General features: G+C 56.7%; 56 protein-coding genes (2 of these 56 running past the window's edge). 29 read left to right on the forward strand and 27 right to left on the reverse strand.

Going from position 1 to position 56,335, the window contains the following annotated elements:
• The 10 genes from GG681_RS10605 to GG681_RS10650 all read right to left on the reverse strand — a co-directional run.
• Positions 1-177, reverse strand: partial view of a tetratricopeptide repeat protein gene (locus tag GG681_RS10605; protein ID WP_153547923.1) — the 5' end (the start) only. 384 nt of this gene lie to the left of the window's left edge; only the first 177 of its 561 coding nucleotides appear in the window; it begins with the start codon at positions 175-177; the stop codon falls past the left edge of the window.
• A 135-nt stretch (positions 178-312) separates the two neighbouring features.
• Positions 313-1,293, reverse strand: coding sequence for a type II secretion system F family protein (locus tag GG681_RS10610; protein ID WP_153547925.1), 981 nt, complete (start codon positions 1,291-1,293; stop codon positions 313-315).
• 3 nt (positions 1,294-1,296) lie between these two features.
• Positions 1,297-2,265 carry a type II secretion system F family protein gene (locus GG681_RS10615; protein ID WP_153547927.1) on the reverse strand — a complete coding sequence of 323 codons (969 nt, stop codon included), beginning with the start codon at positions 2,263-2,265 and terminating at the stop codon, positions 1,297-1,299.
• Entirely contained in the window at positions 2,265-3,695 is a 1,431-nt protein-coding gene (locus GG681_RS10620) for a CpaF family protein (RefSeq protein ID WP_153547928.1), read from the reverse strand. The genes GG681_RS10615 and GG681_RS10620 overlap by 1 nt, the downstream gene beginning before the upstream one ends.
• Before the next feature lie 20 nt (positions 3,696-3,715).
• Positions 3,716-4,942, reverse strand: a complete 1,227-nt coding sequence (locus GG681_RS10625; protein ID WP_153547930.1) for an AAA family ATPase — start codon at positions 4,940-4,942, stop codon at positions 3,716-3,718.
• 211 nt (positions 4,943-5,153) lie between these two features.
• Positions 5,154-5,786 carry an OmpA family protein gene (locus GG681_RS10630; RefSeq protein WP_153547932.1) on the reverse strand — a complete coding sequence of 211 codons (633 nt, stop codon included), beginning with the start codon at positions 5,784-5,786 and terminating at the stop codon, positions 5,154-5,156.
• Positions 5,787-5,799: 13 nt separating this feature from the next.
• Positions 5,800-7,197, reverse strand: coding sequence for a type II and III secretion system protein family protein (locus tag GG681_RS10635; RefSeq protein WP_153547935.1), 1,398 nt, complete (start codon positions 7,195-7,197; stop codon positions 5,800-5,802).
• A 281-nt stretch (positions 7,198-7,478) separates the two neighbouring features.
• Positions 7,479-8,336 (reverse strand): Flp pilus assembly protein CpaB, encoded by an 858-nt coding sequence (gene cpaB / locus GG681_RS10640; RefSeq protein WP_153547937.1) that lies wholly within the window; start codon positions 8,334-8,336, stop codon positions 7,479-7,481.
• Between the two features lie 119 nt (positions 8,337-8,455).
• Positions 8,456-8,662: a hypothetical protein gene (locus GG681_RS10645; RefSeq protein ID WP_153547939.1), complete on the reverse strand. Its 207-nt coding sequence runs from the start codon at positions 8,660-8,662 to the stop codon at positions 8,456-8,458.
• A gap of 116 nt (positions 8,663-8,778) precedes the next feature.
• The gene (locus tag GG681_RS10650; RefSeq protein WP_153547941.1) at positions 8,779-8,982 is read right to left on the reverse strand and encodes a hypothetical protein; all 204 of its coding nucleotides are present in this window, start codon (positions 8,980-8,982) and stop codon (positions 8,779-8,781) included.
• Between the two features lie 396 nt (positions 8,983-9,378).
• On the opposite strand from GG681_RS10650, the gene GG681_RS10655 reads away from it, so the two are divergent.
• Entirely contained in the window at positions 9,379-10,185 is an 807-nt protein-coding gene (locus GG681_RS10655) for a lytic transglycosylase domain-containing protein (RefSeq protein ID WP_153547943.1), read from the forward strand.
• A 50-nt stretch (positions 10,186-10,235) separates the two neighbouring features.
• Here the strand turns inward: GG681_RS10655 and GG681_RS10660 are convergent, their stop codons facing one another.
• The 5 genes from GG681_RS10660 to tldD form a co-directional block, all read right to left on the reverse strand.
• The gene (locus tag GG681_RS10660; protein WP_153547945.1) at positions 10,236-10,862 is read right to left on the reverse strand and encodes a 3-oxoacid CoA-transferase subunit B; all 627 of its coding nucleotides are present in this window, start codon (positions 10,860-10,862) and stop codon (positions 10,236-10,238) included.
• A gap of 3 nt (positions 10,863-10,865) precedes the next feature.
• The gene (locus GG681_RS10665; RefSeq protein WP_153547947.1) at positions 10,866-11,579 is read right to left on the reverse strand and encodes a CoA transferase subunit A; all 714 of its coding nucleotides are present in this window, start codon (positions 11,577-11,579) and stop codon (positions 10,866-10,868) included.
• A 187-nt stretch (positions 11,580-11,766) separates the two neighbouring features.
• Positions 11,767-14,448: a type I DNA topoisomerase gene (gene topA, locus GG681_RS10670; protein ID WP_153547949.1), complete on the reverse strand. Its 2,682-nt coding sequence runs from the start codon at positions 14,446-14,448 to the stop codon at positions 11,767-11,769.
• A 207-nt stretch (positions 14,449-14,655) separates the two neighbouring features.
• Positions 14,656-15,825, reverse strand: coding sequence for a DNA-processing protein DprA (dprA, locus tag GG681_RS10675; protein ID WP_153547951.1), 1,170 nt, complete (start codon positions 15,823-15,825; stop codon positions 14,656-14,658).
• Positions 15,826-16,083: 258 nt separating this feature from the next.
• Positions 16,084-17,505: a metalloprotease TldD gene (gene tldD / locus GG681_RS10680; RefSeq protein WP_153547952.1), complete on the reverse strand. Its 1,422-nt coding sequence runs from the start codon at positions 17,503-17,505 to the stop codon at positions 16,084-16,086.
• 191 nt (positions 17,506-17,696) lie between these two features.
• Here tldD and coxB point away from each other — a divergent pair, with 191 nt between their 5' ends.
• The 10 genes from coxB (at position 17,697) to GG681_RS10730 (ending at position 26,677) form a co-directional block, all read left to right on the forward strand.
• Entirely contained in the window at positions 17,697-18,536 is an 840-nt protein-coding gene (gene coxB / locus GG681_RS10685; protein WP_153547954.1) for a cytochrome c oxidase subunit II, read from the forward strand.
• 111 nt (positions 18,537-18,647) lie between these two features.
• The gene (gene cyoE, locus GG681_RS10690) at positions 18,648-19,589 is read left to right on the forward strand and encodes a heme o synthase (protein WP_153547956.1); all 942 of its coding nucleotides are present in this window, start codon (positions 18,648-18,650) and stop codon (positions 19,587-19,589) included.
• Positions 19,590-19,592: 3 nt separating this feature from the next.
• A complete protein-coding gene (locus GG681_RS10695) occupies positions 19,593-19,763 on the forward strand; it encodes a cytochrome C oxidase assembly protein (protein ID WP_153547958.1) in 171 nt (56 codons plus the stop codon).
• Positions 19,763-20,359 (forward strand): cytochrome c oxidase assembly protein, encoded by a 597-nt coding sequence (locus GG681_RS10700; RefSeq protein WP_153547960.1) that lies wholly within the window; start codon positions 19,763-19,765, stop codon positions 20,357-20,359. Before GG681_RS10695 ends, GG681_RS10700 begins: the two co-directional genes overlap by 1 nt.
• A gap of 11 nt (positions 20,360-20,370) precedes the next feature.
• On the forward strand, positions 20,371-21,183 hold the full coding sequence (locus GG681_RS10705; protein ID WP_153547962.1) for a cytochrome c oxidase subunit 3: 813 nt from the start codon (positions 20,371-20,373) through the stop codon (positions 21,181-21,183).
• Between the two features lie 118 nt (positions 21,184-21,301).
• A complete protein-coding gene (locus GG681_RS10710; protein ID WP_153547964.1) occupies positions 21,302-21,982 on the forward strand; it encodes an SURF1 family protein in 681 nt (226 codons plus the stop codon).
• Entirely contained in the window at positions 21,982-23,370 is a 1,389-nt protein-coding gene (thrC, locus tag GG681_RS10715; RefSeq protein ID WP_153547966.1) for a threonine synthase, read from the forward strand. The genes GG681_RS10710 and thrC overlap by 1 nt, the downstream gene beginning before the upstream one ends.
• On the forward strand, positions 23,367-24,641 hold the full coding sequence (locus tag GG681_RS10720) for a M16 family metallopeptidase (RefSeq protein ID WP_328593348.1): 1,275 nt from the start codon (positions 23,367-23,369) through the stop codon (positions 24,639-24,641). The genes thrC and GG681_RS10720 overlap by 4 nt, the downstream gene beginning before the upstream one ends.
• Positions 24,641-25,225, forward strand: a complete 585-nt coding sequence (locus tag GG681_RS10725) for a GNAT family N-acetyltransferase (protein ID WP_153547968.1) — start codon at positions 24,641-24,643, stop codon at positions 25,223-25,225. The genes GG681_RS10720 and GG681_RS10725 overlap by 1 nt, the downstream gene beginning before the upstream one ends.
• A gap of 33 nt (positions 25,226-25,258) precedes the next feature.
• Positions 25,259-26,677, forward strand: a complete 1,419-nt coding sequence (locus tag GG681_RS10730; protein WP_153547970.1) for an FAD-binding oxidoreductase — start codon at positions 25,259-25,261, stop codon at positions 26,675-26,677.
• A gap of 55 nt (positions 26,678-26,732) precedes the next feature.
• Here GG681_RS10730 and GG681_RS10735 read toward each other — a convergent pair whose 3' ends face one another.
• Positions 26,733-27,272, reverse strand: a complete 540-nt coding sequence (locus GG681_RS10735; protein WP_153547972.1) for an adenine phosphoribosyltransferase — start codon at positions 27,270-27,272, stop codon at positions 26,733-26,735.
• Between the two features lie 409 nt (positions 27,273-27,681).
• On the opposite strand from GG681_RS10735, the gene GG681_RS18020 reads away from it, so the two are divergent.
• Entirely contained in the window at positions 27,682-27,810 is a 129-nt protein-coding gene (locus GG681_RS18020) for a hypothetical protein (RefSeq protein ID WP_268968998.1), read from the forward strand.
• Here the strand turns inward: GG681_RS18020 and GG681_RS10740 are convergent.
• The 4 genes from GG681_RS10740 to GG681_RS10755 form a co-directional block, all read right to left on the reverse strand.
• The gene (locus tag GG681_RS10740) at positions 27,807-28,427 is read right to left on the reverse strand and encodes a LysE family translocator (RefSeq protein ID WP_153547974.1); all 621 of its coding nucleotides are present in this window, start codon (positions 28,425-28,427) and stop codon (positions 27,807-27,809) included. The two genes, GG681_RS18020 and GG681_RS10740, sit on opposite strands and share 4 nt — an antisense overlap.
• A gap of 66 nt (positions 28,428-28,493) precedes the next feature.
• Complete coding sequence (locus tag GG681_RS10745; RefSeq protein WP_153547976.1) at positions 28,494-29,477, reverse strand: DUF418 domain-containing protein; 984 nt, start codon at positions 29,475-29,477, stop codon at positions 28,494-28,496.
• Positions 29,478-29,491: 14 nt separating this feature from the next.
• The gene (locus GG681_RS10750) at positions 29,492-30,370 is read right to left on the reverse strand and encodes an S-methyl-5'-thioadenosine phosphorylase (protein WP_153547978.1); all 879 of its coding nucleotides are present in this window, start codon (positions 30,368-30,370) and stop codon (positions 29,492-29,494) included.
• Positions 30,371-30,479: 109 nt separating this feature from the next.
• Positions 30,480-31,034 carry an invasion associated locus B family protein gene (locus GG681_RS10755; protein WP_153547980.1) on the reverse strand — a complete coding sequence of 185 codons (555 nt, stop codon included), beginning with the start codon at positions 31,032-31,034 and terminating at the stop codon, positions 30,480-30,482.
• Between the two features lie 311 nt (positions 31,035-31,345).
• On the opposite strand from GG681_RS10755, the gene GG681_RS10760 reads away from it, so the two are divergent.
• Both GG681_RS10760 and GG681_RS10765 read left to right on the forward strand, forming a co-directional pair.
• On the forward strand, positions 31,346-32,956 hold the full coding sequence (locus GG681_RS10760) for a SulP family inorganic anion transporter (protein WP_153547982.1): 1,611 nt from the start codon (positions 31,346-31,348) through the stop codon (positions 32,954-32,956).
• 157 nt (positions 32,957-33,113) lie between these two features.
• The gene (locus GG681_RS10765; RefSeq protein ID WP_153547984.1) at positions 33,114-33,635 is read left to right on the forward strand and encodes a VPLPA-CTERM sorting domain-containing protein; all 522 of its coding nucleotides are present in this window, start codon (positions 33,114-33,116) and stop codon (positions 33,633-33,635) included.
• Positions 33,636-33,710: 75 nt separating this feature from the next.
• Here GG681_RS10765 and GG681_RS10770 read toward each other — a convergent pair whose 3' ends face one another.
• Together GG681_RS10770 and GG681_RS10775 are read right to left on the reverse strand one after the other, a co-directional pair.
• Positions 33,711-34,340, reverse strand: coding sequence for a CatB-related O-acetyltransferase (locus GG681_RS10770; RefSeq protein ID WP_153547986.1), 630 nt, complete (start codon positions 34,338-34,340; stop codon positions 33,711-33,713).
• Positions 34,340-34,942, reverse strand: coding sequence for a flavin reductase family protein (locus GG681_RS10775; protein WP_153547988.1), 603 nt, complete (start codon positions 34,940-34,942; stop codon positions 34,340-34,342). The genes GG681_RS10770 and GG681_RS10775 overlap by 1 nt, the downstream gene beginning before the upstream one ends.
• An 86-nt stretch (positions 34,943-35,028) precedes the next feature.
• Between GG681_RS10775 and GG681_RS10780 the strand changes: the two genes are divergently transcribed.
• The 5 genes from GG681_RS10780 (at position 35,029) to GG681_RS10800 (ending at position 38,036) form a co-directional block, all read left to right on the forward strand.
• Entirely contained in the window at positions 35,029-35,517 is a 489-nt protein-coding gene (locus tag GG681_RS10780; RefSeq protein ID WP_328593349.1) for a GNAT family N-acetyltransferase, read from the forward strand.
• 66 nt (positions 35,518-35,583) lie between these two features.
• Complete coding sequence (locus GG681_RS10785) at positions 35,584-36,336, forward strand: EcsC family protein (RefSeq protein WP_153547992.1); 753 nt, start codon at positions 35,584-35,586, stop codon at positions 36,334-36,336.
• Positions 36,337-36,362: 26 nt separating this feature from the next.
• Positions 36,363-36,797: an NUDIX hydrolase gene (locus tag GG681_RS10790; RefSeq protein WP_153547994.1), complete on the forward strand. Its 435-nt coding sequence runs from the start codon at positions 36,363-36,365 to the stop codon at positions 36,795-36,797.
• Positions 36,798-36,878: 81 nt separating this feature from the next.
• Entirely contained in the window at positions 36,879-37,370 is a 492-nt protein-coding gene (locus GG681_RS10795) for a DUF1178 family protein (protein WP_153547996.1), read from the forward strand.
• 24 nt (positions 37,371-37,394) lie between these two features.
• Entirely contained in the window at positions 37,395-38,036 is a 642-nt protein-coding gene (locus GG681_RS10800) for an SDR family oxidoreductase (RefSeq protein ID WP_153547997.1), read from the forward strand.
• 114 nt (positions 38,037-38,150) lie between these two features.
• On the opposite strand, the gene GG681_RS10805 is transcribed toward GG681_RS10800, so the two are convergent.
• Complete coding sequence (locus GG681_RS10805) at positions 38,151-39,905, reverse strand: serine protease (RefSeq protein WP_153547999.1); 1,755 nt, start codon at positions 39,903-39,905, stop codon at positions 38,151-38,153.
• A gap of 220 nt (positions 39,906-40,125) precedes the next feature.
• Here GG681_RS10805 and GG681_RS10810 point away from each other — a divergent pair, with 220 nt between their 5' ends.
• The 8 genes from GG681_RS10810 to glmM all read left to right on the forward strand — a co-directional run bounded on the left by GG681_RS10810 (position 40,126) and on the right by glmM (position 50,962).
• Positions 40,126-41,067, forward strand: coding sequence for a glycine--tRNA ligase subunit alpha (locus GG681_RS10810; RefSeq protein ID WP_153548001.1), 942 nt, complete (start codon positions 40,126-40,128; stop codon positions 41,065-41,067).
• 15 nt (positions 41,068-41,082) lie between these two features.
• A complete protein-coding gene (locus GG681_RS10815) occupies positions 41,083-41,601 on the forward strand; it encodes a DUF6446 family protein (protein WP_153548003.1) in 519 nt (172 codons plus the stop codon).
• A gap of 119 nt (positions 41,602-41,720) precedes the next feature.
• On the forward strand, positions 41,721-43,880 hold the full coding sequence (gene glyS, locus GG681_RS10820; protein WP_408057667.1) for a glycine--tRNA ligase subunit beta: 2,160 nt from the start codon (positions 41,721-41,723) through the stop codon (positions 43,878-43,880).
• Between the two features lie 221 nt (positions 43,881-44,101).
• Entirely contained in the window at positions 44,102-46,612 is a 2,511-nt protein-coding gene (locus GG681_RS10825; RefSeq protein ID WP_153548309.1) for a putative PEP-binding protein, read from the forward strand.
• 176 nt (positions 46,613-46,788) lie between these two features.
• Complete coding sequence (locus GG681_RS10830) at positions 46,789-47,436, forward strand: cell wall hydrolase (RefSeq protein WP_153548007.1); 648 nt, start codon at positions 46,789-46,791, stop codon at positions 47,434-47,436.
• Between the two features lie 198 nt (positions 47,437-47,634).
• The gene (locus GG681_RS10835; RefSeq protein WP_153548009.1) at positions 47,635-48,579 is read left to right on the forward strand and encodes a dihydroneopterin aldolase; all 945 of its coding nucleotides are present in this window, start codon (positions 47,635-47,637) and stop codon (positions 48,577-48,579) included.
• Positions 48,576-49,571: a dihydropteroate synthase gene (gene folP, locus GG681_RS10840; RefSeq protein ID WP_328593350.1), complete on the forward strand. Its 996-nt coding sequence runs from the start codon at positions 48,576-48,578 to the stop codon at positions 49,569-49,571. Before GG681_RS10835 ends, folP begins: the two co-directional genes overlap by 4 nt.
• A 44-nt stretch (positions 49,572-49,615) precedes the next feature.
• Positions 49,616-50,962: a phosphoglucosamine mutase gene (glmM, locus tag GG681_RS10845; RefSeq protein WP_153548011.1), complete on the forward strand. Its 1,347-nt coding sequence runs from the start codon at positions 49,616-49,618 to the stop codon at positions 50,960-50,962.
• A gap of 57 nt (positions 50,963-51,019) precedes the next feature.
• On the opposite strand, the gene GG681_RS10850 is transcribed toward glmM, so the two are convergent.
• From GG681_RS10850 to ilvC, 3 genes are all read right to left on the reverse strand, one after another.
• Complete coding sequence (locus GG681_RS10850; RefSeq protein WP_153548013.1) at positions 51,020-51,919, reverse strand: DMT family transporter; 900 nt, start codon at positions 51,917-51,919, stop codon at positions 51,020-51,022.
• 81 nt (positions 51,920-52,000) lie between these two features.
• A complete protein-coding gene (locus GG681_RS10855; protein WP_153548015.1) occupies positions 52,001-52,909 on the reverse strand; it encodes a DMT family transporter in 909 nt (302 codons plus the stop codon).
• A 217-nt stretch (positions 52,910-53,126) separates the two neighbouring features.
• A complete protein-coding gene (gene ilvC / locus GG681_RS10860) occupies positions 53,127-54,149 on the reverse strand; it encodes a ketol-acid reductoisomerase (protein ID WP_153548017.1) in 1,023 nt (340 codons plus the stop codon).
• A 129-nt stretch (positions 54,150-54,278) separates the two neighbouring features.
• On the opposite strand from ilvC, the gene GG681_RS10865 reads away from it, so the two are divergent.
• Both GG681_RS10865 and GG681_RS10870 read left to right on the forward strand, forming a co-directional pair.
• Positions 54,279-54,734, forward strand: coding sequence for an Lrp/AsnC family transcriptional regulator (locus tag GG681_RS10865; protein WP_153548019.1), 456 nt, complete (start codon positions 54,279-54,281; stop codon positions 54,732-54,734).
• Positions 54,731-55,219, forward strand: coding sequence for an Lrp/AsnC family transcriptional regulator (locus tag GG681_RS10870; protein ID WP_153548021.1), 489 nt, complete (start codon positions 54,731-54,733; stop codon positions 55,217-55,219). The genes GG681_RS10865 and GG681_RS10870 overlap by 4 nt, the downstream gene beginning before the upstream one ends.
• On the opposite strand, the gene GG681_RS10875 is transcribed toward GG681_RS10870, so the two are convergent.
• Positions 55,191-56,335, reverse strand: partial view of a UbiH/UbiF family hydroxylase gene (locus GG681_RS10875; protein ID WP_153548023.1) — the 3' portion only. It continues 58 nt past the right edge of the window; only the last 1,145 of its 1,203 coding nucleotides appear in the window; its start codon lies beyond the right edge, outside the window; its stop codon occupies positions 55,191-55,193. The genes GG681_RS10870 and GG681_RS10875 overlap by 29 nt on opposite strands.

The raw sequence follows: 56,335 nt of genomic DNA on the forward strand, positions 1-56,335 counted from the left end.
GGCAAGCTGGTATTGGCCCGCAGCCATCAAACGGTGGCCCGCTGCCAAAGGGTCGGCGGCCTCTTTCCTGAAATCGATTCCGGGTGCCCAGGGGCTGTCGGTGTGCTCATCAAACCCGGATGCGCCGCATCCAGTGAGCCCCAGTGTTATAGCGATGAAAAGAGGGCGAAAAATCATTGGGCCTGCGCGATAAAAGTGCTTTGGCCGCAGTATTACCCAAAACCGGCAAGGAAGAAGAGAGGTTTTCTAATCAAATGCAAAAAACCGCCTGTAGGAAACAGGCGGTGATTTTGATGCGCTGTAATGGCTGGTTTAAACTGGCCCACCGTTGCCAAGATTTTGGATGTTTTTGATTGAAGGACCGATCAAAATGATCAGCAACGGCGGAACCGTTAACATCATGGTGGCCAGGGTCATTTTTACCGGCAGTTTGTTTGCCGCTTCTTCCGCGCGCATCACGCGTTTGTCGCGCATTTCTCCCGCGTAAACACGCAGAGCATCGGCAATTGATGTACCAAAACTTTGCGACTGGATCATCACCGTGGTGAAGGAGGCAATATCAGCCACGCCACAACGGGTGCCCATATCGCGCAACACACGCTCCTTTTCTTTGCCCACTTTCATTTCCTGAGCAACGATTTGGAATTCCTCAGAAAGCGCAGGGTAAGAACTGGCAAGTTCCGTTGATACGCGGATAATGGATTGCTCTAGCGACTGGCCGGCTTCAACACAGACCAGCATCATATCCAGAGCGTCGGGGAAACCTTTGGTGATCTCTTTTTGACGTTCAGCGATGCGGCGTGTCACCCAGTATTTGGGCAGAAAATACGCAGCAGCACCGGGGCCAAGAATACGCATGGCCATTTGCTGGCTGTCGTATTCCACATCTCCGTTGAGCAGGTAGACATAGGCCAATCCCAGTGCGAGCCCAATCAGGCCCAGTGCCATTTGGGAGAAATAGAAGATACGCACCGCATCGCGGGTGTGATAGCCAGCCTGACGCAGTTTAAGTTCCATCGCGGAAAGCTCATCTGCGTTTTGCGGCTCAAGGAAGGATGCAAATTTTTCCAGCTGCTCGTTGCGGTTACCTTGTCGCAGGCTTTCCCGTGGGCGGGTGCTGCCCTGTTGCTGGATATTGCGCTGCAGCTTTTTCAGCGGATCTTCGCGCTGGTTCAGCATCATGTAAAGCGCCACCAAGACGCAGATCATGCCAAGGCCACCAATCGCAATCAAGGGGCCCAATTCGCCAAAACGTTGGATCAAAACAGCCTGGATCGAATTCAGAAACTCCATGGCTTACACCTCAATATTGGTCAGCATGCGCATGACAAACAGATTGACTGTCAACATTCCGCCCACAATGAAACAGGCCGGAATGAACCAGGGGTGATCCATAACCCCATCGTAGTAATGCGGATCATTGATCAAAATCGCCATCAAAGCGAGCAGGGGGAAAGCGGACAGAAAGCGGCCAGACCATTGGGCCTCGGCGGTGATGGCTTTTACCCGGCGAAACAGGCGGAAACGGGCGCGGATCACTTTTGCAAGCCCGGCCAGAACTTCGGCGAGGTTACCACCCGATTGCTGCTGGATCGTCACCGCAACCGCCAAGAACCGCATATCCTGAATGCCGAGCCGCTCAGCCATGTCTTTCAGCGCTTCCCCCACATCGCGACCATAGGCGGCCTCATCGGCGATAATACCAAACTCGGTTGCGAGCGGATCTTCCACTTCTTTGGCGACAATCTGTACAGCTGAGGAAAACGGATGGCCAACGCGCAGGCTGCGCACCATCAGTTCTACCGCGTCCGGCAATTGCTCTTCGATCATCGAAATGCGTTTTTTGGCCTTTTTATTGACCCAGAAGAACACGCCACCCACACCAATCAGAACGGATCCCAGAATGCGGATTTTCAGCTCTGTTTGGGTGCCAACGCTTAGCCCGACAAAGGCGAGAGCGCTGAGCGCTGCCATGATCATCATCAGTTGCTGCGGGCTAAAGGCAATCGCGGCTTTTTGTGCTTTTTCCGCCAAAAGCGAATAGAGCGGGATCGACTTTGACGACATATGCTGGCTCATCTCCTTGCGGAGTTGTTCAAGCACCTGTTCGCGGTTGCCCCCTTTTTCCAGCATCTCAAGGCGACGATTTACCTTGCTGTTGAGGCTGATCGATTTGCCAAAGCTGACAAGATACACACCTTCGACCAATGCAAGCACCGCCAGGAAGATCAAACCATAAATAATGGGCTCAATGGGCAATTGCATCAGTAGCTCTCCATCACGGTGGGCTCATAGATCGAGGCGGGCAGGTCATACCCCCAAAGGCGGAAACGTTCCGAGAAATTGGAGCGCACGCCAGAGGCGGTGAAATGGCCGATGATCTTATTGTCAGGGGTCAGGCCCACACGCTGGAAGCGGAAGATTTCCTGCATGGAAATAACGTCTCCCTCCATCCCGGTGATTTCGGTAATCGAGGTCATCCGGCGCGAACCATCCTGTAGACGCGAGGCCTGCACAATCACGTTCACAGCGGATGAAATCTGGCTGCGCACCGCCTTGATTGGCATCTCAATACCCGCCATCGCGATCATGTTTTCCAGACGTGACACCCCATCACGGGCTGAGTTCGCGTGAATCGTGGTCATCGAACCATCATGGCCAGTGTTCATCGCCTGCAGCATGTCGATCACCTCTTCACCGCGGGTTTCCCCCACAATGATGCGATCGGGGCGCATCCGCAGCGCGTTTTTCAGACAGTCGCGCGGGCTGACCTCACCTTTGCCTTCGACGTTTGGCGGGCGACTTTCCATCCGACCTACATGGGTTTGCTGCAGCTGGAGCTCGGCGGTATCCTCAATCGTCAGGATCCGCTCAGCATTGTCGATAAAGGAAGATAGCGCATTGAGAGTGGTGGTTTTACCAGAGCCCGTTCCGCCAGAAACAATGATGTTCAGACGCGTTGCCACAGCTGCTTGCAAATAGGCCGCCATTTCCTCGGTAAAGGCGCCAAAATTCACCAGGTCATCAATACCCAGCTTGTCCTTTTTGAACTTACGAATAGAGACAAGCGACCCATCCACCGCAATCGGTGGCACCATAGCGTTAAAACGCGAGCCATCAGCAAGACGCGCATCCACATAAGGGTTTGATTCATCTACACGACGTCCCACAGCGGAGACGATCTTGTCGATGATCCGCATCAGGTGCTTTTCATCCTTAAAAGTGATGTTTGACAGCTGTAGCTTGCCCGAGCGTTCGACAAAGATCTGTTGCGGGCCGTTTACCAGAATATCGCTAACGGTATCATCTTGCAAAAGCGTTTCGAGCGGGCCGAGGCCCGTCACCTCGTCGTACAGCTCCTTGTTGAGGCTCTGGCGATCCTCGCGGTTCAGCACCACGCCCTTTTCTGTCAAAATCTCGGTGGCGATCGCAGAAATCTCGTTGCGCAGCTCCTGCTCATTGGCATGTTCTAGCGCTGACAGGTTGAGATTTTCCAGAAGCTCGCGGTGCAGCTCCACCTTGATTTGGCCCAGCCGCTCCTTGCGCTTGCGCTCTTTATCCAGCGGTGCGGCTTCGGCCGCGGTTTTCGGCTGCATGGGTCTGCGCAAAGAGGTTTGCGATTGCTCGCTCGGAGCTGCCTTTGGGGAAGCCTTAACGGGCTGGGCTTGATCTTGCTTTTTATAACGAGAAAACATCAATCACCTTGTAAGATCAATTAGGCAGCTTCGGCGTCGTTTTTGCCCAGCTCATGCAGGGATTGGGCCAATTTGCCAATTTCCTTGCGCAGCGGATTTTTGGGAACAGAAAGCGCCAAGGGCTGGCCGTGGTCACAGCTTTGTAAAACGGGTTTGCCCCCATCAGGCAACAGAATGTCGATCGAGATATCCAGCGATTCCGAGAGGCGTTTAACCCGGCTCTTGCCACCCAGATCCGTGAATTTGGGGGCGCGGTTCAGGACAAAACGCAGCTTTTCAAACGGCAAATCTTCGGATTGCAGCAGACGTTTGATCCGCAGCGCATTTTGCGCGCACCGCATATCCAGCTCATGCACTGCAAAGTAAAGATGCGACATTGTCATTACAGTTTCGGACCATTGCACCAATGTTTTGGGCAGATCGATAATGACAAAATCAAAATGTCGACGTGCCATTTCAATCAGCCGCGCAACATCTTCAGGCGCAATGAAATCCAACGGCATCATTTCGGCGGGGGCGGTGAAGATCTTCAACTTGTCTTCATAGGTGCACAGCGCCTGCAGGAAGGATTCATCATCCAAAGCATCACTATCGTTTAGCAACTCGGCCACCACTTCGCGGCGTGGCAGGTCCAGATAGGTTGCAATTGAACCGTACTGCAAATCCAGATCCAGCACACAGACCTCGGGGCTATCCCCCTCGCAACGGTCGGCAATCTCCCAGGCCAGATTGGTGGCAAGCATTGTTGCCCCAACACCACCAGCAAGCCCGTGGCAGGCGATTACAGCGCCCTCACGCTGATTCTTCGAGGAAATGACCGGCTTGTGTTCAGTTGGCACAGGCTGGCTGTTCAGGCGTTCAATGGCGGATTGCAGCTCGGTTTCCGGCAGCGGGTAGGGGATGAATTCATCGGCACCTTTGCGCAGCAGATTGTGCAACGAGGCTGGTGTGACATCCTCTGCAATTAGGATCACCTTGATCTTGCGGGCCTTGGCGGCGGCGATGATCGCCTCAAGCTGTTCAAGATCGTCTTCATCCTCGCAATCCATTGCAAGCGCAATGAATTCAAGGTCTTTTGCATCATCTTGTGCAAAGAACGGCAGCGCTTCGGCAAAGGAAAGATCCCCCCAAGATTCCCCCAGGGCGGTTTCCATATCCTCAATCAACAGATCAAAATTCTGGACATCCCGGCTGACGGTGCAGGCGGTGATCGAATTTGTCTCTGGTTGCGGGATGCCGCTGCTCATTAACTTTGTCCTCTTTGATGGGTGTGCCCGGCTTTTGCTGCAGGCCTGTCCGGTCCGGTTCCTCCAGACGCAGTTCACCCTATGCAAAGAGGATCTGGGAAAATATGGGCGAGATTGGGGCTAAAAAGCCCCAAATGTGAGGAATTGTTTAAGAGTCAAAAAAAGCGCCAGTAAAGTGGCGCTTTTTAAATAGTCACAATTTGAACGGATCTTATTCCCCGGTACCCAAACTGTTCGTAATCTCTCCATCCAGGGTGAGCGTGCCCGCAACAATCGCGCTTTCTACATAGTCGCGATAGATGATTGCGGCGTATTTTCCATCCAACTGCGAGGGGCGACCAACAAAGCCAGACACCTCTGTCACGGTGCGGCGATTGCGGCGTTCGCGGTCTTGCGTATTGATAATCGGCTGTGTCTCACCAAAGGAGACTACCGCTTCAAGCCGCTTGCGGCTGATGCCCTTCGACACCAGATAGCGCACGGTTGCATTCGCGCGGCGCTGGCCAAGATTGCGGTTATAGGCATTGCTGCCCACCGCGTCGGTGTGACCAAAGACCTTAAAGCGCACCTCGGGGAATTGTTTGATCCAGTCCGCTTGACGATCAAGCGTTGCACGGGCTGCGCCATCCAGCTGCGCGCTGTTGAATTCAAAGTTGATCGTGGTGGGAACTTCGCGGGCGAACCGTCGACCCAGCTCAATCACATAGCTGCGGTCACCACTGTGGATTGCAGTGTTGTGATGGTTCGAATTGCCGAATGTTCCACGATCCAGATAGCCACCAGCTTCGCGGCTACATGCGGCGGTGCCAAGCAAGGCTATGATAAGAAGAGATTTTCTAACCATGATCTCGTTTCCCTTAGTCCAGCACGTAGCCATAAGAGCCAATAAAGTCCTGGCTTGCAACTTCACCTGCTGCGCCACCACGCTGCGTGCGCGACGTCTTGCTGAGCAAAAACAGCTCCGCTTCGCTTGGCGGTTTCACCCGATCAGTGGGCAGGCTCAATGCGTCGCCGCGTGTTGGGGAAACCAGATGGGCGGAGACAATGATCACCAGCTCGGTTTGTTCGCGGCGGAAACTGGTGCTGCGGAACAATGTGCCCAGTACTGGGACATCGCCGATCCAGGGAACCTGAGCGACATTGTCGACAAAATCATCTTGGATAAGCCCCGCAACCGCAAAGCTTTCGCCGTCACGCAATTCCACGGTTGTTGCGGTCTCGCGCCGGTTAAAGGCAGCGATTGTAAAACCATTCAAGTTCAGAGCATTGTTTGGGTCGATCTCTGAAACCGCAGCCTTAAGTTCAAGGTTGATCAGATCACCATCCACGACGCGCGGAATAAAGTTAAGTTCGATACCAAAAGGTTTAAACTCAACCGTAATTGTATCGTCGTCTTGAGGCGTGGGAACGGGATATTCGCCACCAGCCAAGAAGCGTGCCTCTTGTCCTGAAAGTGCGGTCAGGTTTGGTTCCGCCAGCGTTCTTACAACACCCTTATTTTCAAGCGCTTCAAACAGGACGCCAAGTTCGGTGGAGCCGATGCCAAAGTTGAAAACCAAGGCACCAAGCGCGCCTGCGCCGGTTGTTACGCCATCTGGATTGTTGAGGAAGTTATTGCCTTGAAGCCATTGGCCCGTTTCAAGCGCTGCATCCGTGTCGAGGCCCGCAACAGAAGACCGCAGTTCCTTGGAGACGGATTTCTGCATCTCAGCAAAGCGGATCTGCAGGTTGACCTGCTGCACGCCGCCAACGCTCATCAGGTTTGACACCCGCTCAGGCGCATAACGTTCTGCAAGATCCAGCGCACGTTGCAGGCGCGCCGCGCTGCTTACGGTGCCAGAGAGAACGATGCCATCATTGGCGGTGCGGACTTCGATTTTTTCACCCGGAATAATCTGACGCAGGCGTTCTTTGAACTCGCTCACATCTGCGGCCACGCGCACATCCACATTGGTGATCAACCGCCCCGATGGATCCAGCAGGGTAAGCGTGGTCAGGCCAGGCTCTTTCCCCAAAACATAGATCGAACGATCCGACAGCGATGAAATATCTGCAATGCTGGGATTGGCGATGGTCAATTCCGCAAAGGGAGAATCGCTTTCCACAACAACAGCCCGGTTCATCGGGACATCCAAAGTGGTTGTTACGCCCTGACGTACCACGCGCAGACCATTGGCTGCGGCGCTATCTGCCAGCGGCATAGAAAACAGAGCAACCCCGGTTAGGGCTGCTGCCAACAAACGTTTAAATGACATGTGACCTGCCTTTCCGATCACGCCTCTAGGTTCGGGTCTTTTTGCCCGGATTTTTGGTACTGTGCGGTATAGCGTTAGTTAATGCAATAATCATTGTGTGAGCACGGCCCGGTGTGGAGGCGGTGCAACAGCACATTGAATGCCACTCCGGGTTGATATTTGGCCATGCAGAGATGTTTTTAACACCGGGCGGCTAGTTCGGCCAAGTGGTTGTTAATGACGTAATACAGGACGACGAATCCGCCGTCCTGTGTAGAAGGTGCTAAAATATCTTTAAATAATCAGTTGGTACAGGGAATCTGAACCGTAATCACCTCGGTGCCACGACGGTTTTTGATCGTGCAGACTTTCTCTTCCGGTTGGATGACAGGAGCTTCCTGTGCGGTCACGCCCAACAGTTTTCGTTGGTCAATTTCGATGACAGAGGCAATGGTGTCATCCTCTGCTCCAACCAAGGCCAGTGACAGCCGGCCGGTAGACTGTGCTTGCGCCAAAGCGGCCACTTGCTCTGGTTTCACCGACACGGTCACTGTTCGTGCAAGGACCGTTCCGTCAACATTGCCAGCTTTTTGGTCAACGGCGACAAGTTCGATATTGGACTGAATGAGACGAGTGACTTCGCCCATTGCTTGTCCGGCGCCATTCACCATATCACCGGTCCAATAGATATCGACACGGTCACTTGGGCGCAGGAAGCCCGACACCCCCGAGGCCACGTCGACCTTGATGGCAAAGGCACGCATGCCACGGGCCAGGCGCGAAGTAATGCCAGCCTCTTCGCCGGGTTTTGTCACTTTGACGGCAAGGATCGCCTCGCCAATTTCCATTTCACGTAGCACGACACGCTTGTCTTCGGGGCGATCCGGCGGAAACAGGCTCTCGGTGCTCTGGAAGGTGCCTTCGGGCAGGCTTTCCTTGGGCCAGCGTACCATACGCACTGCATCGGGCAGCAGTTTTTGACCGTATTTCAGCGGTTCATTTGCCACATAGATCTCTACGGTTGGAATGTTTTCTACCCGTGCAGATCGTTCTTGAGCCAGTGCGGTTTTATAGGCTGCAAAGCGGTCTTTCACCATCATTGTAGCGCCACCCGCAAGGGCGACCCCAACAACAAGCACAATTCCGAAAACAGCGCGCATGTACAGCTCCAGCGTTAAGGGCGCCCAACGCGCCGGTGCCAAATTCTTTTGACCAGCTTCCCAATTTCTAGGAATGATATGTGTTTTGCGAACATTCGGCAGCTATGTCCGTTGGACGGTTATTCCAGTGCCGAACCTTTTGCGACAACATCCGTACCAGTTGCATCCATATAGGTAGAGATTGCAGCTAATACGTTTTCGGCTCCATCGCGCAGCGGTGTGGTCAAAAGTAAGATTGCAGCCATCACAACCGCAGTAAGGATGACCCAATCAACAGTGATTGCGCCGCATTCGTCGTCGCGAAATCTATGAAGATATCGTTGCATATTGCTCTCGCCGACTTATCCAATGTTCGAGGCGCGCCAGAAAGCCCTGGCGCAACCTTTTTCGTACCAACTGAAACAGCAAGCAATGCCTGCGTAGCTCAGCTGAAGCGGGTCGATTACTCGATCGCGCCGGTGGTGCCCAGAGCGGTACCGGTTGCGTCCAGGTAAGTACCTGTCGAGTCAACCAGAGTTTCGGTGGAAGTGGAGATGCCGGAATAAACAACGCCAGCCAGAGCAGCAACAGCAGCGGTCAGAACAACCCAGTCAACAGTCACGGCACCGGATTCGTCTTTGCGGAAGTTTTTGAAGAATTTGATCATGATTAGTCCCTCCAAAGGATCTCATATACACTTAACTCAACCGCGGCGGCATTTAGCGGGGGGGCTCTCTCACCAGCGGATCCCCTATCCGTTGCGGTATGTGCATATATAGCCAATGGAGAATGGCAGCATTTGGGCTGAAAATCGGACTCACGTGCCCAATTTTAACTTCTTAGAAGTGATTGGCGTAAGTTATTGAAAGTAAACGCAATAAGAGAGAGTTATTTGTGTGTTTACGTGTCTAGCGAGCGGCAATTCTCCGCAAATGTGGCGAAATCGCCCAATTTAATACGCTTTTTCTGGTGATTTCTGCCCGAATGATAAAAACTTCCTTAATTGTTATTTAATCTGGGTGGCAAAATGCTCCTTTTGCGAAGTCTTTGCGCTGTGTTTTTGATGGCTGGAAGCGTTCACGCGCAGACAATCGAATCTCCACAGCAGGGAACAGCTGAGGTTGCGCCCCGCAAAACCCCGGCACCGTTTCCAAAGTTTAAGTCCAAAACCGTGCGCCCGCCCAAGCCGGGCACCAATAAACGCATACTGATTCAGATCGAGCCGAAACTGGATGTTGCTCCCAAGGCTGATGTCAGAGGTTCTGAGCAGGTGCAGCTGCCGCAGCCCGCAAAGTTCGCCAGCTTCTGGCAGGAGGTGTCACCAAAGCTCGACAACTCCGGCCCCGGTCGGCTGGAGCCTGCTTTGCTTGCGGTGCAGAAACAGTCCGGGCTGGCTGCGCCGCGTCTGCAGGCGCTGGACGATCTGTCCAAGGCCCACGGTATTCCTATTTTGGTGGAGACCGTAAACACACAGGTGTCGCCCGCGCTGGTGTTGGCGGTGATGATGGTTGAAAGCGCGGGGCGCGCAGATGCGCTAAGCAGCGCAGGCGCGCAGGGGTTGATGCAGCTGATGCCCGATACGGCGGCGCGATTTGGCGTGAAAGACGCCTTTGACCCGGCGCAAAACGTGGCGGGTGGTGTCAGATATCTCGATTGGCTGATGGAGAAGTTCGAAGGGGACCCGATCCTGGTGTTGGCTGCTTATAACGCGGGGGCAGGCTCCATTCGGGATCACAAAGGGGTGCCGCCATACCCCGAAACACGCGACTATGTGCCCAAGGTTCTGGCAGCGTTTAGTGTTGCGCGGGGCCTTTGTAAAACACCGCCGCAGCTGATTTCAGATGGTTGCGTGTTTCACGCGCTGAAATAACAAAGGCCGCGCAAGGGCGCGGCCTTTATGAATGCTGGTCAGAGCAAGGATTAGTCGACCAGCGTGGCCTCTGTGGCTTTCACCATGTCGTCCATGCTCACACCATCCGCGAGCTCGACAACCTTTAGGCCGCCCTCAACCACATCAAGCACACCCAGGTTGGTGATGATACGGTCAACAACACCTCTGCCGGTCAGCGGCAGGGTGCAGGCTTTCAGCAGTTTGGAATCACCGTGTTTGTTGGTGTGATCCATCACCACAACCACACGGCCAACACCGGCCACCAGATCCATGGCGCCGCCCATGCCTTTGACCAGCTTCCCGGGAATCATCCAGTTTGCCAGATCGCCGTTTTCGGCCACTTCCATCGCGCCAAGGATCGCCATGGCGATTTTACCGCCCCGGATCATCGCAAAGGACTGTGCGCTGTCGAAATAGGCGGTTTGCGGCAGCTCGGTGATGGTCTGCTTGCCTGCGTTGATCAGGTCTGCGTCCTCATCGCCGGCCACAGGGAAGGGGCCCATGCCCAGCATGCCGTTTTCCGACTGCAGCGTCACTTCTACGCCTTCGGGGATGTAGTTTGACACCAGCGTCGGGATGCCGATGCCGAGGTTCACATACCAGCCGTCCTGCAGCTCCTGTGCGGCGCGGGCCGCCATTTGGTTACGATCCCACATGGATTAAGCCTCCCGTACAGTGCGCTGTTCGATGCGCTTTTCATGATCGCCCTGAATGATGCGGTGCACGTAAATGCCGGGCAGGTGGATCGCATCCGGGTCCAGTGATCCGGTTGGTACGATCTCTTCCACTTCAACCACACAGATCTTGCCGCAGGTCGCAGCAGGCGCATTAAAGTTGCGTGCGGTCTTGCGGAACACCAGATTGCCGGTTTCGTCCGCTTTCCAGGCTTTCACAATGGCAAGATCGGCAAAGATGCCTTCTTCCATGATGTAGTCTTCCATCGCACCCTCGGGGCCGGTGGGGAACTGCTTCTCCAGCTTGCCTTCCGCGATCACGGTGCCCACGCCGGTCTTGGTGAAAAAGCCCGGAATGCCAGCACCGCCGGCACGCATGCGTTCCGCCAGGGTGCCCTGCGGGTTGAATTCAAGTTCAAGCTCACCTGACAGGTACTGGCGCATGAATTCCGCGTTCTCTCCCACATAGGATGAGATCATTTTCTTGACCTGACGCGTTTGCAACAGGATGCCGATGCCAAAATCATCAACGCCCGCATTGTTGGATGCAAAGGTCAGATCCTTGGTGCCTGCGTCTTTGATCGCATCAAGCAACAGTTCCGGAATACCGCAGAGGCCAAAGCCACCTGCCGCGATGAACATGCCGTCATGCAAAAGCCCATCAAGGGCCTCGGCGGCATTGGAATACACTTTCTTCATGAAGTCCTCCCGACTACTGAGATTTGCCCGAACTTGTCGCGTTGGGGCTGTCGGTGTCAAGAATACTGAGAGGTTTGGGTATTTCTACGGAAACGCCACGCGCCGGACTTCCGCGCGGTCGCAGGCACAGAAAAACCGCCACAAACGCTTGGTTTGCAGCGGTTAATTCTCAACAATTCAAAACAGATCAGGCTTCGTCGTCTGCCTTGGCAGCTGTTGCCTTCTTTGTGGTGCTTGTCTTTTTTGCGGTGGTTTTCTTCGCTGTGGTCTTTTTGGCTGCAGCTTTTTTCTTTGGGGCTTTTTTGCCCGCTTTCTCTGCAATCAAGGCCACCGCCATTTCAACGGTCACGTCTTTTGGCTCAACATCCTTGGGCAGGGTCGCGTTGACCTTCTCCCATTTCACATAGGGGCCATAACGGCCGTCCATGATCTGGATTGCACCGCCGCCATCTGGGTGGTCGCCCAGTTCCTTCAGCGCTTTCGCCGCCGCGCGGCGGCCACGGCCCGGATTGGCGCGTTTCTCCGCGATCATTTCGGTGGCAAGGTTCATGCCGATTTCAAAGACATCCATGGTCTCTTTGAGGTTCACATAAACCGGTTTTTCTTCATCTGGCAGCTGGTGCATCAAATAGGGGCCAAAACGCCCGAGGTTCGATGCAACAACACCACCGTCTGGGTGCTTGCCGATCTCACGCGGCAGGGTCAGCAGGGTGACGGCCTGCTCCAGCGTGATATCATTCGGGCCCCAGCCCGGCAGGTAGTCTTTGTTTTGCTTGGGCAGCGACGAACGCGGGGGTTTCTTGTTCTCAGGCGTGGCCTCGCCACGTTGCACATAGGGACCAAAGCGGCCTGACTTCAGGTGGATCTCATCACCGGCGTCTTCACCTAGAACGCGCTCATAGCCTTCAGCACCTTCGCCAGAAATCGGGCGGGTGTAGTTGCATTCCGGGTAGTTGCCGCAGCCAACAAAGCCGCCGGTACGTGAGGTTTTGAGATGCAGTTGACCGGTGCCACATTTCGGACAGCAGCGCGGATCGGTGCCATCCTCGCGCGTCGGATACAGCTGCGGCGCAAGCGCATCATCCAGCACATCCAGAACTTCGGAAATCCGCAGATCTGAGGTTTCCGAGATCGCCGCCGAGAAATCGCGCCAGAACTGGCCGAGCAGATCTTTGTAGTCGTGCTCTCCGGCAGAGACATTGTCGAGCTGATCTTCCAGTTCGGCGGTGAACGTATAGCCCACATATTTGCGGAAGAAGTTCAGCAAGAAGATCGTAACAATCCGGCCCTTATCCTCGGGGAATAGGCGGTTTTTGTCTTTGCGTACATAGTCACGATCCTGGATCGTGGTAATCACGGATGCATAGGTCGACGGGCGGCCAATGCCAAGCTCTTCCATCCGCTTGACCAGCGTCGCCTCAGTATAACGGGGCGGGGGCTGGGTGTGGTGCTGCAACGCCAGCACCGATGTATTGGCCGACAGCACAGCTGCGTCTTTGCCAGCTTTTTCGAAATCCGCCTGCAACGAGCCCGCAAATTTGATCGCTTCGCCCTGCATCACCTGCGGCAGACGTTTGTCATCATCATCTGTGACAACGTCGTCGCGGCCTTCTTCATAGACCCGCATGAAGCCATCAAACAGCATCACCTGGCCGGTGGCGCGCAGCACAACCTGCGCATCTGCTGAGGCAATATCAACCGTGGTGCGTTCCAGACGTGCCCCTGCCATCTGACAGGCCAGGGTGCGTTTCCAGATCAGATCGTACAGTTTGCGCTGATCATCTTCGGAAACCTTCAGCGAGGCAGCATCGCGGCCCATGTCGGTGGGACGGATACATTCGTGCGCTTCTTGCGCGTTCTTGGCTTTGTTTTTGTAGATGCGCGGCTCAGACGGCACATATTCCGCGCCATAGCGCTTTTCGATCTCGGCACGCGCAGCTGTCACAGCCTCGGGTGCCATGTCGATACCATCGGTACGCATATAGGTAATCAGCCCGGCCTCATACAGGCGCTGTGCTGTGTTCATGCACTGTCGCGCACCCATGCCAAACTTGCGGCTGGCTTCCTGCTGCAATGTTGATGTCATAAAGGGCGCAGATGGATTGCGCGACGCGGGCTTTGCTTCGACCGAGCGCGCAGTGAAATCCCGTGATTCAACCGCCTGAACCGCCAGTTCCGCCGCAGTGGAATTGGCCAGATCAAACTTGTCGAGCTTGTCGCCACCCAAAACCGTCAGCCGGGCTTCAAACTCCTGGCCGCGCGGTGTGGTCATCACGGCCTTCACCGACCAGTATTCGCGTGGGTTGAACGCCTCAATCTCCATCTCACGTTCAACGATCAAACGCAGGCAAACCGATTGCACCCGCCCGGCAGAGCGTGCGCCCGGCAGTTTGCGCCAAAGCACCGGCGAAAGGTTGAACCCAACAAGATAGTCAAGCGCACGTCGCGCCAGATAGGCTTCGACCAGCGGCATGTCGACCTGACGCGGGTTTTGCATCGCCTCGGTCACAGCTTCCTTGGTGATCGCATTGAACGTCACCCGGCTAACGCTGGTGGATTTCTTGATCGAACGACGTTTTGTCAGCGCTTCCTGCAGGTGCCAGCTGATCGCTTCTCCTTCGCGATCGGGGTCAGTTGCGAGGATCAACTCATCGTCGGTCTTCAGCGCATCCGCGATGGCTTTCACGTGTTTGCGGCTGTCTGCACCCACTTCCCATGTCATCGCAAAAGCGTCATCCGGGTCAACGGATCCGTTTTTCGCGGGCAAGTCCCGCACGTGCCCATAGGAGGCCAATACCGTGTAATCGGAGCCAAGGTATTTGTTGATCGTTTTAGCTTTTGCCGGCGATTCGACGACTACAACTGGCATAAATTAAGGACCTCTTCGGACGTATACGGCGGGTTCTATGGCTGGGCAAAGTGTCTTGCGCAAGGGGAGATTGTCAATCATGCAGCATCACATCGCCTATATGACCCATGTTTTCATAGCTCATTTATGCTGATTTTATGAGTGTAGCGCATTGAATTTGCAAAACAGTACGCAGCTGTATGCAAAATATTGGCGTATCCACGTGAATCATCTTGAGATGTCGTCGCTGTTAATCTTCCGACAAATCAGACCACCGGGTTGGCGATCCACATCCCCTTGCAACTCTAGTTCAACAAGCGCGGGCCCTACCTCTTGGGCAGATGTTGCAAGATCGCGGATCAATTGATCCTCCGGCAGCGGAGACGGGCCGAGCCGGTTCAAAATCTCCTGATGAAGCATCGCGGTTTCTTTCAAGCTGCGCTTTTCTGGTGGCGGAGCCGGTAATTCATCCGCTGCTGGGCGCTGAGGTTTGTGCAGGGCCTCAGCTGGCGGCAGAGTTGCGAGCACATCCTTTGAGCCGCGTATCAGAGCGGCGCCATCGCGAATCAAAAGATTGCACCCTGCGGCGCGGGCATCAAACGGGTGGCCGGGCACGGCCATCACCTCACGTCCAAGGTCCAGCGCATCGCGGGCGGTGATCAGGCTGCCTGACTTTGCAGCCGCTTCGACCACCACAAGGGCGCGGCCCAATGCGGCGATGATGCGATTGCGTTTGGGAAAATGGCGCGCTTTGGGCGGCAACCCCATGGGCTGTTCCGACAGCAAGAGGCCGGTTTCACAGATTCGGTCCGCGAGCTGCGCATTTTCTGCCGGATATATAACGTCAACGCCGCCCGCCAAAACGGCAATGGTTCCGGTTTCAAGGGCGGCTTCATGGGCGGAGGTATCAATGCCGCGCGCAAGGCCGGAAATCACAACCTGTCCGTCTTGCCCCAGCCCACGGGCCAAAGCCCGCGCCATGCGCAACCCCAGTGAGGATGCATTGCGGGCCCCAACCAGCGAAACCGCGGGCCGTTTGAGGGCCGATAGATCGCCCTTGGCCCAGATCAACGGCGGTGCATCTGCAAGATCTTTCAGTTGTTCAGGATATTCAGGATCACAAAAGCACAAAAGCCGCGCTTTGGCGGCTTTTGCGGCATCCAATTCGGCGTCCACGGTACTGGCTGGGCATATTTCATAGCCTTTAACACCAGCGGTGCGCGCCACTTCGGGCAACGCGGCCAGCGCATTCTGCGCTGAGCCATATGTGTCGAGCAGGCGGTGAAAAGTCACCGGTCCTACACGCCGAGAGCGCAACAGGCGAAGCCACGTATAACGAGTATCTTCCGTGGTGGGTGGGAGTGGGGGGTGAGTGGAAGAAGTGTGTTCTTCGATCATCCGTTGCTCCACCTTGTTGCACCACCATGATTACGGTCACACCGGTTAACAGATGGTGAATGTTTTGTAGTTTTTTGGCTTTTTCCTAAAAAGGGTTCTATTCTACGTTGTCCAGCTTTCACCAAATGAAATCTTCATTCGCCCATAAAACTAAGAGGTTTTGTGCGGTTGTTGGGTAAAGTATTAAAATTAAAAAAGAAAAAGAGGTGGGCTTGGCCCACCTCATCTGGTGCATATTTTGGTTAATGGTAAAATTGTTTAGGTTGCCGAACCACCAACCGTCAGCCCCCCCATCAGGACCGAAGGTTGCCCGACACCAACTGGCACCCATTGGCCTGCTTTGCCGCAGTTTCCCATGCCAGGATCAAGCGACATGTCGTTGCCAAGCGCGCGAATCTGTTTCAGCGCATTGGCCCCGTCACCAATCAATGTGGCACCTTTGACCGGGTCGCCCACTACACCGTTCTTCACCCGGTAGGCCTCGGTGCAGCTGAACACAAATTTGCCATTGGTGATATCCACCTGACCACCGCCAAAGCCAACCGCCCAGATGCCATCTTTGATGTCGCGCACCAGATCATCCGGGTTGGTGTCGCCGCCGAGCATATAAGTATTGGTCATCCGGGGCATCGGCGCATGGGCATAGCTCTGACGGCGGCCATTGCCGGTCGGCTCAACCCCCATGAGGCGCGCGTTCTGGCGGTCCTGCATGTATTTCACCAAGACACCATCTTCGATCAGCACGTTCTTCTGGCTTGGCGTTCCTTCATCATCGATGGTGATGGAGCCGCGCCGATCCGGGATTGTGCCATCATCCAAGATGGTTACACCCGGTGCAGCAATGCGCTGGCCCATAAGGTCGGCGAAGGCCGAGGACCCTTTGCGGTTAAAATCACCCTCCAGCCCATGTCCAATCGCTTCATGCAGCAAGATACCGGGCCAGCCGGGGCCAAGCACCACATCCATTTCGCCAGCCGGGGCCGGGACTGCGGTAAGGTTCACCAGCGCAATCCGCAGCGATTCGCGTACTTTTGCCTGCCAGCTGCTGGGATCAATCAGCCCATCAAGGCCCACACGCCCGCCACCGCCGGCGGATCCGCTTTCGCGGCGACCGTTCTCTTCGACAATCAGCGATACATTCAACCGAGTCATCGGACGGGTGTCGCGAATCTCTACGCCATCGGGGCGCAGAATCGCCACTTCTTGCAAAGATGCAGCCAAAGATGCGCTGACCTGAACCACGCGCGGGTCCAATTCGCGGGCGTAAGCGTCAATGTCACGTAACGTTTCTACTTTTACCGGGAAGGGCAGGGCGCTGATTGGATCCAAATCGCTGTAAAGCGCGGTGTTGGGAGCTGCAGGCGCATCTGCCCAGCTGCCACCACCCGCTCCAACCGCCATTTTTGCGGTTTCTGCGGCTCGTTTCAGGGCGTTAATCGAAATATCTGTAGAATGTGCATAGCCAACCACATCCTCGTTCACTGCACGTAGACCAAAGCCTTCGGATGCATCAAAATTGGCAGATCTCAGGCGTCCATCATCAAATACAAGCGATTCCGATTTCCGTCTTTCTGCATATATTTCACCATCTTGCGCGCCGTTGAGCGCGGTTTTCAGTACCGTCAGAGCCTCGTTTTTTGGCAGGCTTGTCTCAAAGGGACAAAAGTCGGATTGGTCCATCGGGATCCTCTGGTTTATTGATCTAGATCAAGAAGGCGACGGTTTGCCGCGAGCAATTCTCTTTATCTGTGATCGATAATATGTTTTTGATCGGGATCAAAGACAACAGGATTGAGGCGCATGACGCGCCGAAAGGTCTCCGACACGCAAGCGGCGAACGAAACAAACGATCAAAAGATCAGGACAGCGCAATGAAAAAAGCTTTGATGCTAGCGGCACTTTATGGTGGTCTTTACTCCCTCCCTGCATGGGCGCAGGACGGGCTTGAGACCATCGGTAAGCCAGTGGACGGCAAATTGGGGTTCCAGCCCCCCGCAACAGACCTTGCAGAAGGTTTGCAGAGACTGGACACGATGCTCCTATGGATCATCACGATTATCACTCTCTTTGTAGGCGGGCTGCTCGTTTACGCCATTGTGCGGTTTAACGAACGCCGAAACCCAAATCCGTCAAAATTCACGCACCACACGGTGCTTGAAGTGGCTTGGACCATTGTTCCTATCCTGATCCTTGTTGCGATCGGCTCACAGTCATTGCCCGAGCTGTTCAAACAGCAACGAATCCCCGAAGCGGATCTCACGATCAAAGTCACCGGTTACCAGTGGTACTGGGGCTATGAATATGTGGATCATGGTTTTGAATTCGAAAGCTTCATGCTCGCCAAAGAAGAGCTGGCTGAGAATGGCTTCGCCGAAGATGAATATCTGCTGGCCACTGACACTTCTGTGGTCGTGCCGGTGAATAAAACCGTTGTGATGCAGGTTACCGGCGCAGACGTGATCCACTCCTGGACCATTCCTGCCTTTGGTGTGAAGCAGGATGCGGTGCCTGGTCGACTGGCCGAGCTGTGGTTTAGTGCAACCAAAGAAGGCATCTACTTTGGTCAGTGCTCGGAACTTTGCGGGAAAGACCACGCCTATATGCCGATTACGGTCAAAGTTGTAAGCGAAGAGGCCTATGAGGCCTGGTTGCAAGGCGCAAAAGATGAATACGCGTCTATTGGTCAATCTTATCAGGTTGCAGCCAAATAAGCTGCAGGGCAAATACGCCTTTGGGCTGATATTCGTGTCAGTCCTAACTGATACCTTCTTTTGGCGGGGCCGCATCAGGCCCTGCATGCAACCAGAAAGACCTATAGGACAATGACTGACGCAAGCCTACACGCCAGCACCCTACACGAAGACGAGGCCAGCTTTGGTGACTATTTCGCCCTGCTGAAGCCGCGGGTGATGTCGCTTGTTGTGTTCACCGCCTTGGTGGGGCTTCTGGCCGCGCCCGAGGGCGTGCACCCCGTTGTAGGGTTCTGCGCGATTTTGTTCATTGCGATTGGCGGCGGCGCATCTGGCGCGCTCAACATGTGGTGGGATGCGGATATCGACCGCATTATGAAACGCACCCGCAAACGCCCGATCCCAGCTGGGAAAATCGCAGCGAGCGAAGCGCTCAGCTTTGGTATCGCGCTGTCCGGGCTTTCGGTGATTATGCTGGCGCTGGCGACCAACATATTTGCAGGCGCGTTTCTGGCCTTCACCATCTTCTTTTACGTGGTGATCTACACCATGTGGCTCAAACGCTCGACGCCGCAAAACATCGTTATTGGTGGTGCGGCAGGGGCCTTTCCGCCGGTGATCGGCTGGATCGCGGCCACCGGCAGCATGAGCCTTGAGCCCTGGTTGATGTTTGCTTTGACCTTTATGTGGACACCGCCGCACTTCTGGGCTTTGGCGCTGTTCATGCGCTCAGACTACGATGACGCGGGCGTGCCTATGCTCACCGTGACCCATGGTCGCCGCAAAACCCGCCTGCATATTCTGGCCTACACCGGCCTTCTGGCGATCCTGGCTGTTGGCACTGCCTTCTCCGGCATTGGTGGCCCGCTCTATCTGGCCGTGGCGCTGGTGATGAATGGGCTGTTCCTGCATGGCGCCTGGAAAATTTCCCGCCGTGACGAAGACATGAGCGAAGAAGACAACTTCAAGGTGGAGCGCAGCTTCTTCAAACTTTCGCTGCTTTATCTGTTTTTGCACTTTGGTGCGATTATGGTGGAAGCGCTGCTCAAACCCTATGGTCTTGGAGGCTGGTAACTGATGGCACTGCACAAAGAACATGAGCTGCACCATCGCCGCAGAGGGCGCAATGTAGGCCTGGGCCTCGTGCTGGCTGGCTTTGTTGTATTGGTTCTTTCGTTGACCATGGTCAAAGTCACCTCCAACGGGTTCCAGTTCCCCTCTGAACTTTCGCAGGGGAGCGCGAACTGATGACGGATCGCGCACAACAAAAAACTGTGGTTCAGTTGGTGTCTGTTGTGGTTGTGATGGGCGCTTTGGCCTGGGCGTCGGTACCGTTTTACGACTGGTTTTGCCGGGTAACGGGATTTGGTGGTGTCACCGGCGTGGCTGAGCAGGGCTCAGACGTGGTGCTTGATCGCACGGTGACAGTGCGCTTTGACGCTTCCAAAGAACGCGGTATGCCCTGGGAGTTTAAACCCGTGGCCCGCGAGGTTGAGATCAAGATCGGTGAAACCGGTCTCGCCTTCTATGAGGCTTATAATCCAACAGATCGCCCGATTGCTGGGGTCGCGTCCTTTAATGTGACGCCCTATTCGGCTGGTGGCTATTTTGAAAAGATCGCCTGTTTCTGCTTTGAAGAGCAGGTGTTAATGCCGGGAGAGCGGGTGCAAATGCCTGTCTCTTTCTTTGTGGATCCCGAGATTGTCGAGGATCCCGATGCGAAATACGTGCATACGATCACATTGTCGTACACGTTTTATGAGAGCGATCTGCCCGAAGAGGACAAGGGGCTTGCAGCCCTGAATGTCGGTGCAGATTCCAACGAGAATTTGGTCGCTAGGTGAGGGACATGTAAATGGCGCACGCTAAGAATCACGACTACCATATTTTGCCACCATCGATCTGGCCCCTTGTGGCGTCAGTAGGGGCTTTCATCATGCTGTTTGGCGCGGTGCTGTGGATGCAGGGCATCACCTCCGCTGCGTTCTGGATTGGCTTTGCGATGGTGCTTTACACCATGTACGGCTGGTGGCGCGAGGTGGTGATTGAATCGCGCCAGGGCGATCACACCAACGTTGTCCGTATTGGACTGCGCTATGGCTTCATCCTGTTTGTGATGTCCGAGGTGATGTTTTTCTTCGCCTGGTTCTGGTCATTCTTCAAACATGCGATCTATCCGATGGAGGAGTATCTCGGCACCGAATATGTTGCGCCTCATATTCATGCGGTTGACCCCTTCCACCTGCCATTGATCAACACGTTGGTTCTGCTGCTGTCGGGCTGCGCCGTCACCTGGGCCCACCACGCGCTGGTGCACAACAATGACCGCAAGTCCCTGATCCAGGGCCTGTCCATTGGTATCGCGCTTGGCGTCGCCTTCACCTTCCTGCAAGGCTATGAATACGCTGAACTTATCCTGCACGAAGACTGGCAGTTTGGCGGCGATGAGTTCTATTCCAACTTCTTTATGGCCACCGGCTTCCACGGCTTTCACGTGGTCATCGGTACCCTGTTCCTGGGGGTCTGCCTGATCCGCGCCATCAAAGGGGATTTCACCCCGGAACAACACGTCGGCTTTGAGGCTGCGGCCTGGTACTGGCACTTTGTTGATGTGGTCTGGCTGTTCCTGTTCTTTGCAGTCTACATCTGGGGCGGCTCAGCGCTCTAAGCGAAGTGGCGGTAAATGTACCGATTACATCTTTGTGGTTTTCATCACCGCAAAGCAGATTTATCAACCAAAGGCGCGCGGGTTTCCTGCGCGCCTTTGCCGTAGAAAGATGAGGATCATGCGAGCGTTTTGGTTTTTGGCCATCGTGGGCGTTCTGGGCTCGGGGCTGCTGCTCTGGCTTGGTAGCTGGCAGCTGCAACGTTTGGCTTGGAAAAACGCGGTGCTGGCTGAACTGGAAACCAGCATTGCCGCTGATCCTGTGGCTTTGCCTCAAACTCCAGATGAAACGCGCGATAAATACCGCGCCGTTGCCGCTACGGGTGAAATTCTGGCAGGTGAAATCCACGTCTGGACCGCTGGGAAAACCGGCGCGGGCTATCGGGTGATTTCTCCGTTCAACAGCAAAACACTTGGCCCCATTCTGGTGGATCGCGGCTTTATCCCTAGCGCGGCCAAACAGGACACGCGCCCCTTGGGCCCGGTCACGCTGGTTGGCAATCTCCATTGGCCGGATGAGCAAAGCGGCTTTACCCCCGATGCGGATCTAACCGGAAATGTGTGGTATGCGCGCGATGTGGCTACCATGGCGGCTGCGCTGAATACCCAACCTGTGTTGATCGTCTTGCGCCAAACCCCACCGGGGCATGACGCAATTCAACCCATTCCCCTGACTGCCACTGGCATTCCCAACGATCATCTGCAATATGCCATCACCTGGTTTTCCCTTGCGGCGATCTGGGCCGGTATGACGTTCTATTTCCTGCGACGCGCAGGTTTCAAACCCAAAGGTTCGAACTGATGAAATATATCTCCACCCGCGGACAAGCCCCCGAGCTCACATTCGAAGAGGCGATGCTGACTGGTCTGGCCCGCGACGGCGGCCTGTATGTCCCGGCTGAGATCCCAACCTTCAGCGCCGATGAAATCGCAGCCCTGTCTGGACTGTCCTATGAAGAGGTGGCCTTCCGCGTGATGCGCCCCTTTGTGGGCGACAGCTTCAGCGACGAGGAATTTCGCGCCATCATCGCCCGCGCCTACGAAGGCTTTGGCCATGTGGCCCGCGCGCCGCTGAAACAGCTCGACACCAATCATTTCCTGCTTGAGCTGTTCCACGGCCCGACCCTTGCGTTCAAAGACTTTGCCATGCAGCTGATCGGTCAGCTGTTTGAAGTGGCGCTGAAGCGTCGCGGCGAAACCGTGACCATTGTGGGCGCGACCTCGGGCGATACTGGTTCTGCCGCAATGGAGGCTTTTGCCGGCCTTGAGGCGGTGAACGTCTTCATCATGTATCCCCATGGCCGCGTGTCAGAAGTGCAGCGCCGCCAGATGACCACCCCAACCGCCAACAACGTGCATGCGCTGGCGGTAGACGGCGACTTTGATGACTGTCAGGCGCGCTTGAAAGACATGTTCAACGATTTCGAGTTCCGCGATGGTGTGAAACTTGCAGGTGTGAACTCGATCAACTTTGCCCGCGTTCTGGCGCAGGTGGTCTATTACTTTACTGCAGCGGCCTCATTGGGGGCACCGCTGCGCAAAGTGTCCTTTACCGTGCCCACCGGCAATTTTGGTGACATCTTTGCAGGCTTCATTGCCAAACAGATGGGGCTGCCAATCGATCAGCTGGTTGTGGCGACCAACCAAAACGACATTCTGCACCGCTGTCTGTCGGGCAATGGCTATCACAAAGGGGACACTATCCCCTCGATCTCGCCATCGATGGATATTCAGGTGTCGTCCAACTTTGAGCGCGCGCTGTTTTACGCCTACGATCAAGATGGCGCAGCCGTGGCCCAGCTGATGGATGAGCTGAAAAACGGCGGCTTTGAGGTCAGCCAGGGCGCCATGGAATTCCTCTCGGCCACATTCGCTTCGGGCCGCGCGTCTGAAGAAGAAACCCTCGCCACCATCAAATCCGAATACGCTGATTCTGGTGAACTCCTGTGCCCGCATGGGGCGGTGGGCGTGAAAGTTGCCAATGAACATCGCAAATCTGATGTGCCGATGATCACCCTAGCCACTGCACATCCTGCGAAATTCCCTGCCGCGGTTGAGAAAGCCAGTGATGTACATCCGCCTCTTCCCAGCCGCATGTCGGATCTATATGAAAGATCGGAACGCTTGACCCGTATCAGCAATGATCTGGGCGCGCTTGAGGATCATATCAGAAAGACAATCGCCCAGTGACCAATTCCGCCACGGTGCAACAACACGAACTTCCAAATGGCTTCCGTATTGTGACTGAACAGATGCCGGGGCTGCAATCCGCAGCCATCGGTGTCTGGGTCGGCTCAGGAGCGCGCAATGAACGGCTTGAACAAAACGGCATTGCTCATTTCCTTGAGCATATGGCGTTTAAGGGCACCAAAACCCGTAGCGCGTTGCAAATTGCCGAATCCATCGAAGATGTGGGCGGCTATATCAACGCTTACACCAGCCGCGAAGTAACCGCCTATTACGCCCGCGTGCTGAAACAGGATACTGGCCTTGCACTCGAAGTGATTGCCGACATCTTGCAGAACTCCGTGCTTGATCCGCGCGAAATCGAGGTTGAACGCAATGTGATCTTGCAGGAAATCGGCCAGTCGCTGGATACGCCCGATGATGTGATCTTTGATTGGCTGCAGGAGCAATGCTATCCCGGTCAGCCCATTGGTCGTTCTATCCTTGGCCCGGCCGAGCGCGTGCGCGCCTTTGGCCGTGACGATCTGCAGGGCTTCATTGGCGAACACTACGGCCCCTCTCAGATGATCCTATCCGCCGCTGGTGGCATCGATCACGATGAAATCGTGCGCCTGGCTGAACGGCTGTTTGGCGATATGAAACCCAAAGACAGCCTCATCCACGAAAGCGCGTGTTTCACTGGTGGGGAATACCGCCAGGACAAAACGCTGGAGCAGGCGCATTTCGCCCTCGCACTCGAAAGCCCCGGCTACCGTGATGATGCGATCTATGCGGCGCAGATCTATGCCAGCGCCATGGGCGGCGGCATGTCGAGCCGCCTGTTCCAGGAAATCCGCGAACGCCGTGGCCTGTGTTATTCTATCTTCTCGCAGGCGGGTTCCTACGCTGATACCGGCGCGTTGACTGTTTATGCGGGCACATCTGGTGAACAGGTTGCAGAACTGGCGCAGGTCACGATCGATGAGCTGAAACGCGCAGCCGATGATCTTGGCGAACAGGAAATCGCTCGTGCTCGGGCGCAGATGAAGGCTGGCATGTTGATGGGGCTCGAAAGCCCGTCAAACCGTGCGGAACGTCTGGCGCGATTGGTGCAGATCTGGGGCAAGGTTCCCTCGATTGAGCAGACCATTGCCAAAATCGATGCAGTCACCACCCAGGATGTGCGCGCCCTTGCGGAAACCTATGCGCTAAAAGCGCCCGCCGCTCTGGCGCTTTATGGTCCGGTTTCTGCTGCGCCGACGCTGGAGGCACTGCAGGAGAGGCGCGCTGCCTGATGCTTCTTTCTCGTCGCAAGGTCCGTCTGGAAACCGAACGTCTGACGCTTCGTCTTCCGGCCCATTCCGATTTTCGCGAATGGGCCGCCTTGCGCCAGCACAGCCGGGATCACCTGATTCCATGGGAGCCCTCCTGGGCCGAAGAACACCTGAGCCGCAAAAGCTTTACCAACCGGGTCTATTGGGCGCAGCGCTCTGTGAATTCGGGCACGGCGCTGCCGCTGTTTCTGTTTCGGCGTGAAGATCAGGTCCTGGTGGGGGCGCTGACGCTCGACAATATCCGTCGCGGCCCGGCACGCGCGGGCACGCTGGGCTATTGGACCGGACTGCCTTTTTCCCGCCATGGCTATATGCGCGAAGCCATCGGCGCGATTGTCCACCATGCCTTTACCCGGCTGGATCTCAGCCGAATAGAGGCCGCCTGCCTGCCGGAAAACGCAGCCTCACGCGGGTTGTTGGAAAAATCCGGCTTCAAATATGAAGGCGTGGCGCAATCCTACCTACAAATCAACGGACGCTGGCGCACCCATGTGCTTTATGCGGCCTTGCGCCATGATCGGCGCGGACGTACCAATTCCGGGTAACACCGCGCCAGACCGGCAGAAGAGAGAGTGCCCATGCCCCTGAACCCTGCCAGCCCCGCATTTATTGATCAGCTTATGGCAGCCCTTCCCGAAGACACGCTGCGCCCGGCCGAACCGCGCTACCTCGAAGAACCGCGCGGTCGCTATCACGGGCAGGCGGGCACTGTTGCGTTGCCGCGCAGTGTCGAAGAGGTTGCCACAATTGTCAAAATGGCCAATGCGGCGCAGGTTGGCATCCTGCCCTATGGTGGTGGTACCGGGCTTGTAGGGGGGCAGGTTGCCCCCGATGGTCCCGCGCCGCTGATCCTGTCGCTGGAACGCATGAACAAGATCCGCGATGTGTTACCTTTGGAAAACGTTCTGGTGGCTGAGGCCGGCGCGATCCTTGCGGATGTTCAATCTGCAGCCGCGGATGTTGATCGCCTGTTTCCCCTGTCGCTTGCGGCCGAAGGCACTGCGCGTCTTGGTGGTGTGTTGGCCACAAACGCGGGCGGCGTGAATGTGCTGCGCTATGGCAATGCCCGTGATCTGTGCCTTGGTCTCGAAGCGGTGCTGCCTTGCGGTGATATCTGGCGTGGCCTCACCCGGCTGCGCAAGGACAACACGGGCTATGATCTGCGCAACCTGCTGATCGGCGCCGAAGGCAGCCTTGGCGTGATCACCGCTGCAACCCTGAAACTGTCACCGCGCCCGCGCGGGCTTGGCACTGCGTTGATGGTGGTGCCCGATCCCAGTGCTGCGATTGATCTGCTGGCGCTCGCGCGGGATCGATTTGGCGAGGCCGTCAGTGCCTTTGAGCTGATCCACCGTCAGGGCCTTGAATTCATGACCGAACACCTGCCAGACATCCGTCAGGCGCTGGATCCGCGACCTGAGTGGTGCGTGTTAATAGATCTGGGCATGGCACGCGACGCCAATACCGAAGCGGCGCTGCTAGAGCTGTTTGAGGCTGCGATGGAACGCGACCTTGTCAGCGATGGCACCATTGCTCAATCTGAGGCGCAGCGGCAGGAAATCTGGTCTGTACGCGAACATATACCCATCGCCAACAAGGCGGTTGGCTCGATTGTCAGTCACGATATCTCGCTACCGATCACCGCAATTCCTGAATTCATCAAACAGGGCGGTGCAGCGCTGGCACAGCTTGGCGATATGCGCATCAACTGTTTTGGCCACCTTGGCGATGGCAACCTGCACTATAATGCCTTCCCCGCCCAAGGCCGCGACCGCAGTGAATATGCGGATATCCGCGCCGATATTCAGCGCTGTGTCCATGATCTGGTGGCGTCCTTTGATGGCTCTTTCAGTGCCGAACACGGGGTCGGGCGGCTTAAGGTGAAAGATCTCGAACATTACGGCGATCCCACCAAACTTGCAGCCATGCGGGCGATCAAATCAGCACTTGATCCCAATGGCATTATGAACCCCGGTGTGGTGCTTGCCGCAGGGTGAAACGCGTAAAAAAGGGGGCCATTTGGCCCCCGTTCACATCTGAAATCTGCGTGACTTAAAGTCCCTCAAACTCACACAGGACATTCACATCCATTCCCTGTTCTTCCAGCAGTTTGCGCCCGCCCAGCTCCGGCAGGTCGACAATGAAGGAACAAGAGATAATGTCGCCGCCCAGACGCTCAATCAGCTTGATGCCGGCACCCGCGGTGCCGCCGGTGGCCAAAAGATCATCCACAACCAGAACCTTCTCGCCCGGCTTGATGGCATCATCGTGGATTTCCACAATCGCTTCACCATATTCGAGCTTATATTCCTCGCTGATGGTGGTGCCGGGCAGCTTGCCTTTTTTGCGGATCGGCACAAACCCCACACTCAGCTGGTGGGCAATGGCGCCGCCCAGGATAAACCCCCGCGCCTCAAGCCCAACAACCTTGTCGATGCGCTCCCCGGCGTAGGGGTGCAGCATCTGATCGATCGCCATGCGAAAGCCACGCGGATCCGCAAACAGGGTGGTAACATCGCGAAACATGATCCCTTCATGCGGGAAATCAACAATGGTGCGGATATAGTCTTTGACGTCAGGCTTTTTTGACATGCGGCTGGCTCGCTGATCAGGACACTAAATGCCAACCGCCAAAAAGCTCAGCAGCGGGCCAGCTGGGTTTGGCCGAATGATGGCGCGATTTCAAGCAAAAGTCGCGTCAAAACAACTGGTTTTGATTACCGGTGCCGCGACAGGTAGTTGCGATAAAGCTTGGAAGACAGCCACGGGAGGTGGGGGCGCAGCCAGTCACGACGATCGCGCACCAGCAATTTGCTCGCTGTGTAGAGGTTCATAATATCTGCCCTTGTGTAACGTTATTTTTTAACCGTAAACTGATCGTGAAGACCATGAGTGTATATCTCATGTATATACATAATGGAATAAAAGTCAATTTCACTTAAGAAAAGCTGAATACGTGCAGAAAAAAAACCGTGAAACGAAGGCGCGAAAAGACAGCCAATTGATACTGCGTCTCGACAAGGAAGATCGCGAACAGTTTGTGGACCTGTGCAAACAGCTGGACACCACCGCAGCCCGTGAAATCCGCCAATTCATCCGCGCGTTTTTGGAAAAAAACGGCAACTTTTAGGCCGGTTTCCGCAGGCTTGCGGTCAAAATTCCCATTGCAATCAACGCACCACCCCCCATCCGGCTGATCACAGCATTAAATCCGGGCCGTGCCACAATGCGGCGCAGACGATCGGCAGCCAGCGCATAGACCAGCGCATTCAGCGCCGCGAGGCCGACAAAGGTTGCAATCATCACCATAAACTGCGGCATCAGCGGCTCACTCGGGCGCAGAAATTGCGGCACAAATGCAATGAAAAATGCGATGGATTTGGGGTTTAGCGCCGTGACAACCGCCGCATGGGCAAAGACCCCGCGTGCCTGAATGTCGCTCTTGCCTAAATCACTCAGACTGCCCGCACTGTGCCAGAGCTTGATACCAAGCCACACAAGATAGGCCGCACCCAGCCATTTGAGCAGGGAAAACAGCGTGGCTGAGGCAAGCACCAGCGCGCCCAAACCGGCGAGCGACGCGCTCATCGCGATCAGATCCCCCAGCGCAACCCCCATCGCCGAAGCCACCGCAACCGAACGCCCCTTAGAAAGCGAATAGCTCAACACCAGTAAAACCGTGGGCCCCGGTATCAGCAAAAGCACCACGGAGGCACTGACAAAGGTAATCCAAAGCTGCAGATCCATCAGGCGTTCTCCTGTTTAACTCTGATCAGCAATCCCCAATGCGCGCGCATTGGCAAGGAAAATCTGCTAGGTTATCCGCCGCATCAGCATTTCCAGCGGTCCGCGCTTGAACAGCTGCCGCCAGAGCGCCGCATAGGCCACGCAGCCCACACAAAAAGCAATGCTATAGGTAAAGACGGCACCGGTGCTGAGCGATCCATCAAGCCAGCCCAAACCTTCCATGATCCCCATGCCAATCAGGATATGCGCAATATAAAGCGTCAGCGCCTGTTGTCCGGTGCTGGCGAGCGGGGTGCGCAACCGGCTCGGGCATTTGGGCACCAGCCACAATATCAGCCCCAGCACCGCACAGGCGCTGCCGCTGGCGGACACCATATAAAACGGCGTCGGGGGGAGGGCAGCCGTGCCAAGGATTTCAATGATTTCAGCGTCCTGCGTCAGCTGCTGTGGCAAGGCTGCGATCACCGCAGCAACACTGCCCCAGATGATCAATGGCCTGGCGCGCAGTTCTTGCCGTCCGAGCCACATGCCAAACAGCACAAACCCGGCCCAGGGCAGAACCGGATGCCAACCATTGAGAAACGAATGCCGCAAGAACCCAGCTGGCGTGGTGAAATTGGCGTATTCCAAAGTCTCCCAGTTCCAGTTGGCCTCATAGTTCAGCACAAATATCGCCGCATATCCAAGCGCAACGATGCCCGTGGCACCCAACAAAAGCGCGCGGTCTGAACACTGCAGCACAAACGCGGCCAGTATAAAATACAGCGCGTAAAAATGCAGGATGTCTGCTTCAAACACCAACAGATTAAGACAGCCAAGCACAAACAGAAATGTCGCCCGCGCCAGCACCTGATTGCGCGACAGCCGCGCCAGCGACAGGCCAAGCCCCGCAAGCACCACAAACAGGGCGGCTGCGCGCCCCTCTAATGCATTGGTGATCTGTGACACCCAGTCTTGTGTGGGTGTCACCAAAGCTGCGATGCGAAAATTCACCAGCACCATGCCGCAAAAGGCCAGAAAGCGCGTAACATCAATACCATCTAACCGCATCTCAACTGTCCGATTTAGCCCAGTACTCGGCCCGCAACCGCATCAAGCTTGGCCACAACCGCAGGGTCGCGTTTGTCTGGCGCGGTGAGAATGGCAAACTCCAGCGCGGTGTCGCAACCATGTTCGCAGCCTTCGCGCGTGGCTCCTAGCAGATCGGGCAGGCGACTGACCAGCGCGCGCCCATTGGCGGAATTGCCCTGCAATGTTGCAATAATCGCGCTTACGTCGACTTCGCCATGATCCGGATGCCAGCTGTCATAGTCTGTCACCATCGCCACCGATGCATAACAGAGCTCAGCTTCGCGGGCGAGCTTGGCCTCGGGCATATTGGTCATGCCAATCACGTCACAGCCCCAGCTTTCACGATACATCTTGGATTCGGCGAGGGTGGAAAACTGCGGACCTTCCATACACAGATAAGTGCCGCCGCGATGTACGGTGATGCCCGCATCCTTGGCGGCGGTTTCTGCCGCATCCGACAGGCGTGGGCAGGTGGGGTGGGCGACGCTCACATGGGCCACGCAGCCGCTGCCAAAAAAGCTTTTGTCGCGGGCAAAGGTGCGATCAATGAACTGATCCACAATGACAAAATGCCCCGGTGCCATTTCCTCGCGGAAGGAGCCGCAGGCGGAAATGGAAAACACATCCGTTGCGCCGATGCGTTTCAGCGCGTCGATATTGGCGCGATAGGGCACCTCGGTCGGGGAGTGCACATGGCCGCGACCATGACGGGGCAGAAACGCCATTTTGACCCCGTTGAGGCTACCGGTCAGGATCTGATCAGACGGTGCCCCCCAGGGGGTCTCAACCGTGATCCATTCTGCGCCCTCAAGCCCGTCAATTTCATAAAGGCCCGAGCCGCCAATCACGGCAATCATCGTCTCTTTGCTCATACGGGTGTTCTCCTGCGCTATTCTTGCGCCAAGTTGTGACCTTTGAGGCGCGCTTTGACAAGCGCGTGCCTGCGGCGCGAGTATTTATAAAAAGGTGAAGAGGGCGGGTTTAAAGGCCGCGCAGGTCAGATTGTTGATGAAAATCCTGTAGCGCGGCTGCAAAGCCTTCTAAAGGCCAGCTCAGATCTTGTGATTGCCCGTGGCTGTCGCGGAAGGTGAAGCGGAACGCGTCTCCGGTTTGCATTGCGTCAATCAGCTCAGCGCCATTGCGACCGGCAAAATTGCACGACAGCCCGGTAAGGCAGCCAACACGCCGAGTGCGCCAGATGGTTTCACCTGCTTGTTCGATACGAAACCCGTTGGGGCCAAACAAGGTGCCAGGTTCCAGACCAAAATCGACCGCCACACCGTTGTCTTCGTTGGTCACAAACATGAACTGCGCCGCGAACTTGGGCTTTTGTGAAAAAATATCCACGTAGCGCAGATAGCAGCGCTGTTTCAGTTCGTCACCTTCCATGCGTTCATCACATGAGGACAGGTAGATACCAAATTGTTCAAAATGAGTGACCCGCCAATTGCTGGCGGTGTCGGCACCATCCAGGTCCTGCGCAAGGACGCTGCTGGCGCATAGGGTGCTGATCAGGGTGATAAGAAATTTGCGCATCTCTGGCTCCTGCGTTTTAGCCCTGTGTAAAAGCAGGGGGAGGCTGCGCAAAATCACGTTGTTGCCAGCTTGGACCCATCTAGGGTTCACAATCGGTTAAACGGGCGCGCGCCGGGGTGGCAACGGTTTCGCCGCGAAACCTCAGGCCGGGCTTTGTGTCTGCACGGGCGGCTTTTGTGGCTAAAATTGCGCCGCTTCGCTGCGAAACCACGATGTTTCCGGTATCAAAGCCGCTTGGGCTGCCTTGCTTGAAGCTGCGTTTGGCGTTAACAGGCGATCAACTTCCAGCTTCCCCAATTCAGGTAGACTTGATGACACGCGGCGTATTCGGCCTCTTGGCCAAGCAGATTTCCCCCCCAAATCTGTCCATCATGCAGGATGAGGGTTTCACCGTTTCCCGTATCCGCACTGAGCTTCTTTCCGGCCTCACCGTGGCCCTTGCACTGGTGCCCGAGGCGGTTGCCTTTGCCTTTGTTGCCGGGGTTCACCCGCTCGTGGGGCTCTATGCGGCGTTTCTGGTTGGCCTTGTGACCGCGCTGATTGGTGGTCGTCCCGGCATGATTTCGGGCGCAACTGGTGCGCTGGCGGTGGTGATGGTTGCGCTGGTGGCGGAACACGGGGTTGAATATCTCTTTGCCACCGTGGTCCTGATGGGGATCTTGCAGATTATTGCGGGCGCGATGCATTGGGGCAAGTTCATTCGCCTGGTGCCACATCCGGTGATGCTTGGCTTTGTGAACGGTCTGGCGATTGTAATTTTCTTGGCCCAGCTGACCCAGTTCAAAGATCCCGCAAGCGGCGGGGCTGAATATCTGGCCGGTGGTCAGCTGGTGCTGATGCTGGGGCTGGTTGCGCTGACTATGGTGATTATCTGGGGCATGCCCAAGATCACCAGTGTGATCCCAGCGCCGCTTGCAGGTATTGGTATCGTCGCCATTCTGGTAATTGCGCTGGGGCTTGATGTGCCGCGGGTTGGCGATATGGCCTCGATTGAGGGCGGCCTGCCGGGCTTCCACGTGCCGCTGGTTCCGTTCAATCTGGACACCCTGCAGATCATCCTGCCCTATGCGGTGATCCTTGCGGCAATCGGCCTGATCGAAAGCCTTCTGACCCTGAACCTTGTGGGTGAAATCACCAATAAGCGCGGTGGTGCCAGCCAGGAATGTATCGCGCAAGGCGCGTCCAATGTGATCACCGGTTTCTTTGGTGGCATGGGCGGCTGCGCCATGATTGGCCAGTCGATGATCAACGTAAAATCCGGCGGTCGTACCCGGATTGCAGGCATTGCAGCCGCGCTGTTTTTGCTACTCTTTATTGTTGCGGCGTCTCCGCTGATTGAGCAGATCCCGCTGGCCGCACTGGTTGGTGTGATGTTCATGGTGGTGATCGGAACATTTGCCTGGAACTCCTTTAAGGTGATGACCAAAGTGCCGTTCACCGACGCCTTTGTGATTGTTCTGGTGACCGTGGTGACCGTGGCCACCGACCTTGCGATTGCGGTTGTGGTTGGGGTTATTGTCTCGGCGCTGGCCTATGCCTGGAACAACGCCCGCCGCATTACGGCCCACACCCGCGACAGTGAAAGCGACAAGGGCGCGAAGGTCTATGAAATCGACGGGCCTCTGTTCTTTGGCTCGACCGAAGGATTTGGCGAACTCTTTGATATTGCAAATGATCCCGAGCATGTGATCGTTGATTTCGCCCGCAGCCGGGTGGTGGATCAATCCGCATTGCAGGCCATTGAGGCGCTGGCGGCAAAATATGAAGCCGCGGACAAAAAACTGGTTCTGCGCCACTTGAGCCGGGATTGCCATCAACTGCTGACCAAAGCAGGCCATCTGATGATCGACAGCGACGATGATCCTGAATATGCGGTGGCGGTGGATTACTCCGTGCGCACCGGCGTTCTGGGCGGGCACTAGGCTGTTTTGATTTTGGAAGCAGACTGTTGATCAACTTAAGGGCGCTTCGGCGCCCTTTTTTCGATTGGTTCAGAGATGTTCATGCGTTAATCATATTTTTGACGTCTTTACGCTACAGAGCGGCGATGTGTAAATTTCAACGATTGGAGAATTTGAAATGAGAACGTTTCTTGCTGCAGCTTCGCTGTGTCTGGGCCTGACTTCGGCTGCCTCCGCTGCCGTTGTTGATTTTGACTTCCATGTGTTTGATGCCGGCGGCACGCTGCTGTCTGACGATGGTGTGATCACCTATGATGATGCGCTGGTGGCCCCAACCGGTCCAACCACGCTTGACCCTTTTAACGGGATCACCATTTCGGTCACCCTGTTCGGCACCGCCTATAGCATTGTGAATGATACGGATTTCCCGACATTTGCGCAGTTTAACTTTGTTGATGGCGCGTTGGACTTCATCAACTATGTGCTCGAAGATGGCCAAAACGGTGTTGATTTCAGCGGTCAGCCTTTTGACAATCTGGCGCTGCTGGATGATCTGGCTTTCAATACAGCTGCTGATGCATACTTTGTGTCTGCGGGTCCAGCCGTTCCAGCTGCGATTCCGCTGCCTGCGGGCCTGCCGCTTCTGGTGGGTGGATTGGGCGGTCTGGCACTGCTGCGCCGTAAAGCGCGCAAAGCTTAAGACCCTATAAAACATGCTTTTTCGACTGGCCGTGCAGGATATGCGCGGCCGGTTTTTTATTGGACGCTTGCAGATTTACGCCATGTCGCGCAGGTGCTGAATGTTTCCCGATAAAATTGCAGCTTCGGCCTGTGCAATTTTTTCCGCAGGCCAGTGCCACCAGGCAAGATCAAGCAGCGTCTCTATCACGGCGGGTTCAAACCGATGGCGCGTCACCGTGGCAGGGTTGCCCGTGACAATTGCGTAGGGTGGGATTTCGCCCCGCACAACTGCACCTGCACCGATGATCGCGCCGTGGCCGATTTTGGCCCCCGGCAGCACCAGCGCGCCATAGCCCAGCCAGACATCATGCCCGATCACCGTGTCGCGCGTATCTGGCTGATAGCCGGCGCGCGTTTCCAGCGAAAACACCGGAAACGGATAACAGCTGAGCCCGCTTTGATCGTGATTGGCCGAGGACGTGATAAAACGCACGCCTTCGGCAATGGAGCAGAAATTGCCAATGATCAGCCGTTCCTGTGAAAAGGGAAACAGGTAGGGCGCAAGGCGGCGGCCCCAGTTTTCGGGCGGATCAAAATCGGACGCATAGGTGAAATCCCCGATCTCAAACTGCGGGTTGTCCACCACGTCTTGCAGCAGCACGGTGCCTGCAAAGCGGCTGCCATCAGGGAGTTCAATCGGCTGAGTGTGATCGGGGAGGGGCATTATTCGGGCCTTTTCAAACTAAAGACATCAGTAACAGCGGCATAATCCATATAGCCCAGACGGCTGAGCGGCTGGAACCGGGTCACATCAAAGCGCCCGTCAACCAGACAGTCATCACGCATATGAACACCAACCACTTCACCCATGACCATATAATTGGCTTCGCCTTTGAGGGGCTCAATCTGGGTGAGTTTGCATTCCAGCGCGGCCGGTGCCGCCGCCACGCGGGCGCAGGCGATTTCGCTGCATTCCGCAGCCTCAAGGCCCGCGTGGGCAAATTCATCTACATCTTTGCCAAGATTGGCGCAGGAGGCGTTCATTGCATCGCGCATGGCGTATTCGACCACATTCACACAGAACGCTCCGGTGTCGCGAATATTGGCCAGCGAATCTTTGGTGCCGTCCTGGTCGGGCTTGGTGCCGGTGGAGCAAAACATCACCTGTGGCGGCACATAGGCGGTGGCGTTGAAAAACGAATAGGGTGCCAGATTGTTCACGCCCTCTTTTGAGCGGGTCGAGATCCAGCCAATGGGGCGGGGGGTGACGATTGCGTTAAAAGGATTGTGGGGCAGGCCGTGACCGTCGCTGGGTCGATAGAACATGGGTGTCTCCAAGTGTTTGCGCCACAGTTATGCACGTGCTAGGGGCAATTCCACCCCTCTTGCCGGGGCACAATGAGGTGAACGCGGTGATTGAGCTAAAATCTGAGCAGCCAGAGGACCGGTGGGAGGTCGAAGCCCTGTATGACCTGTGTTTTGCACCGGGTCGGGAGGCGTTGTCGTCTTATCGTCTGCGCAATGATGTGCCGCCTGTTTTGGGGCTCAGCCAGGTTGCGCGTGATAGCGATGGCATTCTGGCCGGGGCTATCCGGTTTTGGCCAGTGCATGTGGGCGATCATGATGCGCTTCTATTGGGGCCGGTGGCGGTACACCCGACGCGTCAGGGCGAAGGGCTGGGGGGATCGCTCATTCGGGACAGTATTGCCCAGGCCGAGGACAGCGGCTGGCATCGGATCATGCTTGTTGGCGATCAACCTTATTATGCGCGCTTTGGTTTTGAGCGGCTGGAGGGTGTGATCATGCCGCCGCCCACCAACCCGGACCGGGTACTGGGGCTTGCGCTGGTGGAAAATGCCTGGAACGGGATACAGGGTGAGGTGCGCCGCTGGAGCCGCTGACGGGTTGAAAACCGGCCTGAAAATACCGATCTTAAATCCCATAGGCCAGAGGGAGAGGCGCGTCATATGCAAGACATTTTGATGCCCGAGCGGGCGCTTAGCCCGGTGGAGCTGGACCGCGAGCTGGCAAAGCTTGCGCGCCTTTATGCGGCCGCAGACGGGCCAGGGATGCGGATGTTGTCGTTTCTGGGGCTGCGCGCAGATCAGTTGATGAATCGTTTGCCGGATCCGGTGCTTGAACGTCTGGATGGGGCCAGCGCGCAGGCGTTGCAATTTGCCCTGCGTCAGGGCGGTGGGCGACTGCCGCTGCGATCGGATCGTGGCAATCGCATGATTGGTGCCGCGCTGGGCGCTGTGGGGGGTGCCGGTGGTGTTGCGGGCACCCTGGCAGAGCTGCCAGTGACCACAAGTTTCCTGCTGCGCCTGATCCAGCGCGAGGCCGTGGCACAAGGGTTTGACCCCAAAAGCGATAGCGTCGCCTTTGACACGGTGCAGGTGTTTGCGTCTTCTGGTCCTTTGGCAGCCGAGCAGCGTGGCTACCTTGCCACCCGCATCGGATTGAGCAGCGGTGGCCTGCCAAAACTGGTTGCACAGGTTGCCCCCAAACTGGGCGTGGCGTTGGGGCAGAAACTGGCAGCACAATCGGTTCCGGTGCTTGGCGGGCTTGCGGGGGCGTCGTGCAACTATGTTTACGCGCAGTACTATCAAAATATTGCAAAAGTGCACTTTGGTGTCCGCAGACTTGCACTAAACTGTGACATTTCTGAGCTAGAATTGTCCGAACGGCTGCAGCAGCAACTGGAGCGTGCTGATCCCTAACGGCGCGCCAAGCCTCGGGAGACAATATGAGCGACCTTACTCCAGATGAGACCCGCGTAGCGGTGCAATATGGAGCGCTCTGTTACCGGTTCACAAAAAGAGACAAGCTGCGGGTGTTATTGATCACCTCGCGCGGGATTGGCCGATGGGTTGTGCCCAAGGGCTGGCCGATGCGCGGGCGCACCGCCTGGGAAACTGCACTTACGGAAGCCTGGGAAGAGGCCGGAGTGCAGGGGCATGTGTCGCGCAACTGCCTTGGCAGTTATGATTATGACAAATGGTATCCCGATGCCCCGCTGAGACGTTGCCGGGTACGCCTGTTTCCGGTTGAGGTTGTGGACCTTGCGGACGATTTCCCCGAAGCAGGGCAGCGCCAGCGCAAATGGGTCAGCCCCAGGCAGGCGGCAGAAGATGTGAATGAAACGGATCTTGCCCAGGTGCTTTTGTCGTTTTCGCCCTAGGCCAAGCCCGTTCGCGCGCAAATGCTCTTGCGCTTGCATTCATTGGGTATTTAATCACTGTTTCCTGATAAGAGGGACATCATGATTAAATACACGCTCAAATGTGCATGTGATCACCAGTTTGAAAGCTGGTTCCAGTCTGCCGCCGCTTTTGACAAATTGTCAGGCGCGGGGATGGTAACATGTGCCGTTTGTGGCTCAAGCGCGGTTGAAAAGGCGATGATGGCCCCGCGCGTGCGCACCGGGCGCAAAGCCGCGTCGCAACTGGGTGAGGCTGAGGTGCAGACCCCGTCTGAGCCCGCGCAAACCCCAAAAGAATCACCGCCTGAGCCCGAAACAGCGCTTGCCCAAACCGAGGCTGAGGCCGCCTTGCGTAAAATACGTGAAAAGGTTGAAGCCAATTCGGATTATGTTGGTTCTAACTTTGTCGAAGAGGCGCGCGCGATGCATCAAGGTGAGGCACCGGAGCGTTCAATCTATGGTGAGGCCAAGCCCGCTGAGGCCAAGGAATTGATAGAGGAAGGTGTTCCGGTGCTGCCGCTGCCATTCGTGCCGGGACGCAAGACAAACTAATTAGAACCTAAAGAGGCTCAAATCATGCATGCGATCATCACCGGAGCAAGCCGCGGTATCGGCAAAGAACTAACACGGCAGCTGCGCGATGAGGGCCATGAGGTGAGCGCCACCTCACGCGATCACTCGGCTGATACCCAATTGGATGTGACCGATCCGGGCCAGCAGGCGCGGTTTGCTGCGCGAATCAAAGGCAAACCCGTGGATCTTTTGGTCTGTAATGCCGGGGTGTATCTGGATAAAAACGCAGAGCTTGGTGAATTCAGTGCCGAGATCTGGAGCAAGACATTGGCCACCAATGTGATGGGGGTCTTTTTGACGGTGCAGTCGCTGTTGCCGAACCTGCGCCTTGCGCAGGCGCCCAAGATCGCAATTTTGTCGTCAAAAATGGGCTCTCACGCGCGCGCACCGGGCGGAAGCTATGCGTATCGCGCCTCAAAGGCTGCGGTCACCAGCATTGGCCGCAATCTGGCCACCGACCTTGAACGCGAAGGCATTGCGGTGGGGATCTATCACCCCGGTTGGGTGCGCACCGATATGGGCGGGCCTGAGGGCGAAGTCAGCACGATTGAAAGCGCGGCTGGATTGATCAGCGAGTTTGAAGGCTTAAGCCTTGATACAACCGGGTGTTTTCATTCCTGGGATGGGCAGATCATGCCCTATTGAGGGCCTGATCCGTTCAAGCAGATTTCATGAGGTCCACGCTAGATGCAAGGTCTTGTTTGCAAGCATTAAAAAACCGGGCGCGAGGCCCGGTTTTTGTGTCTGAGTATTGGGAGTTTATTCCCAGCAGCTGACCAGCACGGTCATCCCGTTGGCCTGTCGAACCAGTTCCGCATTTGGAACCTGGCCCTGGCTAGGGGATTGATCGGTTGCAGCCACATTCACCTGCGAAAGAATGGCGCGCAAGGCTTCGGCGTTGGCGGCAAAGCTTACGCCTTCGGGGAGTTGCTTGTTGCCGATTTGTTGCGGCAGCAACATGCCCAGGACCGCACCGTTGGTATCCAGCACCGGGCCACCGACATCGCCGGATTGTGCCGCAAGTGCAAGACGCGCGATGCCCTGATTGCCATCAAGGCTGCGCAGATCGCTCAAGGTGCCCCAGGTGAGGGAGGGCGCGCCAAGGATGCCTTCGTAAGAAAAGCCTGCAACGGCCACTTCGGATTTTAGACGCGGTGAAGAGATCGCCAGATGCGCCACGCTCATCGGAGCGAGACGGTCACGCGGGCGCAGCACGGCCACGCCGTTGGCGGTATCGTTGACCAGCACTTCAGCCGTGTAGTCGTGATCCAGCGTCACCTGGCTGCATTGACCCACCACATCCGAGGTGGTCAGCACGGTGCCAGCGGTGTCGACAAAGAAACCGGTGCGCGACAGGCGAGGTTTGCGGATGTTCAGACCAGACAAGAGATCCACGCTTTGGGGAGCATCAGCACCAGCGGTGGGATCAAGGACGCCATCAAGGCGGGTGAAGCTGGTTTGCATTGCGGCCAGAACGCGGCTGCGGCGGGCATCATCACCGGTGGGCCAGACAAGCGCAAAGCCTTTGATCTGACCGTTGCGCAGGGTGGCCTGGGCGTGAGTGACCATGCCTTTGCCGCGCCCTTCAATGGTGAAGGAATTGCCTTTGCGGCTACGGGGCCCTTCGAGCGGTACAATCTCCAGCGTTTGCAGGATTTCATAAAGACCTGCCAATGTGCGCGCATCACCGGGCTGGCTGATCAAGAGAACCTGTGCGCCAAGTTCGCCAGTGCTGCCGTAAATCGCAAATGGGGATTCATGGCGAGTAAAGCCAACTTCCTTGGATGGTAACGACAGGGCGATGCCTGCAGCGGTATCTTCAATGCGTTGCATGCCAACCGAAATCAGCGGTGCGTTATATTGATCAAGCAGCTTTTGGCGCTGGCCGGTGGTCAGAACGCCTGTGGGCTCAAACAGGTTGGCCGCCTGCCAGTCAGCCATGGAGGCGCGGGTGCCGCGACCAAAGGAGCCATCAATGGTTGAGGTGTAAAACCCTTGTGCCTTAAGCGCGATCTGCAGCTGTTTTTTCTCATCCCGGCTGAGACGGTTTTCTGAACGGCGCGCTTCGGCTGGGGTTTCATCAGCGCGCGGAGGCTGTGACACGCTGGGGGCTGCGGGCTGTTCCACTGCGGCCTGTTGCTGTGGCGGCGGGCTCACCGGTTGGGTTTGAACCGGGCCAACCGGGTAGAATTGGCTGCGCAGGTTGCGTGAAAACGCAATAAAACTGTCGCGCGGGATCTGGCGTTCATTGCGGTAAACCTGCAGCACCCGTTCCGCATCCGCGCGATTATACGGGCCAAGCACAACGCCGTACCAGCCACCGCCAAGCGAAAAGCCAGAGACATCCGGCAGGCGCGCGGCAAATTCGCGGGCGCGGGCTTCGGCTTCAGAAAGCGATGGATGTGCGGCGACCTGGATCCAGACAGTCTGGTTCTGCTGAGCACGGGCACCATCAGGGGCTGCGATGAGTAGGGTCAGAATGGACAGCGCCCAAACGGCGATGATCTTTTTCATGGAGGGGCCTCTATCCCGGGTCATAAATAAATTCCTTCGGCTCTTAACGGCAATAAGTATCAAATGGAACTCCTGTTAGCGGGGAAAAACCGCGCTGTCATTGGCCTCTTTACGCGCTAAACGGTAATTTTGCGTATGCATTGACGGTTTTGAGCCGTTGACCCTGTGCCTGCAGTTTCATAGGAAGAAAGCCGCATTTGATGCCCCAAAGGGAAGAGATATGACCCAAGCACCCGGCGCTCCGCGCTCCTTCCAAGAGATCATCCTGCGGCTGCAGACATACTGGGCCTCAAAAGGCTGCGCGATCCTGCAGCCTTATGACATGGAAGTTGGGGCAGGGACCTTCCACCCGGCGACCACCTTGCGCGCGCTGGGCACAAACGCCTGGGCCGCGGCCTATGTGCAGCCGTCGCGTCGCCCGACCGATGGGCGTTATGGCGAAAACCCGAACCGTTTGCAGCATTATTACCAGTATCAGGTGCTGGTAAAACCAAGCCCGCCGGATCTGCAGGAGCTGTATCTGGGCTCATTGGCGGCGATTGGCATCGATATGGAGCTGCATGACATCCGCTTTGTGGAAGATGACTGGGAAAGCCCCACTTTGGGCGCCTGGGGTCTGGGCTGGGAAGTCTGGTGTGACGGGATGGAAGTCAGCCAGTTCACCTATTTCCAGCAGGTCGGCGGCCATGACTGCACGCCGGTTTCCGGTGAGCTGACCTATGGTCTGGAACGTCTGGCGATGTATGTGCTGGGCGTGGATCACGTGATGGATATGCCGTTCAACGATCCGCAGTCGCCGATTGCGCTGAAATACGGCGATATTTTTAAGCAGACCGAAGAAGAATACGCGCGTTGGAATTTTGACGTGGCCAATACTGACGTGTTGCTGCGCCATTTTGAGGAAGCCGAGGCCGAATGCGCCGCGATCCTGGCGCAAGAACATGTAGATCCCAAGACCGGCAAGCGCATTATCATGGCGCATCCAGCCTATGATCAATGCATCAAGGCAAGCCACATGTTTAACCTGCTCGATGCGCGCGGGGTGATTTCTGTCACCGAGCGTCAGGCCTATATTGGCCGGGTGCGGGCGCTGGCGAAACAATGTGCAGATGCCTTTGTACTGACCGAGGCGGGTGGTTTTTCCGCTGAGGGTGCAGCCTAAGCGGGAGACGCGCCAATGATGGGTAAAATCCTGGCAGTAATTTTAGGGCTTTCGGCGGTCGCCGCCGGAGCCGCCCTTTATTACCTGCAAATCTATGGCTTTTATGATGAGGTCGCGCCAACTCCAGGCCAGGATGTGGTGTTGGTGCCGCTTGATGGCAGCGCACCACAGGCCATTGCCTATGATAGGTTTCAGGCGATTGATGCAGATAGCTCTCCCATTCGTTATCGCGCCTGTTTCACCACGGATCAGCGCCCAGATGCGTTGGCGGCACAGTTTTCTGTCACGGATATGCATGATCCGCGCAATGCGCCGGGGTGGTTTGACTGTTTCGATGCGCCCGCGATTGCCGAAGGTCTTGCCAATGGCAGCGCAACCGCCTTCATCGGGGTGAAAAATATCCATTTTGGCGTGGATCGTATTGTGGCGATCACCCAGGATGGGCGTGGATATGCCTGGCACGAGCTGAACAATTGCGGCCATAAAGCCTATGACGGCACCGTCGTTGGCGAAGAATGCCCGCCCCGAGACTAAAAATTTGACGCCGGGCGCGCCTGGCGAGACACAGAATAGATGCGCCACCGCGCAGCACCGAGGACCCGACGATGCCCGATCTTTTGATTGAACTGTTTTCCGAAGAAATCCCAGCCCGCATGCAGGCACGCGCGGCAGAGGATCTGAAGAAGAAAGTGACCGATGGTCTGGTGGAAGCCGGTCTGACCTATGCGGGGGCTGCGTCGTTTTCCACCCCGCGTCGCCTGACACTGGCGATTGATGGCCTGCTGGCCGAAAGCCCCACGGTGCGCGAAGAGCGCAAAGGGCCAAAGGTTGGGGCGCCAGATAAGGCGATCGAAGGCTTTCTGCGCGGTGCCGGTGTAGGCCGCGAAGATCTGGAAGAGCGCGACACCCCAAAAGGGGCGGTCTATTTTGCCACCATCGAAAAGCCCGGCCGCCCGGCGGCTGAGATTATCGCCGAAGTTATGGAAACCACCATTCGCAACTTCCCCTGGCCGAAATCCATGCGCTGGGGCACCAGCAGCCTGCGCTGGGTGCGCCCGCTGCATTCGATCCTATGCCTGTTGAGCAAGGATGAGGGCAGCGAGGTTGTACCGCTGGAGATCGAAGGCATCACAGCAGGCAACACCACCCGTGGGCACCGCTTTATGGCACCTGCAGAATTTACAGTGACCGGGTTTGACGACTACGCCACTCAATTGAAGCGCGCCTTTGTGGTGCTGGATCCGAAAGAGCGCGCCGATGCGATCTGGCAGGATGCCACCAATCAGGCTTTTGCATCGGGTCTTGAGGTCGTTGAAGACAAAGGGCTTTTGGCTGAAGTCGCGGGCCTTGTGGAATGGCCGGTCGTCTTGATGGGTGAAATTGCTGAAGATTTCCTGGGCCTTCCGGCAGAGGTCTTGCAGACCTCAATGAAAGAGCATCAGAAATTCTTCTCGGTCAAAAATCCAAAGACGGGTCGGATTGAACGCTTTGTCACCGTTGCGAACCGCGAAACGGCTGACAACGGTGCAACCATTCTGGCAGGCAACCAAAAGGTGCTTTCGGCGCGTCTGGCGGATGCGAAGTTCTTCTGGGAAAACGATCTGCGGGTTGCGCAATCGGACACCGGCATGGCGGCCTGGACTGAGAAACTGTCAAATGTGACCTTCCACAACAAGCTTGGCACCCAGGCGGAGCGGATTGATCGGATTGCAGCATTGGCGCGGGAGATTGCACCCGTTGTTGGTGCAGATGCGGATCTGGCGGAGCAGGCGGCAAAAGTGGCCAAAGCGGATCTTTCTTCCGAAATGGTCTATGAGTTTCCCGAACTGCAGGGTTTGATGGGGCGCTATTATGCCGAGGCTGCCGGGCTGCCGCAGGCGGTCGCCAATGCCTGTGAGTTGCATTACTCGCCGCTGGGCCCATCCGATGATGTGCCAACCGAGCCTGTCTCCGTTGCGGTTGCGCTGGCGGATAAGATCGACACGCTGACAGGGTTCTGGGCGATTGATGAAAAACCAACTGGGTCAAAAGACCCGTTTGCGCTGCGCCGTGCGGCATTGGGTGTGATCCGTCTGGTGCTGGAAAACGATGTGCGGGTGGGGCTGCAGAGCAGCTTTGAAGCGGCGCTTTCGGTGCTGCTGAAACGGAATGAGTGGTCGGCAGCTTTGACTGAGGCCAAGGGGCTGGAAGCCGGGCTGGATGGCGAAGAACTTGAAAGCGCCAAGAAACGCAGCCACGAGATGGAGCATCAAGTTGCTGCGGTGACAAAGGTGAGTGGTGAAGCGTCGGAGAACCTGCTGTCGTTCTTCCATGACCGTTTGAAAGTCTTCCTGCGTGACCAGGGTATCCGCCACGATGTGATCGACGCCTGTATTGAGATGGATGCAAATGACGATCTGACCCCGCTGGTGAAACGCGCCCGCGCGCTACAAGGCTTCCTGAGCACAGAAGATGGTGAAAACCTCGTGCAAGGGTTTAAGCGCGCCAACAACATCCTGACCCAAGCGGAAGAAAAAGATGGGGTTGAGTATTCCTACGGTGCGGATGTGAAATTTGCTGAGGATGCGGCAGAGAAAGCCCTGTTTGCAGCGCTTGACGGTGAGGGGGGAGCGATCTCCGCGGCCATCGAGGCCGAGGATTTCGCAGCCGCCATGGGCGGCCTGGCGCTCCTGCGGGCCCCGATCGATGCATTCTTTGAAGCGGTGCAGGTGAACTCTGATCACGACATCATCCGCCGCAATCGTCTGAACCTGTTGAGCGATATCCGCAAAGCCTGCGGCCAGGTGGCGGACCTGAGCAAGATCGAAGGCTAACACCATCATCAGCGACCGCAGGGCAGCGTGAAGCTGCTTTGTGGTCGCCCTGATGAAGGTTTTGCGCGGTCTTGGCGCACCCGTTAAGGCGGAAAGATTTTCAAACTCAGCCCTATGCAAGTGCTTGTGCAGTGATATGCTGTGGGTAGCGAAAGGATGCTGCAGTGCAGAAACATACCTCCGACCTACAGGGTGCCGTGCGCATTACCCCAACAGCGCAGATGCATGTAACGAGCCATGGCGGGCGGGCAAAATGTCTGCAACGCCTGGTGCGGCTGGATCTGCCAGTGCCGCGGACTGTGGCGCTGTCATTTGATGCGGTCCGTGGTATTGCCGCGGGCAAAATGCCCGATCTGGATGCGATACTTGCAGAATTTCCCGAAAGCGCGCTGCTGTGTGTGCGGCCGTCATCAGAAGATCCTGATTGGGGCGGGCCGGGGGCCGTGCTCAATATTGGGGTGAATGACGCGTGCTATATTGATCTGTGCGATGAGCTGGGGCGAGAGGCGGCGGCGGCAATCTATTTGCGGTTTGTACAGTCTTATGCCGTCCATGTGGCGCGGCTGGATCCGGATGTGTTTGATGATGTGGAAGACGGCGGCCCGGATGCGTTGGTCGAAATTCTGCATGCCTATGAAGCGGAGACCGATGAGAGTTTCCCGCAGAACCGCTCTGAACAGCTTGGGGCTGTGCTCAGATCGATGGCGCGCGCGTGGGATGGCACATCGGCCCGTTTGCTGCGTCAGGCCAATGGCGCCCCTGCGGATGCGGGGCTTGGGCTTGTGGTGCAGGAAATGGTGCCGGGGCTTGGACTTGGTGTCTGCGGATCCGGTGTGCTGCAGCTGGTCAATTCCAACACGGGGGAGCCACAGATAACCGGCCGCTATCTGGGACAGAGCCAGGGGCGGGATGCGCTGGGATCTGGGGTTGCGGCAATGTATCTGGCCCGCGATGAGCGGGGACCCTCGCTGGAAGAGCTTGCGCCAGATGCGTTTGAGGCGTTGAAAGAACATGCAGCGCTGATGCGGGTGCGCCTGCGCGAAGAGATGCAGGCTGAATTTGTGATCCAGAACGGCGAAGTGCACATTCTGGATGGGGTGCGCGTGCAGCGCAGCGCCCGAGGTGGGCTGCGCATGGCGGTATCCTTGGCCGAAGATCAAATCATCCCGCAAGAAGAGGCGGTTATGCGGATCGATGCGCATTCGCTGAATGAATTATTGCACCGGCAGGTTGCCCCGGATGCGGAGCGCGATCTGATCGGCAGTGGCATTGCTGCCAGTCCTGGTGCGGCCAGCGGGCGGTTGGTGTTTACCTCTGCCGAGGCGCAGGCAAGCGCGTCGCGCGGCGAAGACTGTATTCTGGTGCGGCGTGAAACCTCGCCGGATGATGTGCGCGGGATGCATGCTGCGGTGGCCGTGCTGACGGAAAGGGGCGGCATCACCAGCCATGCTGCGGTGATCGGGCGTGGGCTTGGCCTGCCGTGTATTGTGGGCGCATCTTCAATGCGGTTTGACTCGCGGCGCAAACGTTTGCGGGCGGCGGATGGCCGGGTGCTGCGCGCGGGCGATATGGTGACAATCGACGGCAGCTCTGGCGAGATCCTCGCAGGGGAGCCTGCAATGGTTGAAGCGGCGCAGGACGGTGCCTTTCAGACCTTGATGAGCTGGGCAGATGCTGCGCGTGATATCGATATTCGGGTGAATGCGGATACGCCGCGCGATGCGCTGACAGCGCGCAATTTCAACGCGCAGGGTATTGGGCTGTGTCGGACGGAGCATATGTTCTTTGATCCCGGTCGCCTGACGGTGATGCGCGAGATGATCTTTGCCGACAGCCCTTCGGAGCGCGAAGCGGTGCTGGAGCGGCTGCTGCCGATGCAGCGCGATGATTTCCGCGAGCTGTTCCGCATTATGGAGGGCTTGCCGGTCTGTATTCGCCTGTTTGACCCGCCATTGCATGAGTTTTTGCCTACAAACCAATCCGGGCAGCGTGAACTTTCTGAGGCGCTGGGGCTGCCGGTGAGCGAAGTGACCCGTCGGGTCGAAGAAATGGGTGAATACAACCCGATGTTGGGGCTGCGTGGTGTGCGCCTTGGGGTGACGGTGCCTGAAATCTACGACATGCAGGCGCGTGCGATTTTTGAGGCCACATTGGAGGCCTCGGATGAGGGCGCGGCCGTGGTGCCGGAGATCATGATCCCGCTGGTATCTGCCAAACGCGAAGTTGAACTGGTGAAAGCACGCATCGATGCGGTGGCGGCGGCGGTGCGGCTCGAGCGGGGGCGTGATTTTGATTATCGCCTGGGCGTGATGGTCGAAACCCCACGCGCAGCCTTGCGCGCCGATGAGATTGCGGCCCATTCCGCCTTCCTTAGTTTTGGAACTAATGATCTTACGCAGATGACTTATGGGCTGTCGCGCGATGATGCCGGGCGGTTTATGTCGGAGTATGTCCATCAGGGTGTGTTTGCAGAAGATCCGTTCCACGTTCTGGATGTGGACGGTGTCGGAGAGCTGCTGAAATTCGGGGTGGAGCGCGGCCGCGAAGCCAACCCGGGCGTCACCCTGTCGATTTGTGGTGAACATGGCGGCAACCCCGAATCAATCGCCTTTTGCCGGACGGTTGGCATGGATTATGTGTCTTGCTCGCCGTTTCGTGTTCCGGTTGCGCGTCTCGCCGCAGCCCAATTGGCAATTTCGGACCGAATTTTGAATTCTTCTAAAACTCGCTGAAAATTAAAGGTTTCTGCGTAATTTCCGTCGCTCTGACTGCGCTAACAGAGCGGCGGATTGGCGCGGGAATTTGGCTAACCCCAAAGCCTGACTAGACCTTTTGCAAAGTTTCCATTAGACGATCCGACCGCATGTACCCGGTTTTGCCGGGATGCGGTGTTTCTGGGGGTAGAAATATGACCAAGGTTAGACTGGCCGCTGCGGCTGCTGCAGCGTTCTTCCTGTGCTCGTCTGCACAGGCTGAGGCCAATTTGGGCGCATTGTTTCAGCGCGAACAGACCAACTTGCAAGATGTTCCATCCGATCGCTTTTCGCGTTTTTTCGAGCCTAGCCGCAAAACACGGCAGGCCAAAGGCGAAAATGTGGATTTTACAAATGAATGGCTGGATGCGCGTCCCAAGGCAAAGGGTGATGCACAGTTTGCCTGTCTTGCTGAGGCGCTGTATTTCGAAGCCCGTGGTGAAACCGTTAAAGGCCAGTTTGCCGTGGCCGAGGTGATCATGAACCGGGTGAAAAGCGCTCAGTTCCCGAATACGGCCTGCAAGGTTGTGAACCAAGGCACCGGGCGCAAGCATCAATGCCAGTTCTCTTACACCTGTGATGGCCACAAAGAGATCATCGCGGAGAAACGCGCCTATGAACGTGTGGCAAAAGTTGCGCGGGCTGTTCTGGATGGTACCAGTACTGAGCTGACCAATGGTGCCACCTATTACCACACCACTGCAGTGCGCCCCCGCTGGAGCCGTAGCTTTACCCATACGATCCGGATTGGGGTGCATAAGTTCTACCGGGACGACCGCTTTCGCACTGCTGCGAAGAATTAATCTGCACCCGCAGGACTGATCGGCCAAAATTGCCCCATCGTCGTTGGGTTTTGGTCTGTTCATTGGATTTACCTTGGGTGTAGACAGGCAGTCTGACCCTGTTTTTACTTTTGGTTTGCGCATCGGCCTTGGCAGGCGGCATAGTCTGCCTAGGATCGCGCAAAGCGGACAGAGGTCGAAACAGGAGGGGACGCGGGGATGACTTCAGAAACGCAGCTTGCCTTTGATCACCCAGAGGCACGTTCACTTGCCAGCGCAACAGGCCCGTTGGATCGCCTGTCACTGCGCAATCACATCGTGGATGTGGAAATCGGCGCTTTTCAGGCTGAGCGCGATATGACCCAGCGGCTGAGCTTTAATCTCGTGGTCGAGATTGCGCCATTGCCCGCAGATCTGGATGATGATGTGGATCGCATCCTCTCTTATGATCGTCTGACTGAGGCTATTTCCTATGAACTCGCGGCAGAGCGGCTGAATCTGCTGGAAACGCTGTCAGAGCGTATAGCTGCGCGTGTGCTGCTGGAGCCGCAGGCGCAACGGGTGTTTGTACGCATCGAAAAGCTGGATCGCGGCCCCGGCGCGCTGGGGGTTGAGATCGTGCGCAGCAAAACAGAGACTGCGCCAGAACCTGCTGCGGCCTCTGCAGCGGCCACACCCAAAGTGGTGTTTTTGAGCCCGGATACATTTGATAGCGTCATCTGCAAGAAACCTGCCGCGAAGTTTTTAGCGGATATTTTGTTGGAAGACGGCCCCGTGGTGTTTGCCCTACCGGCAGCACCGGTTGCTTCGGTGGCGGATACTGCCGCCCAGTTTCACATTGATTTGCTGGCGATAGAACAAAACGCATGGCGTTTGGCCGCGCAAGAAAATGCGCTGCGGGTGGTTTCTAGCCGCGCCGAACTCGACTGGGCGGTACGGGAACAACAAAAAATAATCTGGGCACCGTCCAAAATGGTTTTAGATTCCGTTGAAGGCCCGCCTGCGCTGGGCCCTGCTGGGGGTCTCTCTTTGGCAGCGTGGCTTGCGCGTGAATGTGAAGCCAGTGCGTTTGTCGCAATTGGCGTTGCTTCGGATGAGCTGGCGGGCGAAGATTTGGCTGATGTGGCACATCAGCTTGTAGATCTGGAGCAAAGAGAGCCGTGATTTATTATCGACCACTTGTACGACATGGAGAGGCGCGCCCTGAGGGTGCCTTGCCGCTGGCTGGCGGGGCGTTGTGGTTTTCTGAGGTTGAAGCTCTGGAGCGTGGGCGTCCGCCACAGGTGCTGCCTGTGGGCCTTTTGCCGGAAGACAGCCGTCGCCGTCTGACCGCGCGGCGTGCAACTATTGCCGGGCTGGATATGACCACTCCGCAGATCATGGGTATTTTGAACGTCACGCCGGATAGTTTTTCCGATGGCGGCCAGCATGCGGATGATGAGGCGGCCTGTCAGCTGGGGCTGTCTTTGCTGGAGCAGGGGGCGAGCATTCTTGATATCGGCGGTGAATCGACCCGGCCCGGTGCCACATGTGTGGAAGAAGTCGAAGAGATCGCCCGCACCGCGCCTGTGATTGCCGCCTTGCGCGAACAGACCTCGGCGCCGATCTCAATCGACACCCGCAAAGCATCCGTAGCGCTAGAGGCGCTGGAGGCGGGAGCGGATTTGATCAACGATGTGTCGGGCTTTACTTTCGACACTGCGCTGGCACCGCTTGCAGCACAGGCCGGAGTGCCCGTTTGTATCATGCATTCGCAAGGCAATCCGGACGAGATGCAGGATGATCCGCAATATGAAAATGTATTGCTCGACGTTTATGATTTCCTGTCTGACCAGATTGATCGCCTGGAAGCGATTGGGGTTTTGCGCGATCAGATCGTGATTGATCCCGGAATCGGCTTTGGCAAGACACAAGCGCATAACCTGACGTTGCTGAAATACATCAGCCTGTTTCACGGTTTGGGCTGCCCGATCCTGTTGGGTGCCTCGCGCAAGCGTTTTATCGGGGAAATCGGCGGTGCAGCGCAAGCTTCTGCGCGTATGCCGGGTTCTGTTGCCGTGGGGCTTGCGGCGCTAGGGCAAGGTGTGCAAATCCTACGCGTGCATGATGTGGCAGCCACAGCGCAGGCAGTTCGCCTGTGGCAGGCACTACGATAAAGGGGCCGGTGCTTGATCGGTCGATGACCGATGAGGCACGAGTAATGCGCAAGCTGTTTGGAACCGATGGGGTGCGAGGCACCGCCAATATTCACCCGATGACTGCAGAGATGGCGCTGCGCATTGGTGCGGCCGTCGGGCGGTATTTTCGCCGCGATCAGGGCAGCGGCCACCGGGTGGTGATTGGCAAGGATACCCGCCTGTCGGGCTATATGTTTGAAAACGCGCTGACCGCCGGGCTCACATCAACCGGGATGAACGTTTTGCTGCTGGGGCCGGTGCCAACCCCTGCGGTTGGTCTGATGACCCGTTCGATGCGTGCCGACCTTGGTGTGATGATTTCGGCAAGCCATAATCCAGCTGACGACAATGGCATCAAGTTCTTTGGTCCGGATGGGTTCAAACTGTCTGACAGTGCCGAGCTTGAGATTGAAGCGCTGATTGAAAGCGGCGTGGAATGCGCGCAGCCGCAAAACATCGGCCGCGCCCGCCGGGTGGATGATGCACGGTTCCGCTATGGCGAGCGGGTGAAGGGCTCGATCTCGCGCGATATCCGGTTTGAAGGCCTGAAAGTGGTGGTGGATTGTGCCAATGGCGCCGCCCACCGTGCCGCGCCTGAGGTCCTGTGGGAACTTGGTGCTGAGGTTATCCCGATGGGGGTTTCACCCGATGGGCGCAATATCAACGCTGGCTGTGGTTCGACCCAGCCCGAAGCCGCGGCCAAAATGGTTGTTGAACAGGGTGCGCATGTGGGCATCTGTCTGGATGGGGATGCGGACCGGGTCATTATGATTGATGAAACCGGCACCGTTGCCGATGGTGACCAGCTTATGGCGCTGTTGGCGCGGCAATGGCATCGTGATGGGCGCCTTGGCGGCAACGCGCTGGTGGCAACCGTGATGTCCAACCTTGGCCTTGAGCGAGCGCTAGAGGCTGATGGGATCGCGTTGGAGCGCACCGCGGTGGGCGACCGCTATGTGGTTGAACGCATGCGCGAAGGTGGCTTTAACCTGGGCGGTGAGCAATCGGGCCATATCGTGATGACGGACTATGCCACCACGGGAGACGGGCTGATGGCGGGTCTGCATTTCCTGGCAGAAATGGTGCGGTCTGGCTCTAAGGCGTCTGAGCTGGCCCGTCAGTTTACCCCGGTGCCGCAGTTGCTGAAAAACGTGCGTTTTGCTGCGGGTGAAACCCCGCTTGAAAACGGATCAGTGCAGGATGCAATTGCCAGTGCAGAACAAAAACTGGACGGCAAGGGGCGGCTGCTTATTCGCAAATCCGGCACCGAGCCGCTCATTCGGGTGATGGCTGAATGTGAAGACAAGGAGCTTTTGCTCCATACCGTTGATCACGTGGTGCAGGCGGTTGAGGCTGTAAGCGCCGCCTAAGCGTTTTGATCTATGAGATTATGAAAAGGGGGCATCCGTGCCCCTTTTTTTGCGAGCTTACAGCCCAAACATTTTTTTGAGGTTTTTGAACTGGCTGATTGCGATGCCTGAAAGGATAAATCCCAGCGCGACGATCAGAGTGTAAGAAATCGCTTCTTTCAAGAACACGGCCCCCAATAGTACCGACCAAACCGGAATTTGGTAGCTGGTAAGGCTCATGAATACGGGGCCTGCGCCACGCACGACCAAAACGCGAAGAAAGTTTGCCGCGGCGGTTGGGCCAAGGCCAAGCACAGCCAGCCATATGCCGGTGGTCGCATCAGGAAGTGGCGGTGGTCCTTCAACGGTCCAGGCAGCTGGCACAATCACGCAGGCACCAATGATCAACTGCATGGCTGCCAGCCCGACCGGATCAATGGCGGGGAGGCGCCGGGTGAGAATGGACGATGTGGCATAACACAGCGCCGTTGAAATGCAGGCGAGTTGACCGAGCCATTCAAGCTGTGAACCGCTGCCGCTGAGGGCTTTGCCACCAAACAAAACAACGATGCCTACAAAACCCAGCGCCGTGCCAATTATTCGCCGAGGGCCCATTTTTTCGCCGGGCAGCAAGAAATGCGCCAGCACCACAATGATCAGGGGCACGGTGCCCATGCTGATGCCTGCAAAGCTTGAGGTTGTGTGCTGCAATCCCCAGCTCAGCAGCATGAAGGGAACAGTTGTGCTGAAAACTCCAATCACCAGCAGCGGAGGCCAGCTGGTGTTTTGTTTGAACAGTTGAAATCCACGCAGCCCCCAGACCGAGCCAAGCAACAGTGCGGCAAACCCAATCCTACCAGCGGCCAGCCAGAAAGGGGTGATGCCACGCAGGGCCAGCTCAACCAACATGAATGTGCCGCCCCAGACAAAGCCCAGAACAATGATCATGATCCAATAACGAGGGGCGATTTCAGGCATTTAATCCTCAGGCACTGTACCTGGAAAGCCTTAGGTGGTGGCTCGGTAAACGCAAGCTTGTTTGTGCGTGCCCTTGCGTTTTTACACTTGTGCGGGTTTGCGGCGATGGCTTGAAAGGATCAATCCGCCCAGGATCAACGCCAGTGCAACAAAAAACTGCTGCGGCAGGGTTTCACCGAGCAAGAGAAAGCCAAACAGAACTGACCACACCGGCACCTGATAGTTGACCAGAGACAGAAACGCAGGACCCGCGCTGCGTGCAACCTGTACCAGCGTCACCTGCGCCAGTGCCGTTGGGAAAAGGCCAAGCGCGATGACCGCGAGCGCCGGTGTTACGGAGTGGGGCAGGGGCGGGATCCCCTCCTGCCACAGTGCGGCCGGAAAGATCAGAACGGTTCCGCAGATCAGCGTTGCAGCAGAGAGCGACAGCATGTTCACATTTGGGCAGAGCCGGGTGACAATCGCGCCAAGCGCATAACACAGCGCCGCCCCCACGCAGGCCAGGCGCGCAAGGGTTTCGAGATCTGCGCCGGTGCTCACAAAGGCATCAAAACCGATCAGCACCAAAACGCCAACAAAGCCCGCGGCAAAACCCAGCGTGCTGTGCAGGTTCATGCGGCTATCTGGCACCAGCAGGTGGGCCAGCGGCAGTACAAACAGCGGCACCACCGCCATTGTCACCCCGGCAAACCCGCTTGCCACATGGGTCATCCCCCAGCTGAGAAGCGAAAATGGCAGCGCATTGGACAGTATTCCCATGATGAGCGCGCAGAGCCAGATAATACGACCCTCGCGCTGCCGGAACGATGGCAAGCCGATGCCATTAACAAGTACAACGGCGGTTAGGAAAAAGGCACCGAGCCCGATCCGCAAGGCTGCAATTGTCAGCGGCGGAAAGCCCTGCAGCGCAACCGCGACGCCCATGAATGACGCGCCCCAAATGATGCCGAGTATCAGCAGCTTGATCCAGTTGACTGCACCTATCGCCATGGTTTTGTCTCGTGTGGTTGCGGGCAGTCTTATGGGCTGCTCGGGGAGGAGGGTTTGATTAAAAACGGCTTGATCAGCTGAGGATCTACCGCGCTGTTCTGGAAAGATTGCCTATTTCTGAACAAAGCTGGCGGGCTCTGAAAACAGTCAATATTCCAAAAAAGAAACAGGGCCGACGATGCCGACCCTGCTTCAATAATGCAATCGTTAAAGAGACTTAGTTCTTCTCTTTGTCGACCATTTTGCCTGCAGAGATCCAAGGCATCATGTCGCGCAGCTTGCCGCCGACAACTTCGATCTCGTGCTCGTCGTTGGCACGACGCGAGGCTTTGAGGGTGGGCTGGCCAACAGCGTTTTCCAGCATGAAGTCGCGCACGAATTTACCTTGTTGGATGTCGGTCAGGACGTCTTTCATGGCTTTCTTGGTCTGCTCGTAAGGCAGGATACGCGGGCCGGTGACGTACTGGCCGTACTCGGCGGTGTTGGAGATCGAGTAATCCATGTTGGCAATGCCGCCTTCATAGATCAGGTCAACGATCAGCTTGGTTTCGTGCAGACACTCGAAATAGGCCATTTCAGGTGCGTAGCCTGCTTCAACCAGGGTTTCGAAACCGCAACGGATCAGCTCAACGATACCGCCACACAGAACCGCCTGCTCACCGAACAGATCGGTTTCGCACTCTTCGCGGAAGTTGGTTTCGATGATGCCCGAACGGCCGCCACCGATGGCGGAGCAATAGGACAGGCCGATTTCCAGCGCTTTGCCGGTTGCGTCGGTGTCAACGGCTACGAGGCAAGGAACGCCGCCGCCTTTGGTGTATTCGCCGCGTACGGTGTGACCTGGGCCTTTAGGCGCCATCATGATCACGTCAACGCCTTCTTTAGGCTCGATCAGGCCAAAGTGCACGTTCAGGCCGTGGGCAAACGCAATTGCGGAACCCGGCTTGATGTTGTCGTGGACGTATTTTTTGTAGGTTTCGGCCTGCAGTTCGTCGGGCATGGTGAACATGATCACGTCACACCAGGCTGCCGCTTCTGCGATACCCATAACCTTCAGGCCTTCGCCTTCGGCTTTTTTCGCGGAAGCAGAACCTTCGCGCAGAGCAACAACAAGGTTCTTTGCGCCGGAATCGCGCAGGTTCAGAGCGTGCGCGTGGCCTTGCGAGCCGTAGCCCAGGATGGCGACTTTTTTGTCTTTGATCAGGTTCACATCGCAATCGCGATCGTAATAAACGCGCATGTCACGTCTCCTCAGTTTGAATTTGAGGTGATCATATGGGTTTTACAGAGAGGTGCGAGGGTGTTCTGCGTGAAATATCGTCACATTTTGATCTTATCATTCGCGATTTGATCTAATAGTGTAAAATTCATGCTTGATGACCTTGATCGACGAATATTACGCCGTATGCAGGCGGAGCCTGAGCTTTCGCTGCCAGATCTGGCGGATCAGTTGGGGTTGACGCCATCACGTTTGTCGCGCCGGGTCGAGAAGCTGCGCGAGGCTGGTGTCATCGAAGGTCTGCGGATGGAGATCGACTGGCGCGCGCTGGGCTATGAGGTCGAGGTGTCGCTGCGGGTGACGCTGGATAAGACCTTTGCGCAGGCCTTTGATCAATTCATTGCAGCCGCACGCAAGATCCCCGAGGTGTTGGAGATCCAGACCTTTCTGGGGCAGGTGGATGTGCGCCTCACGGTGATTGCGCGGGATATGGTGCATTATCAGGGGATCTACCGCAGCCAGATCCTGCTGTTGCCACATATCGCCGACATTGAGGCCCTGATGCATGTGGCACGGATCAAATCAGACGAGAGCCTGCCCATATGAGCGCGTATGATGATATCGATCTGGCACTGCTGCGAGCGTTGTCTGAGGATGCCAGTCAATCCGCGGGCGCATTGGGGCGCGCATTGGGGATGAGCCAACCGGCCACATGGCGGCGGATTAAACGGTTGCAAGACAGCGGGGTGTTGCGCGGGCGCAGGCTGGATCTCAATCGGGAAAAACTGGGTTTTGGTGTGACGGTTTTTCTGGGCATCAAGCTGGGCACCAAGGGGCGGGTGTCGCTTGAAGATTTTGAACGCGCGGTGTCTGCCATCCCTGAGGTTCAAAGCGTTGAACACGTGCTTGGCCTATATGACTATCGCTTGCGGGTGGTGGCGCGCGACATTGCTGATTTTGAACGGGTGTTGCGGCGGCGGGTGATGACATTGCCCGGAGTGGGCAATGTGGAGGCAAATGTGATGTTGTCCGAAGAGCGCAGGCCGGGGCCGTTGGGGGCGATCAGCGCACCCCTAGACCCATCTGCATAAGGGTGCGACGCACCGGCGGCAGCGAATAAAGCGCGCTGAGCCCTGCGGCGCGCAGATCGCGCAGCGGACGGGGTGTCAGCATGGATGTGCGATTCAAAAGATCAATGCCACGCACCCGGATCATGATCTCGCGGTGGCGCGCCTTGTGGTAAGCGCTCAGCATCTGGGCATCTCCAATGGCATCTGGGCGCTCGTTTATCAGATCGCGCAGGACAATCAGATCCCCCAGAGACATATTGAGCCCCTGCGCGCCAATTGGGGGCACCACATGCGCGGCTTCGGCCATGAGCGCGACACGTTCACCGTCCAGACGGGCCGCGGATTGGCTGATGATGGGCCAGATCGTGCGGTTCGAGGCCAGTGTCAGCGGGCCGTAGATGCCGCCGCTGCGTTCGGTCATGGCGTGTTCAAACGCCTCTTTTTCCAGGCTGAACAGCTCTTGCGCGCGTGGGCCGCGCTCCATCCAGACCAGCGCCGAAGAGGGTTTGCCATCGTGGTCGGGCAGGGGCACCAAGGTGAACGGGCCGCCTGAACGATGCACTTCGGTTGAGACATTGTCATGGGGTTTTTCATGGGTCACTGCCAGCGCCAGCGCCTTTTGCCCATAGCGCGTGGTGGAAACTGGGATACCTGCGGCCTCACGGATCGGAGAGTTGCGCCCATCGCAGGCCAGTACCAATTTGGCGGTGATCGTGCTGCAGTCGCTGAGACCAACCTTGGCGCTGTCAGAGCGGGTGAAAAGCTGGCGGTTTGCAACACCAACCCCAAGGCGCAGATCGACGTTCTCCAGTTCAGTAAGACGTGCGAGCATTTCGCGGCGCAAGAGCCAGTTCGGCAGGTTCCAGCCAAAGGGCTGCTCGGATATATCTGAGGCGTTGAAATCGCGCACAATGCGCGGTGTGGGCTGGGCGCCGCCTGCGTCGACAATACGCATGATCTGCAGCGCAGCTGCGTGGTCTTGCAGGCGATCCCATAGGCCGATTTCAGACAACAGGTTCTGGGCAGGCTGCAAGAACGCGGTGGTGCGCATGTCTGCACCTTTGCGGTCGCGTTCAGTGATAGGCGGTGTTGGATCCACACAAATCACATTCAGCCCAAGAGAGCCGAATGTGGCGG

The organism is Tritonibacter aquimaris (genome assembly GCF_009617595.1).
Classification (GTDB): domain Bacteria; phylum Pseudomonadota; class Alphaproteobacteria; order Rhodobacterales; family Rhodobacteraceae; genus Epibacterium; species Epibacterium aquimaris.

Coding starts and splice junctions, on each gene's coding strand:
- GG681_RS10785 (WP_153547992.1), top strand. CDS start 35,584: ATGCAAGACATTTTGATGCCCGAGCGGGCGCTTAGCCCGGTGGAGCTG.
- GG681_RS10865 (WP_153548019.1), top strand. CDS start 54,279: ATGCTTGATGACCTTGATCGACGAATATTACGCCGTATGCAGGCGGAG.
- GG681_RS10765 (WP_153547984.1), top strand. CDS start 33,114: ATGAGAACGTTTCTTGCTGCAGCTTCGCTGTGTCTGGGCCTGACTTCG.
- GG681_RS10710 (WP_153547964.1), top strand. CDS start 21,302: ATGCGAGCGTTTTGGTTTTTGGCCATCGTGGGCGTTCTGGGCTCGGGG.
- GG681_RS10825 (WP_153548309.1), top strand. CDS start 44,102: ATGCATGTAACGAGCCATGGCGGGCGGGCAAAATGTCTGCAACGCCTG.
- GG681_RS10750 (WP_153547978.1), bottom strand. CDS start 30,370: ATGAGCAAAGAGACGATGATTGCCGTGATTGGCGGCTCGGGCCTTTAT.
- coxB (WP_153547954.1), top strand. CDS start 17,697: ATGAAAAAAGCTTTGATGCTAGCGGCACTTTATGGTGGTCTTTACTCC.
- GG681_RS10610 (WP_153547925.1), bottom strand. CDS start 1,293: ATGGAGTTTCTGAATTCGATCCAGGCTGTTTTGATCCAACGTTTTGGC.
- GG681_RS10810 (WP_153548001.1), top strand. CDS start 40,126: ATGACCCAAGCACCCGGCGCTCCGCGCTCCTTCCAAGAGATCATCCTG.
- glyS (WP_408057667.1), top strand. CDS start 41,721: ATGCAGGCACGCGCGGCAGAGGATCTGAAGAAGAAAGTGACCGATGGT.
- GG681_RS10620 (WP_153547928.1), bottom strand. CDS start 3,695: ATGTTTTCTCGTTATAAAAAGCAAGATCAAGCCCAGCCCGTTAAGGCT.
- GG681_RS10730 (WP_153547970.1), top strand. CDS start 25,259: ATGCCCCTGAACCCTGCCAGCCCCGCATTTATTGATCAGCTTATGGCA.
- GG681_RS10625 (WP_153547930.1), bottom strand. CDS start 4,942: ATGAGCAGCGGCATCCCGCAACCAGAGACAAATTCGATCACCGCCTGC.
- GG681_RS10615 (WP_153547927.1), bottom strand. CDS start 2,265: ATGCAATTGCCCATTGAGCCCATTATTTATGGTTTGATCTTCCTGGCG.
- GG681_RS10790 (WP_153547994.1), top strand. CDS start 36,363: ATGAGCGACCTTACTCCAGATGAGACCCGCGTAGCGGTGCAATATGGA.
- GG681_RS10665 (WP_153547947.1), bottom strand. CDS start 11,579: ATGAAGAAAGTGTATTCCAATGCCGCCGAGGCCCTTGATGGGCTTTTG.
- tldD (WP_153547952.1), bottom strand. CDS start 17,505: ATGGACCAATCCGACTTTTGTCCCTTTGAGACAAGCCTGCCAAAAAAC.
- GG681_RS10630 (WP_153547932.1), bottom strand. CDS start 5,786: ATGGTTAGAAAATCTCTTCTTATCATAGCCTTGCTTGGCACCGCCGCA.
- GG681_RS10870 (WP_153548021.1), top strand. CDS start 54,731: ATGAGCGCGTATGATGATATCGATCTGGCACTGCTGCGAGCGTTGTCT.
- topA (WP_153547949.1), bottom strand. CDS start 14,448: ATGCCAGTTGTAGTCGTCGAATCGCCGGCAAAAGCTAAAACGATCAAC.
- ilvC (WP_153548017.1), bottom strand. CDS start 54,149: ATGCGCGTTTATTACGATCGCGATTGCGATGTGAACCTGATCAAAGAC.
- GG681_RS10800 (WP_153547997.1), top strand. CDS start 37,395: ATGCATGCGATCATCACCGGAGCAAGCCGCGGTATCGGCAAAGAACTA.
- GG681_RS10775 (WP_153547988.1), bottom strand. CDS start 34,942: ATGTTCTATCGACCCAGCGACGGTCACGGCCTGCCCCACAATCCTTTT.
- cyoE (WP_153547956.1), top strand. CDS start 18,648: ATGACTGACGCAAGCCTACACGCCAGCACCCTACACGAAGACGAGGCC.
- GG681_RS10725 (WP_153547968.1), top strand. CDS start 24,641: ATGCTTCTTTCTCGTCGCAAGGTCCGTCTGGAAACCGAACGTCTGACG.
- GG681_RS10815 (WP_153548003.1), top strand. CDS start 41,083: ATGATGGGTAAAATCCTGGCAGTAATTTTAGGGCTTTCGGCGGTCGCC.
- GG681_RS10830 (WP_153548007.1), top strand. CDS start 46,789: ATGACCAAGGTTAGACTGGCCGCTGCGGCTGCTGCAGCGTTCTTCCTG.
- dprA (WP_153547951.1), bottom strand. CDS start 15,825: ATGATCGAAGAACACACTTCTTCCACTCACCCCCCACTCCCACCCACC.
- GG681_RS10645 (WP_153547939.1), bottom strand. CDS start 8,662: ATGCAACGATATCTTCATAGATTTCGCGACGACGAATGCGGCGCAATC.
- GG681_RS10735 (WP_153547972.1), bottom strand. CDS start 27,272: ATGTCAAAAAAGCCTGACGTCAAAGACTATATCCGCACCATTGTTGAT.
- GG681_RS10855 (WP_153548015.1), bottom strand. CDS start 52,909: ATGGCGATAGGTGCAGTCAACTGGATCAAGCTGCTGATACTCGGCATC.
- GG681_RS10850 (WP_153548013.1), bottom strand. CDS start 51,919: ATGCCTGAAATCGCCCCTCGTTATTGGATCATGATCATTGTTCTGGGC.
- GG681_RS10635 (WP_153547935.1), bottom strand. CDS start 7,197: ATGTCATTTAAACGTTTGTTGGCAGCAGCCCTAACCGGGGTTGCTCTG.
- GG681_RS10770 (WP_153547986.1), bottom strand. CDS start 34,340: ATGCCCCTCCCCGATCACACTCAGCCGATTGAACTCCCTGATGGCAGC.
- GG681_RS10795 (WP_153547996.1), top strand. CDS start 36,879: ATGATTAAATACACGCTCAAATGTGCATGTGATCACCAGTTTGAAAGC.
- cpaB (WP_153547937.1), bottom strand. CDS start 8,336: ATGCGCGCTGTTTTCGGAATTGTGCTTGTTGTTGGGGTCGCCCTTGCG.
- GG681_RS10755 (WP_153547980.1), bottom strand. CDS start 31,034: ATGCGCAAATTTCTTATCACCCTGATCAGCACCCTATGCGCCAGCAGC.
- GG681_RS10805 (WP_153547999.1), bottom strand. CDS start 39,905: ATGAAAAAGATCATCGCCGTTTGGGCGCTGTCCATTCTGACCCTACTC.
- GG681_RS10705 (WP_153547962.1), top strand. CDS start 20,371: ATGGCGCACGCTAAGAATCACGACTACCATATTTTGCCACCATCGATC.
- GG681_RS10655 (WP_153547943.1), top strand. CDS start 9,379: ATGGCTGGAAGCGTTCACGCGCAGACAATCGAATCTCCACAGCAGGGA.
- GG681_RS10660 (WP_153547945.1), bottom strand. CDS start 10,862: ATGTGGGATCGTAACCAAATGGCGGCCCGCGCCGCACAGGAGCTGCAG.
- glmM (WP_153548011.1), top strand. CDS start 49,616: ATGCGCAAGCTGTTTGGAACCGATGGGGTGCGAGGCACCGCCAATATT.
- GG681_RS10740 (WP_153547974.1), bottom strand. CDS start 28,427: ATGGATCTGCAGCTTTGGATTACCTTTGTCAGTGCCTCCGTGGTGCTT.
- thrC (WP_153547966.1), top strand. CDS start 21,982: ATGAAATATATCTCCACCCGCGGACAAGCCCCCGAGCTCACATTCGAA.
- GG681_RS10760 (WP_153547982.1), top strand. CDS start 31,346: ATGACACGCGGCGTATTCGGCCTCTTGGCCAAGCAGATTTCCCCCCCA.
- GG681_RS10700 (WP_153547960.1), top strand. CDS start 19,763: ATGACGGATCGCGCACAACAAAAAACTGTGGTTCAGTTGGTGTCTGTT.
- GG681_RS10695 (WP_153547958.1), top strand. CDS start 19,593: ATGGCACTGCACAAAGAACATGAGCTGCACCATCGCCGCAGAGGGCGC.
- GG681_RS10745 (WP_153547976.1), bottom strand. CDS start 29,477: ATGCGGTTAGATGGTATTGATGTTACGCGCTTTCTGGCCTTTTGCGGC.
- GG681_RS10650 (WP_153547941.1), bottom strand. CDS start 8,982: ATGATCAAATTCTTCAAAAACTTCCGCAAAGACGAATCCGGTGCCGTG.
- GG681_RS10835 (WP_153548009.1), top strand. CDS start 47,635: ATGACTTCAGAAACGCAGCTTGCCTTTGATCACCCAGAGGCACGTTCA.